The following is a 57,671-nucleotide window of genomic DNA, read 5'->3' as shown; positions in this document are numbered from 1 at the left end:
AGCATTTTTAACTGTTAAATAAATAGCTAAAGATAAAAAAATAAATGCTAAAAAGCCCCATTCGTTAATAATCTCTATAACAGAAGAGTGAGGGTGGCTCATAGGGGCTCGACCTTCTAATGAGGTTTGAAATACTCCAGGTCCATTGCCTATAAAAAGTTGTTGCCAGGTGAACTCAGAAATAGTTTCTTGCCATATGAATAACCTGCCTGAAGAGCTTGTATTTAAAGAAGTTTCACCGAAGCTGAAAAGTACATTACAGATGTAATAACTTAAAAAACCGATTAAAAGGCAAACAAATGCAATTTGGTAATCTTTTCTTTGATGTTTATCAAAAAGTTGAGATAGCAATAAAATAATAATAAAAGTTAATAAAGCACCTCTTGCATGCCCTATAAACATTAAGAGAAAGTTTAAAGTAAGAAAAAAGCATACTACGCGTTTAATATCCTTATGTTTCAATAAGAATATTAGTAAAGGTATTATGAAAACTTGAACTTGATTAAAAAATCGAATGTTGATGAAATTTTGATAGATTACAAATGGGTTAAGCTGTACTTGGTCAGCAATGGAGAAAATTACATTCAAAAAGCAAACTAATACCAGGGTGCTATGAAGGATTACAATAGAGACTATAAAATAGAGAGTTCTCTTCTTACTTTCGTCATTAAATACTGCTAAAGAAAGTATAAAGAGGAAAGAAAAGTGAATTGTATAAAATAAACTGAAATTTTCTTCTTTTGATAAAATAGATGAAATAACCCCCATTATGATAAATAGGTATATTAGTTTGCTTATTATGGGAGTTGAAAGCTGTTTTTTGCGTGCGCTGAGTTTTATTAAAAAAGTTATGGAACTTAAAGACAGTAAAATTACTTGTAGTATTCTTTGGTGATTATGATAATCAAAAGAAAATACTGGAATAAATGGTAGAAGTGTTAAAAAGAAATAAAATACACAAAGAGTTGTTATAAAAGGAAATGTTTTCATCTTGAAAAGTTAAAGTGCCTCTGAGAAGGCACTTTAACAAAATTAAGTATTAAGACTGTGGGCAGCTTTTTGGTGCTAGAGTTTTATCTCCAGTAATACCAGCTGTTGCACATGTCCACTCTCCCGTTGAATTATCACGAGTCCAAGTGATTGTTGCACCGTTTACTTGAGTTGGTGCGTTAACAACTTTACAAACAATTGTTGAGTTAGTTGCTGAAATTGTACAATTTTTTGTTGAAGTGTTTTTAATGCTTTTCAGATCTGAAACACCAGAAATTGTTTCACCGTTATTTTTCTTGATTTCAAACTCTGTCTTTGCACCAGTAATTTCAGCTAGACCAGCCGTTAATTTTGATGATGCTTGGTAGTCAGAGTATGCAGGAAGAGCTACTGCAGCAAGAATACCGATGATTGCAACTACAATCATTAATTCAATTAGGGTGAAACCCTGTTGGTTTTGTTGTGTCATTTGTTCCTCTCCTAAAGGATATGATGATTTAGTAAGTTTAGCTGTAACTTAAGCGTTGTAAAACCATTGCTTAATTTACAGGATAAATCTTACAGTTTTACTTAAAACAACTTTTATTAACGCTTAAATGTTAACAAAGTAGTAAAAACCTTACTGGTTAAGCGTGTATAAATTTACTTTAGCATCAATAAATGTTTTTGGAAGCTATTTTCCTGTTCAGTAAGCAGTTTTTCAGAACTTTCCTACCTTTGTTTGATGTAAAATAAGCTTAGTTACACATATTTGTACTATTTATAGACACCGCATCCTTGCAGGAACTTATTGAATTGATTGCAATCTTGTGTAGGTTCAGGACGTGCGTATACAAAATAGTCAAAAGCGCTAAAAAGATATTGATTTTTTGTTATCTGTTCAGGCTTTTTACGTATTTAATGCTTTTTTTATTTTCTTGTCAACGAATTAGGTAAAACATTAAATACGTATAAAAGAATTTTTAGCCGTTAAATCGCATTGAAAGATCGATTGATTGTAAATTTTTTGTAAGTGCGCCACTTGAAATAAAGTCAACACCGGCCTGTGAATAGGCTTTTAAAGTTTCAAGTGTCATGTTGCCTGATACTTCAAGCTTTGCTCGCTTATCTGTAAGCACAACTGCTTGTTGAATTTGCTCTACAGTAAAGTTATCGAGCATGATGATATCAGCTCCCGCAGTGATCGCTTGTTCAAGTTCATCAAGTGATTCTACTTCTACTTCAACTGGCTTGGCTGGGTGGTTTACTTTAGCTTGAGCGACAGCTTTATCAATACCCCCGCAGGCAGCAATGTGGTTTTCTTTAATTAGGAACGCATCAAAAAGGCCGATGCGATGATTCGCGCCGCCGCCACATTTTACAGCGTATTTTTGTAGCGCACGTAAACCTGGAATTGTTTTACGCGTGTCGAGTAGCTGCGTAGTCGTGCCCTCAAGTTCTTTTACATAATGAGCAGTTGTTGTTGCTGTACCAGAGAGGGTTTGTACAAAGTTAAGGGCAGTGCGCTCTGCGGTTAAAATTGCGCGAGCTGAGCCTGATGCTGTAAATAGTGTGCTATTTGCAGCTACTTTGTCACCGTCATTTACGACTACGTCAACTTCAACTGAAGGATCAACTTGCTTAAATACTTCTAAAATAATGTCTTTACCACAAAATACACAGTCTTCACGAGTAATTACCTTAGCATTAGCTAGCTCATTTTCTGGAATTAGTTGCGCGGTAATATCACCGTCATTTGCGCTTTGGTAATCTAAATCTTCATCAAGGGCGAGTTTTACCAGTTGGCTAATTAAAGTGTGAGGGACTGACATGTCGAAAGCTCATTGTTTATTAATAAATTGGCGAAATTTTACTATGTTTAACCCCTTAATAGAAGACAAAGATCGGTCATAGTAAAGTATCCTTACCCTTACTTTAAGTGATTGAATCAAAGCAACTAGACCCTAAGATTTTAACCCTTTACACTATTTAACTTTATTGTCATCGTTAGTTTTTAATATGCATATAAATGAATTGGGCCAATTAAACAATGTGTTACTAAGGCACTGTACACATTATGATGAGCGCCCTGAGGGCGAGGTGTCATTACTTGTTATTCATAATATTTCATTGCCAGCAGGGCAGTTTGCAACGCCTTATGTGGATGATTTATTTATGGGGACGATTGATTGTGCAGCGCACGAAAGCTTTACTGATTTAAAAGGCTTAAGAGTCTCTGCGCATTGCTTTATTCGTCGCACCGGTGAAGTTATTCAGTACGTGCCTTTTGAGAAACGGGCTTGGCACGCCGGTATCTCAACGTTTGAAGGCAGAGAGCGCTGTAATGATTTTAGCGTGGGCATTGAGCTAGAAGGTACCGACACCTTGGCGTATACCCAAGCCCAGTATAATGCATTACACTTAGTGACTAAGGCGTTGATGGCAAAGTACCCTGAGATAAACCGTTCGCGCATTGTTGGCCATTGTGATATCGCACCGGGCAGAAAAACTGATCCTGGAGCGAGTTTTGATTGGCAATACTATTTTGATTTAGTGTTTTAGTTAAAGGATATAGGTAAAAGCATGATCTTAATTTCAATAATTATTGCTTTGGTAATTGAGCGTTTAGGGGCTCGAGCTAACTACTGGCAAATCGGTTTTTATGCCAATACCTATCTTAAGCACTCGCAAAAACAACTCTCAGAAAAAGGCTTATTTAATTCGCCAATTGGTTTTTTGATTTGGTTAATGTTGCCTGTCGTGGCTGTTGCATTAATTTATCAACTATCCGAATTTATTATCTGGCAACTGGCTGTGAATGTTGCTGTACTGCTGGTTTGTTTTGGCTGTGCTAAGCAACGTGCTTTATATAAGTCTTACTTAAATGCGTTAACCCGCAACGACCAAGAGGCTGCAACCCTATTTGCGTTACAAATGGGCCAAAAGAAGACTGAAGATGATCCTCATGGTGAAACTTTTGGCCAAACTTTAGCTTGGTTAAATTTTCGCTTTTATTGTGCAGTTATTTTTTGGTTTGTGGTCTTAGGTGTCCCTGGCGCGGTGCTTTATGCGCTAGTTCGAACTTTTGCTGACAAAGTAAGGGATGATCACAGTGTTGCCTATGCTAAGCGTTTTAAACTAGTACATAGCTTATTGTTCTGGCTCGATTGGTTACCAGCTCGGGTTGCAAGCTTTGGTTATTTAGTGATTGGTAACTTTAATAAAGGTACCAGTTGTTGGCTGAAGTATGTGCTCGACTTTTCGGTGAGTAACCGAAAAGTAGTTACGCAAACTGCACTTGCCGCTGAGCAAATTGAGCAGCAACATTTTGGCTGTACTTATGAAGCCACCTGTATGATGAAACTTGTAAAAAGAAATGTATTGTTCTTTTTAGTGATCATCGCAGCACTTACTTTATTTGGTGGCTTGGCGTAGCTTGTAAAGTTAGCAAGTTACGAGATGTAGGACTGGCTTTAGCCGGGAATGTGTTTGAGTTAGCAAGTTACAAGAGTAAAGCTTGTTGTATAACTTTATTCATTAATCGCTCTACTAATGCACTTTCGATTGAGTTTTAATTTTTCAGCACTGAAGTGCATCCTACTTCGAATATTTTTCAGCATTCAATTCAACGATGCGGGGTAAACCCGCTGCTACAAAGCAACTCAATTCAACTAACATCTAATACCTGACCACTAAAAGCTCTGTCGTTTAATCTGGTCTGACCATTTCTTTTTTATTGTTTTTTCCTTCAGAAAAAGCCACTTTAATCCATACTGTTTAATCTTTAGTCGAATTACGTTAGGGTGTAACTAGGCGCTGAACGTAGTGAAATTGACAGAAATACGGGTTTTTGATAACGTATGCGACAAATTTGGTATGACCAATTTACCTTTTTGGTCAAAGCACAAGGCTAAATACCCGATATTTATGGGGTTAGCGCATAACAATGCGGACGTTAATAAATGTCTTTAAAGATTAAAGCAGCAAAATTATCTGATGTAATTTTACAACAACTTGAGAATATGATTCTTGAGGGGTCGTTAGCGCCAGGCGAAAAGCTGCCTCCGGAACGTGAATTAGCGAAACAATTTGAAGTATCGCGACCTTCACTGCGTGAGGCGATTCAAAAGCTAGAAGCCAAGGGGTTAGTAACGCGTCGTCAAGGAGGCGGAACGTTCGTAAAAAATCAGCTTGAAGAGGGGCTCACTGATCCGCTTTTTGATTTGATTAGTAAGCATCCAGAGTCACAATTTGATTTACTCGAATTTCGTCATGCCCTTGAAGGAATTGCAGCATATTATGCTGCTATGCGTGGCACGACGAATGACTTCAAAAAAGTAAAACAAAGCTTTGACAACATTGCGCTCGTTAATGACGACATTGTGCAAAAAGCAAAAGCAATAAATGCATTTCATTTTAGTGTGGCAGAAGCGTCTCATAACGTTGTACTGCTCCATTTAGTACGTGGTATGCAGGCCTTGCTAGAGCAAAATGTATTACAGAATTTAACTGTACTGTTAAAAAAACCACAGATCAGCCAGCAGCTCGCAGAACATAGACGACTGTTGATGGATGCGGTTATTGAAGGAAACCCAGAGCAAGCACGTCTTGCTAGTAATGCTCACTTAGCCTTTATCGAAGAAGCCTTACTTGAGGCTGGCAAAGAGCATTCGCGAATTGAACGTAGTTTAAGACGCACCAAACAACATTAAGCAAGTGATTAGCTAAGTTTAGTTAACTACTTAATTTTAAGATTTATTAAAATAATTAGTATTTTAAACATAAGGAAACCTCCATATGTCTGAAGTCAATAAAATTGACGTAGACGCGCTAGAAACACAAGAGTGGTTACAAGCCCTTGAGTCTGTTGTGCGTGAAGAAGGTGTTGAACGTGCTCAATTCTTACTTGAGCAAGTGTTAGAGCAAGCCCGTTTAGACGGTGTTGATATGCCTACTGGCACAACCACTAACTACGTTAATACCATTCCGGTAGATCAAGAACCTGCTTACCCAGGTGACGTAAACATTGAACGTCGAATTCGTTCAATCATCCGTTGGAATGCGATCATGATCGTATTACGTGCGTCGAAAAAAGATCTAGACTTAGGCGGCCATATGGCGTCTTACCAGTCTTCAGCGGCATTCTATGAAGTATGTTTTAACCACTTCTTCAAAGCACCAAACGATGTTGATGGCGGTGATTTAGTTTATTACCAAGGCCACATTTCACCAGGTATCTATGCACGTGCATTTGTTGAAGGTCGTTTAACTGCTGAGCAACTTGATAACTTCCGTCAAGAAGTTGATGGTAAAGGTCTTCCTTCATACCCACACCCTAAATTAATGCCTGAATTCTGGCAGTTCCCTACGGTATCTATGGGTCTTGGTCCAATTGCATCAATCTACCAAGCTCGTTTCTTAAAGTACCTAGACGGTCGTGGCTTAAAAGACACTAAAAACCAACGCGTATACGCTTTCTTAGGCGACGGTGAGATGGATGAGCCAGAATCACGTGGTGCAATCTCTTTCGCTGCGCGTGAGAAGCTAGATAACCTATGTTACCTAATCAACTGTAACCTACAGCGTTTAGATGGCCCAGTAATGGGTAACGGTAAGATCATTCAAGAGCTTGAAGGCCTATTCAAAGGCGCAGGCTGGAACGTGATTAAAGTTGTATGGGGTAGTGGTTGGGATATCCTACTTGCTAAAGATACAACAGGTAAATTACTGCAGTTAATGAACGAAACGATTGACGGTGATTACCAAACTTATAAAGCAAAAGATGGTGCATACGTTCGTGAACACTTCTTTGGTCGTTACCCAGAAACAGCTGCGCTTGTTGCTGATATGACTGATGAAGAGATCTTCGCACTTAAGCGTGGTGGTCATGAGCCTTCAAAACTTTACGCTGCATTCAAAAAAGCGGAAGAAACCAAAGACCGTCCAACTGTAATCCTTGCTAAAACTGTAAAAGGTTACGGCATGGGTGAAGCGGCTGAAGGTAAAAACATTGCACACCAAGTTAAGAAAATGGACATGACTCACGTAGCACACCTACGTTCTCGTCTAGGTTTACAAGATCTTGTCTCTGATGACCAATTAGCTGATCTCCCATACTTAACGCTTGAAGAAGGTTCAGAAGAGCACAAGTACCTTCACGCTCGCCGTGAAGCACTACAAGGTTACACGCCTAAGCGTATTCCTAACTTCTCTGAAAAATTAGTATTACCAGAAGTTGACGCGTTCAAGCCGTTACTTGAAGAGCAAAAACGTGACATCTCTACAACAATGGGCTTTGTTCGTGCACTTAACGTGTTACTAAAAGACAAAGGCATTGGTAAAAACATCGTGCCTATCATCGCCGATGAAGCGCGTACATTTGGTATGGAAGGTTTATTCCGTCAAATCGGTATTTATAACCCTCATGGCCAAAACTATACGCCGCAAGACCGCGACATCGTTTCTTACTATAAAGAAGCAACTTCAGGTCAGGTATTACAAGAAGGTATCAATGAGTTAGGTGCAATGTCATCATGGGTTGCTGCTGCAACATCATACAGCACTAACGATTTACCAATGATCCCATTCTACATCTACTACTCAATGTTTGGTTTCCAACGTGTAGGTGATATGGCGTGGATGGCTGGTGACCAGCAAGCACGTGGTTTCTTACTAGGCGCTACAGCAGGTCGTACTACACTAAACGGTGAAGGTTTACAGCACGAAGACGGTCACAGCCACATTCTTGCTAACACGGTACCTAACTGTATTTCTTATGACCCAACATTCGCATACGAAGTAGCGGTAATCATGCAAGACGGTATTCGTCGCATGTACGGTGAAGACCAAGAAAACGTGTTCTACTACCTAACGCTAATGAACGAAAACTACCATCAACCAGCAATGCCAGAAGGCGCTGAAGAAGGTATTCGTAAAGGTATCTACAAACTTGAAACTGTGGCTGGCGAGAAAGCGAAAGTACAGTTACTTGGTTCAGGTACTATCATGATGGAAGTGCGTAAAGCGGCACAAATCCTAAGCGAAGAGTATGGCATTGGTTCAGATGTATTCTCTGTAACGTCATTCAACGAGTTAACACGTGACGGTCAAGATGTTGAACGTTTCAACATGCTTAACCCTGAAGCAGAGCAAAAGACTGCTTACATCACAAATGCATTAACAGATGCAGTGACTGTTGCTGCAACAGACTACATGAAGAACTACGCAGAACAAGTTCGTTCATTTGTACCAAGCAGCAACTATAAAGTGTTGGGTACTGATGGTTACGGTCGTTCTGATAGCCGTGAAAACTTACGTCGTCACTTCGAAGTTAATGCGGGCTATGTTGTGGTTGCAACATTATCTGAGCTTGCTAAACGTGGTGAAGTTGAGAAGTCAGTGGTTGTTGAAGCAATCAAGAAATTCGACATCGACACAAACAAAGTTAACCCGCTATACGCATAAGAGGTTCCAATGAGTATTGAAATTAAAGTACCAGATATCGGTGGCGATGACGTTGAAGTAACCGAAATCCTTGTTAGCGTTGGTGATAAGGTTGAGGTTGACCAATCGTTATTAACGGTTGAAGGCGACAAAGCATCAATGGAAGTACCTGCTGCACAAGCAGGTACGGTTAAAGAAATTAAAGTAGCTGAAGGTGATACGGTAACGACGGGTTCACTTATCATGATCTTCGAAGGTGAAGAACAAGCTGCTGCGCCAGCACAAGCGAAAGAAGAAGCACCTGCTCCAGCAGCTGCATCTTCAGCTTCTGCTACACAGGAAGTGACTGTGCCAGATATCGGCGATGATGAAGTTGAAGTAACTGAAATCATGGTTGCGGTAGGTGACACGGTTGAAGAAGAGCAATCTTTATTAAGCGTTGAAGGCGATAAAGCATCAATGGAAGTACCTGCACCATTTGCTGGTACTGTTAAAGAGATCAAAATCGCGACTGGCGATAAAGTGAAAACTGGCTCTTTAATCTTCGTTTTTGAAACAGCATCAAGCGGCTCTGAAGCACCTGCAACAGAAGCAGCGCCAGCTGAAGCGGCTCCGGCAGCAACGGCATCTGGTACTAAAGAAGTAAACGTGCCTGATATCGGTGGTGATGAAGTTGAAGTAACCGAAGTGATGGTTGCTGTTGGCGATAAGGTTGAAGAAGATCAATCAATCTTAAACGTTGAAGGCGATAAAGCATCAATGGAAGTGCCTGCACCATTTGCCGGTACAGTTAAAGAAATCAAAGTAGCAGCTGGCGATAAAGTATCAACTGGCTCACTTATCTTTGTATTTGAAGTTGCGGGTAGTGCACCAGCTGCAGCGGCGCCTGCTCCTGCAAAAGCTGAAGCCGCGCCTGCAAAAGCTGAAGCCGCGCCTGCAACAGCAGCAAAAGCGCCTGCGGCTGAAAAGCCTGCGTCAGCACCTGCAAGCAACGAAGGTTTTGCAGATAACAAAGCCTATGCACATGCATCGCCAGTTGTACGTCGTTTAGCGCGTGAGTTTGGTATTAACCTAGCGAACGTAAAAGGCACGGGTCGTAAGAATCGTGTTGTGAAAGAAGACGTACAAAACTACGTGAAAGACCTTGTGAAGAAAGTTGAGTCAGGTCAACTATCTGCAGGTAAAGGTAATGCTGGTGGCGGCGAGCTAGGTCTTATTCCTTGGCCTAAGGTTGATTTTGCTAAGTTTGGTGAAATCGAAGAGAAAAAACTTTCTCGTATTCAAAAGCTATCAGGCGCTAACTTACACCGTAACTGGGTGCAAATCCCGCATGTTACACAGTTTGACGAAGCTGATATCACAAGCCTTGAAGTATTCCGTAAAGAGCAAAATGCGCTTGCTGAGAAGAAAAAGTTGGGTGTTAAAATCACGCCACTTGTGTTTGTGATGAAAGCAGCGGCGAAAGCACTTGCTGAATTCCCAACGTTTAACTCTTCACTGTCTGAAGATGGCGAAAGCTTAATCTTGAAGAAGTACATCAATATCGGTGTTGCTGTTGATACGCCAAACGGTTTGGTTGTTCCAGTATTCAAAGATGTAGATAAGAAAGGCATCATTGAGCTTTCTCGTGAGTTAATGGAAATTTCTGCGAAAGCACGTGACGGCAAGCTAACGTCATCAGATATGCAAGGCGGTTGTTTCACAATCTCAAGCCTTGGTGGTATCGGTGGTACAGCGTTCACGCCAATTGTGAATGCGCCTGAAGTTGCTATCTTAGGTGTATCTAAGTCAGAAATGAAACCTAAGTGGAATGGCAAAGAGTTTGAACCTAAATTAATGGTTCCATTATCAATGTCATACGACCATAGGGTTATTGACGGTGCCCTAGCAGCACGCTTTACTGTGACGCTAGCAAGCTACATGAGCGATATTCGTCAACTAGTGATGTAATCGTCTCGTAAATTATAAGAATCAAATCCCAGCAAGGTGTTTTTTGCTGGGATTTTTACCATTGGCAATGATACAATCTTTGCCATAGAACAATCTTGGTATAGATATCTGCTCTCCCTTTCTGACTTGCAGAAACATGGCAGTTAAACATAGGGGCAGTGTCCCGTTCAAACATTTAAGGTAATAGCATGAGCAACGAATTAAAAACTCAAGTTGTTGTACTAGGCGGTGGTCCTGGTGGTTATTCTGCGGCTTTCCGTGCTGCTGACTTGGGCTTAGAAGTAACATTGGTAGAATCTCGCAACACATTAGGCGGTGTATGTCTAAATGTGGGTTGTATTCCTTCAAAAGCACTTTTACACGTAGCTAAAGTGATCGATGACGCTGCAGAAATGTCATCTCACGGCGTTACTTTTGGCAAGCCTGAAATCGACCTAGACAAAATCCGTTCTTGGAAAGAGTCTGTAATCGGTCAATTAACTGGCGGCCTAGACGGCATGGCTAAAATGCGTAAAGTGAAAGTTGTTAACGGTTACGGTAAATTCACAGGCAGCAACACAATTGCTGTTGAAGGTACTGACGGTACAACAACAATCACTTTTGACAATGCTATTATTGCAGCAGGTTCTCAACCTGTTAACTTACCTTTCATCCCTGAAGATGACCGTGTAATTGACTCAACAGGTGCACTAGAGCTTAAAGACGTTCCTGAGAAACTACTTGTTTTAGGTGGTGGTATCATCGGTCTTGAGATGGGTACTGTATACCGTGCGCTAGGTTCTGAAATTGACGTAGTTGAGTTTGCTGATCAATTAGTTCCAGCAGCTGATAAAGACGTTATTAAAATCTACCAACGTTACGTTAAAGACAAGTTCAACGTAATGCTTTCTACTAAAGTTGTTGGTGTTGAAGCGAAAGAAGACGGTCTATACGTTTCATTCGAAGGTAAAAATGCACCAGCTGACGCAGTACGTTACGACAAAGTACTTGTTGCAGTAGGTCGTACACCTAACGGTAAGCTTGTTGATGCTGATAAAGCAGGCGTTAATGTTGATGAGCGTGGTTTCATCAATGTTGATAAGCAGCTTAAAACAAACGTTGGTCACATCTTCGCTATCGGTGATATCGTTGGTCAACCAATGCTTGCACATAAAGCGGTTCACGAAGGTCATGTTGCTGCAGAAGTTATCTCTGGTCTGAAACACTTCTTCGATCCTAAGTGCATCCCTTCAATCGCATACACAGATCCAGAAATCGCATGGGTTGGTGTAACTGAGAAAGAAGCTAAAGAGCAAGGCTTAAGCATCGAAACTGCTGTATTCCCTTGGGCTGCTTCTGGTCGTGCAATCGCTTCAGCACGTACTGAAGGCCAAACTAAGCTAATCTTCGATAAAGACTCAGGTCGTGTTATCGGTGGTGCTATGGTTGGTATCAACGCAGGTGAAATGCTAGGTGAAATCGGCTTAGCAGTTGAAATGGGCGCAGACGGTGAAGACCTAGCGTTAACTATTCACGCTCACCCAACATTAAACGAATCAATCGGTCTAGCTGCTGAAATCTTCGAAGGTTCAATCACTGACCTTCCAAACAAAAAAGCAGTTAAAAAGAAGTAAGTTCTTTTGACTAATTTTTTTAAAAACCCAGCTCCGGCTGGGTTTTTTGTTTTTAACAACAAACCATCAGATTTCACTCGTTCCTTGTAGCTTGTAGCTTGTAGCTTAAAACTTAGATTAATATCTATTCCCCATATTTTTAGCTACAATACGCGCCGTTTAATTTTCTGGTAAATACAGTGGCTACTATCTCAAATAATTCCGTGTTAGTGCTTCGCACTCAACAAATGGCTGAGTCTCGTCGTGAATTTAAAGCGCGAGGAGCAAAACTAACACGTTGTGAGCGATGTTTATTAGCCGAGCACTATTGTATTTGTGAAGGCGTTGAGCAGGCAAAGTGCGATGCCGCAGTCTGTTTACTTATGTATCACAATGAGAGTTTTAAGCCGTCAAATACTGGCCGTTTAATTGCTGAAATCGTGCCAGAAAACTATGCCTTTAAATGGGATCGAACGAATCCTGATGATGCCTTACTAAGCTTGTTGGCAGATCCTCAGTATCAACCTATGGTTATTTTCCCTGCCAGCGATGTTGACGACGAAGAGCGGGTGATCACCGAGGTAACTCCTGTTGAAGGTAAGCGTCCGTTGTTTATCTTCTTAGATGGTACTTGGCGCGAAGCAAAGAAAATGATCCGTAAAAGTCCTTATCTGGATAATTTACCTGTGCTTTCAATCACACCTGAAAAACTTTCGGATTATCGATTACGTGTAGCTCCACACGAACATCAACTTGGCACCGCTGAGGTGGCTATTATGGTACTTGCGCTTGCGGGTGAGAAAGACGCTACTCAAAAGCTAGAACAGCATTTTATTAAGTTCAGAGATGCCTACCTACTAGGTAAGCGAAATAAGGGGCGACCGGAGTAATAGTACCAATCCGCAATAATACTTAATCATTTTGAGGGATTAAACCTGTCGCTACCTGCGTTAAAAATTACTGATTTAGAACAACTAAATAACGAAATTTTTGCCTTGTTATCGACGAGGTTTTATTGCCTCAAAATAGACCACTTAATTAAGCGAATTGGTATAACTCTTTACTAAATTGTAGGCAAAAGAAAAGCGCGTACTATCACTAGTCGCGCTTGCGGAATCTTCTTAATTTTTTGCATCCTGCAATTGAATCTAATCAACTCCCTAAACTTTGCCAATCCATGCGATTACACTTTACTTATTGGTTCTGTGCAATATAAGGCAATCCAGCCTTGTTTCCTTTTTAGTCCTTTACATCCTTGCTGGTAATTACTTTACCATTCCCTTACGTGCCATCCTAACACTATCCCTTTACTTGCAAATCCATTGCGATGCCCTAACGGCCTGTCCTTTATTCCACTTTTTGAACTTCCTGTATAACAACGTCCTGCTGTTATGCCATTCCACATCATCCTGATGTTGTCCGTAGGTTGTCACTCCATTGCGTTACTCTTCCTGAGCCTGTCCTTGATTCCTTATTCTCCTAATGAACCTTATTCCGCGGTTTTATGAGTAATGCTTCCTTATCCATCTACTCATTAAGCTTCTTGCTTAGTTGATGTAAGTAATTATAGAGAAATAGGAAGCGCTGAGTAGGTCAAAATCTTGTTTAAACTGCTGGTTATTTTATTGTCATTTAAACTAAGTTGTTTTATTTCAGCTGGTTATGGGTTTTTGTGCAGTGTTTGCTGGTGCTTTTTACTCAATAACTGCCATGCGGGTGAGATATGTCTTACATGTAAATTCCCAAATGGCAGCTTGGTTAGTTTATTTATGAGTTTAAACGGGTGCACTTTGCCCTAACTCTAGGTAAAATATTTTGATAATTGTTATTATTTAGGTGTAATAAAATGAAAAAAACAGCCTTTGTATTACTTAGCGCATTTTTAACTGCGCCAGCATTTGCTGCTGATGTAGTAAATATTTACTCGTTTCGCCAACCGTTCTTAATTCAACCTATTTTGGACGATTTCACCAAGCAAACAGGCATTAAAACTAATGTGGTATTTGCAAAAAAAGGGCTGATTGAGCGTGTTAAGCGCGAAGGTAAACACAGTAAGGCTGATTTAGTATTAACTTCAAATTTTAGTGCACTTATTCAACTAGAAGATTTAGGTTTAACGCAGTCAATCAATAGTGATGTGGTAAACGCGAATGTGCCAAGCACCTTTCGCGATGCAGATGGTCAGTGGATAGCACTTACTAAACGCGTACGTAATGTTTACTCTTCAAAAGAGCGCGTTGGTGCACTTGCAGAGCTAACTTACGAAGATTTAGCGGACCCAAAATACAAAGGTAAAATCTGTACTCGCTCTGGCAAACATCCATACAATTTAGGTTTAGTTGCTTCTATGGTCGCTCACCATGGCGAAGCAAAAACTAAGCAATGGCTTGAGGGGGTTAAAGCCAATTTAGCACGTAAGCCGCAAGGGAATGACAGAGCGCAAGTCAAAGCAGTAAAAGAAGGTTTATGTGATCTGGCGTTAGGTAACAGCTACTATTTTGGTAAAATGATGCAAGATGAGCAGCAAAAATCATGGGCTGAAGCGGTTTATATTAACTTTCCTAACCAAACAAACCGAGGTTCTCATATCAATGTATCGGGCGTTGTTATGACCCGTTATGCTAAAAACCCTGAAAATGCCTTGAAACTGATTGAGTATATGACCGACAATAAGGCGCAAAATATGTATGCTTCAGTGAATATGGAATACCCTGTAAAGCAAGGGGTTGCATTATCTGAGATGGTTGCATCATGGGGTGAGTTTAAAGAAGACAGTCTTCCTCTTGATGAGATAAGCAAATATCGCCCTGTGGCACTGAAGCTGATTGATGAAGTAAAGTTTGATTTATAACGAGAACATTCCTCGTTACACAATTTTATAAAAGCTGTTTTTTAACAGCTTTTATTTTATCTGGTATTAATCCACTTATGCATGTGAAGTTTTCGCTGTCGCGTTGGCAGCTTACAGCCTGGCTTATTGGCCTGTTGCTTGTTACGCCATTAGGCTTTTTGTTATTTGAATCTCTGCAAGGGGATTCAGATGTATTTCAGCACCTTTTCGATACGGTGCTGTGGGATTATACCCGTAATACGCTAATTCTCATTGCAGGGGTAGGGCTGTTAAGCTGTATAATTGCATTGCCGCTAGCTTGGTTAACTGCATACTGTGACTTTCCCGGGCGTAAGCAATTTGAATGGGCGTTAATGCTGCCTTTAGCAATGCCAACTTATCTTATCGCCTACGTGTATACCGACTTACTTGATTACGCAGGGCCTGTACAGATCGCACTCAGAGACTGGTTTGGTTGGCAATCACCAGACGATTACTGGTTTTTTGATATTCGTACATTGACTGGGGCTATTTTTATGATTGCCTTGGTACTCTATCCTTACTTATACCTAATTTTTAAAACTGCACTCAGAGAGCAGTCTTTTAAACTAGTACAAGCTAGTCAGCTGATGGGTTTATCGCCATTACAGAGTTTTTTGCGCGTTAGTCTGCCTCTTGGTCGTGGGGCGATTGTGGCAGGGGTTACATTGATCAGTATGGAAGCTATGGCTGATTTTGCTACTGTTAACTACTTTGCTGTGAGCACACTGACGACCGCTGTTTACGATACATGGCTTGGCTATTACTCATTAACTGCTGCGGCGAAAATCTCAGGTATCATGTTACTGATTTTGTTTTTAACCATCATGGTTGAACGCTTTAGTCGTCGCAATCAAGCCGTGTATGAACGTCAGTCAAGCGTAAACAGCGCAACCTTGTATCGCTTAAAAGGCGGTGCGGCGTGGGCTGCAAGCTTTGCTTGTACAGTTGTGCTGGTATTGGCTTTTATCCTACCGGTTGGGGTGTTAGTTAAATACGCCATTGTCTATGCAGATGAAGCATGGAATGGGGCATTTTTTAATTACGCTTGGCAAAGTTTTAAAGTGGCTGTTGTGGTGAGCATTGCAACTATCCTATTGAGCTTATTGGTATTGTTTTATCAGCGCATTGCTAAACAAGCTTACCCTTTGCTCCCAGGGCGTTTAGCAAGTACTGGCTACGCCTTACCTGGTACTGTGTTAGCGATTGCCGTATTACTGCCATTAACACAGCTGGATGATGCATTAAATAATTGGCTTGAGCCTTTTGGTTTATCACCGGGGTTACTTTTAAGTGGCACTTTATTTGCGATGATCTTTGCTTACGTTGTGCGTTTTTATGCGATTGCACATGGCGCACTTGAAAGCAGTTTTTTACGTATTAGCCCATCACTTGATATGGCCAGCCAATCAATGGGCAAAGGGCCCTTACAAACACTTTGGCGAGTACATTTACCGCTATTAAAACGCGGCATTCTAACAGCTGGCTTATTAGTGTTTATTGAGTGTATGAAAGAATTACCGGCCGCTTTATTACTTAGGCCTTTTAATTTTGAAACGCTGGCCACCCATGTTTTTCAATATGTTAGTGATGAGCAATTGGAGCTTGCGTCAATTTCGGCCTTGTTTATCGTGTTAGTTGGGTTAATCCCTTTGTATTTCGTTAATCGTTCGATGGAGCAAAATCACTCATGAGTCATTTGATAATTAAAGACTTAGCTTATCAGTACAATGCGACTCAGGTGTTGAGTGAACTAAACCTCAATGTTGAACAAGATGAAATCGTCTGTTTGCTTGGCGCAAGTGGCTGCGGCAAAACCACAACCTTAAAGGCAATTGCCGGGATTTTACAGCCTGAGCAAGGCTATATGAGTATTGATTCAAAAGTGGTTAACGATAGTGGGCTATTTGTTGCACCGGAAAAACGTAATATTGGCATGATGTTCCAAGACTATGCGCTATTTCCTCATTTAACGGTGAGCGACAACATTGCGTTTGGCCTTAGCAACATGAGCAAAGCACAAAAGCGAGAGCGTGTAGATGAAATGCTTAGCCTTGTTAAACTCGATGGTTGTGCACAGCGATACCCGCATCAGCTTTCAGGTGGCCAGCAGCAACGAGTGGCAATAGCCCGTGCACTTGCTTACAAACCAAGTTTATTATTACTTGATGAGCCATTTTCGAATATTGATACACAAGTACGTTTTGAGCTTATCGCCGATATACGCCGCATTATTAAAGCTCAGCAGGTTTCTGCGGTATTTGTTACCCACTCAAAGGAAGAAGCTTTCGCATTTGCTGACACGCTTGCTGTTATGCATGGTGGAAAAATCGCCCAACAGGGCTCTCCGGAGCAGTTATTTAGTCAACCTAACTCAAAGGTGGTTGCAGAGTTTCTTGGTACGGGCATATACTTAACGGCAAAAGTATTAACGCCAACTGAATACGAAACGGCGTTTGGTGTGGTTCAGTCATTGACGGCAAGCAATACTAATTGCCAGCAAGGTCAAGTGTATATAAGACCGCACCATATTCAGTTGTGTGAAGCTGCGCACAGTGACGCAAACAGTTTAACTATCTTGCAAAGACGTTTTATCGGCACGCGTTATGTGTACCGTATCAATATTGCAGGTCAAGAGTGTGAAGTTGCCGCAGAGCAAGATCGCGTGTTAGCTGTTGAGCAGCCTGTAAAAATAAAAATAATGCCGCACACAGTCAATTTTTTTCATGATTAGTGATAAATAACAATCTTGAATCCTTGGCTTTGTGCAAATAACGAGAAGCTAAGGATTCACTATGGCGCAAGCGCAATCTGGGATTTGTGCTGAAGCAAACTTACATGGTTTGCACCTGTTTTTTAATGTTTACGATGGCCATGATGAGTCATTACGTAAAAAACTAAAACGCGTCAGCGTCATTCAAGATGAGTTTGCTGATCAGTTCTCAGAAGCCATGCTGTCGTGCGTGGTTGCCCTTGGTGCTCAGTATTGGCCGCATATCTTACCCGAGTTTATTCCTAGTCAATTGCAAAGCTTTCCGAATGTAACTCACAGTGATCATGTGATTAGTGCCCAGCCATTTGATTTGTTTGTACAAATTCGCTCAGACCGCGAAGATGTCAATCATCTATTTGCTCTGCAAATCCTAAAATTATTAACACCGGATGTTGAGCTGGTGGAGCAGGTTCGTAATTTTCGATTTTTAGACGGGCGTGATTTTAACGGCTTTATCTATGCGGGTGATACGCCGCATGGTCGCCAAAAGCGTAGTACAGCACTTATCGATAAACCGGGTCACTTTGAAGACCAAGGCAGTTATATCCATGTTCAGCGCTTTGTGCATGATTTGAGTGTCTGGCAGCATTTATCGTTATCTGAGCAAGAGCAAATCATGGGGCGCACGCGTTTAGATAACACCTTGATTGTGCCTGCTGTAGAAACCAGTCATGCGGTTCGTAGTGAATTAAAAGATGATCATGGCCAGCCACTATTGCTAAACCAAAGCATGCCATTTGGTGATGTGCATAAGCAGGGAATTTTAATGGTTTCGTGTGCTGCGCAAGGGGATGCGTTTGAACAGGTATTAAAGAGTCGCTTAGGGCAGGGCGATTGCTATGATCATTGGCTCGATTTTACTCAAGCCGATATGGGTTCTGCGTTTTTCGCCCCGTCAGTAAACTTCTTAAAGCAGCTTTAAACGGTATCGAATAAAGTGCGCACGCGCTCAAGCGTCACATCGATTTCAGAAATCTTCGCAGGGGCGATAAAAATAGTGTCGTCACCTGCAATCGTACCTAGTACACCATCTGCTTTACCGAGTGAATCAAGTAAACGAGCAATTAATTGTGCTGCGCCTGGACTGGTGCGAATAATGATCATCATTTCGTTATGCATAATATCAATAACAAGTTGGCGAAGCGGGCTTTTCGCTGTTGGCACACCCATTTCAGCTGGTAAACAATACACCATTTCTTGTTTTGCATTGCGAGTACGTACCGCACCGAACTTGCTTAACATGCGAGAGACTTTACTTTGGCTAATATTATCAAAGCCTTGCTCTTTTAATGCTTCGACAATCTCACCTTGTGAGCCGAAGTTTTCTTCTTTTAATAGCGCTTTAAACGCTTTGATCAGTGCTTCTTGTTTGTCTTGTGGTTGCATGTTGCCGTTTCTTTATTCATAAAATGTAGGGTAATTCTACACAACTCTGCATATTTATGCAGTATTAGTTTACAAAGTCGTCCAAAATGCTGTGTCTTTACAGCCAAGTTTACAACTATGGTCGAAATTATACGCGAAATAAGCAGGATAAATTTGTTTTTAGTCGCTAATTTCATTATCTTTAGGGCCACAAATATTTCCTACCTCAAATTACGGAGAATTCCAATGAAAGTTGCTGTTTTAGGCGCAGCTGGCGGTATCGGCCAAGCATTGTCTTTATTATTAAAAACAAGTTTACCTGCAGGTTCTGAATTATCGTTATACGATGTTGCCCCTGTTGTTCCTGGTGTAGCGGTTGATCTTTCTCACATTCCAACAGACGTTAAAGTTGAAGGCTTTGGTGCTGACAGCCTAGACGCAGCATTAGCTGGTTGTGATATCGTTCTTATCCCAGCGGGTATGCCACGTAAGCCAGGCATGGACCGTGCGGACCTTTTCAACGTAAACGCAGGTATCATCAAAACATTAGCTGAAGGCATCGTTAGAAACTGTCCTAAAGCGTTAGTGGGTATCATCACTAACCCAGTTAACGGCACTGTGCCAATCGTTGCTGAAGTATTCAAAAAAGCAGGTACTTACGATGCAGGCCGTGTATTCGGTATCACAACACTTGACGTGATCCGTTCAGAAGCATTTGTTGCTGAACTTAAAGGTTTAAGCGCAACTGACGTTAAAGTTCCAGTGATCGGTGGTCACTCAGGTACTACAATCCTTCCTCTTCTTTCTCAAGTTGAAGGTGTTACTTTCACTGACGAAGAAGTTGCAGCATTAACTCCACGTATCCAAAACGCAGGTACTGAAGTTGTTAACGCTAAAGCGGGTGGCGGTTCAGCGACTCTTTCAATGGGTGCTGCAGCAGCACGCTTCTGTATGTCTTTAGTTAAAGGCTTACAAGGTGAAGAAGTTGTTGATTACGCATACGTTGCAGTTGAAAACGGTGATGCAGCCTACTTCGCACACCCAGTTCGTTTAGGTAAAAACGGCGTTGAAGAAATCCTTTCTTACGGTGAGTTAAGTGCATTCGAAGAGCAAGCTAAAAACGACATGCTAGCTACTCTTAACAAAGACATCCAAGAAGGTGTTGATTTCATCAACGGTTAATTCCGACAGATGATAGGCGGTTTTTTAAATCGCCGAAAACAAAAAAGCCTGCATATGCAGGCTTTTTTAATGGCTCGAATAAATAGCGTTTAATGATCGCGGGCAACGGCGATGCGTGCCAAACTCTCTAATGCTTGTTTGTACGGTGTGTCTGGTAAGAAAGCAATGCAAGCAATCGCTTTGTCAGCTTCTTGCTCAGCTTTTTGCATTGCAAACTCAAGCGCTTTAGTATCAGCTAATGCTGCTAGAATGCTCTCTAAGTGATCCATACCATTGCCAAGCTCAATAGCGTCTCTAATTAGCTTCACTTGCTCTGGGGTGCCTTTTTGCATTGCGTAGATAAGCGGTAGGGTAGGTTTACCTTCAGCTAAATCATCGCCAATGTTTTTACCAAGTTGCTCAGCATCGGCGTTGTAATCAAGTACATCATCCACTAATTGAAATGCCGTGCCAAGATGCATACCGTATAAGTTTAATGCTTCAAGGGTTTGCTCATCTTGCTCGGTAATAATTGCAGCAAGGCCAGTTGCAGCTTCGAACAATTTTGCCGTTTTGCTGTAAATAACCTGCATGTAGCTTTGTTCTGTCGTGTCTGGGTCATTACAGTTCATTAGCTGTAATACTTCGCCTTCAGCGATGACATTCGTTGCATCAGCTAGAATTTGCATAATTGGCATTTTACCTAGGCCAACCATCAACTGAAATGAACGTGTATAGATAAAGTCACCCACCAAAACGCTCGCTGCATTACCAAATTCAGCATTGGCTGTTGGTGTACCACGGCGTAAATGTGACTCGTCGACAACGTCGTCATGCAATAAGGTCGCGGTATGAATAAACTCGATGATAGTAGCAAGCGTAATATGGTCTTTGCCCTCATAACCGAGTGCTTTTGCCGCTAAAATGGCCAACATAGGTCGAACGCGCTTACCACCGCTGTTTACTATGTATAAACCGAGTTGGTTAACCAATGCGACATCTGAGCGCATTTGGGCGTGTATAAGTTGATTGACGTCATCCATTTCATTTTCGATTAACGTCTGGATAGCTTTTATATCCATTGATCTCCGAGCCAATATTTATGGGTATACGGGGCTGATTGTACAACAAAAAAAGCGCTTGCTCGATATTTTGTGATGATTCATTAAAAAAACACTGTAAAGTTTTTTATTTCAGATCAATTTTGCTGACATAAATTTATAACCTTGATTAATAAGTGATCAGCTTTTTGAATTCACAAAGTCTGTATTATTGGCGTAATTTAATTGTCATGAGATCGTAAAAACCGCTTGGCATGTGGTGTTTTTAGGATAGAATAGGGGAAAATATTGAATTGCTCTCAATGCAGCTATTTTTTATTCATTTTATCGAAAAAGAGGCTTGCTAGTTTTTGCACATTAGCGTAAACTTCGCGCCCTATTGAAGAATATTTTAGTTGCGTCGATTTGAGGGCGCACAGACGGAGTTAATTATGTACGCGGTTTTCCAAAGTGGTGGTAAACAGCACCGTGTGACTGAAGGTCAAACAATTCGTCTTGAGAAATTAGACGTTGAAACTGGTGCAGCAGTTGAATTTGATTCAGTACTTTTAGTTGCTGATGGTGAGAAAATCGAGATCGGTGTACCGTTCGTAAACGGTGGTAAAGTAACAGCTGAGGTTGTTTCACACGGTCGCGGTGAGAAAGTTAAGATCGTTAAATTTAGACGTCGTAAGCATTCTCGTAAGCAAATGGGCCATCGTCAATGGTTCACTGAAGTTAAAATCACTGGCATTAGCGCTTAATTTAGAGGTACTGAGAAATGGCACATAAAAAAGCAGCTGGTAGTACTCGTAACGGTCGCGATTCAGAAAGCAAACGCCTAGGTGTTAAGCGTTTTGGTGGCGAATCAGTTCTAGCGGGTAGCATCATTGTTCGTCAACGTGGTACTAAGTTCCACGCTGGTGCAAACGTAGGTATCGGTAAAGACCACACTATCTTCGCAAAAGCAGATGGTAAAGTTCAATTCGAACAGAAAGGTCCTTTAAACCGTAAATACGTAAATATCGTAGCTGAGTAATCATCTCGATATTTGAAAAACCCCGCCTTTGCGGGGTTTTTTGTTTTGAGGCGCATACTAATGCGCATAAATATATACCTAAGCTAAGCCTGCAATCAGAAGGGCTTAGGTATATAATAGAGTTATTAACAAGCCAATCTTAAAGTGAGTAATCATGAAGTTTGTAGATGAAGTAGAAATTCGTTGTGACGCGGGTGATGGCGGCAGCGGTGTCGTATCTTTCCGACGTGAAAAATATGTACCAGACGGCGGTCCTGATGGCGGCGATGGCGGCGATGGCGGCAGCGTTTATCTACAAGCCGATGAAAACTTAAATACCTTAATTGACTATCAATTTGAGCGTTTTCATAAAGCAGAGCGCGGTACAAATGGCCAAAGCCGTAACATGACAGGTAAAAAGGGCGCTGATTTGACGCTTAAAGTACCTGTAGGTACGCGTATCACTGACGTTGATACAGAAGAGTCACTAGGTGATTTAACTAAACATGGTCAAAAAATTGTAGTTGCGAAAGGTGGTTTCCATGGCTTGGGAAATGCACGTTTTAAATCAAGTACTAACCGTGCACCACGTCAAAAGACACTAGGTACACCTGGTGAAGTTCGCAGCTTACGCCTTGAGTTAATGCTACTTGCTGATGTTGGCTTGCTGGGTTTACCTAATGCTGGTAAATCAACATTTATCCGTAGTGTTTCGGCGGCAAAACCAAAAGTGGCTGATTACCCATTTACAACGCTTATTCCTAACCTTGGTGTAGTACGCCCTGATGCGAATAAATCATTTGTTATTGCAGATATTCCTGGTCTGATTGAAGGCGCTTCAGAAGGTGCGGGTCTGGGTATTCGCTTCTTAAAGCACTTAGAACGTTGTCGTGTATTACTGCATATTATTGATATTATGCCAGTTGATGGTACTAACCCAGTTGATAATGCCTTTGCGATTATTAACGAGCTACACCAGTACAGCCCCAAACTTGCTGAAAAGCCGCGTTGGTTAGTATTTAACAAAATCGACTTATTGCCAGAAGATGAAGCCGAAGCCCTGTGTAATGAAATTGCCGAAGAGCTAGGTGAAGAGGTTAATGTTTACCGTATTTCTGCTGCAAACAAGCAAAATACCCAAGCATTGTGTCATGACATTATGGCGCTGCTTGATAGTATGCCGAAAGAGAAATTCGCTGAAGAAGAGAAAGAAGAAGTTGAATTTAAGTGGGATACTTACCATCAGAAAGCAACATCTCAAGATGATGATGATTGGGATGACGACTGGGATGATGATGACTACGATGTAGAAGTTATCTACCAACGATAAAATTTTAAACTGAAAAGGAGCCATGCGCTCCTTTTTTATTAATAAGAAAAAAGTATTAAGGTTTAGTGTGAAAATTTCAATGATTGCTGCTATGGCAAATAACCGAGTAATAGGCCAAGACAACCAGATGCCATGGCATTTACCCGCCGATCTACAGCACTTTAAAAAAGTAACTATGGCAAAGCCTGTGATCATGGGCCGTAAGACGTTTGAATCCATTGGTCGCCCTTTACCTGGACGTCAAAATATTATTATCACGCGCAACGCTGATTACACAGCAGAAGGGATTGAGGTGGTTACTTCACCAGAGGCTGCGCTGGCATTGGTTGCTGAAGTTGAAGAAGTTATGATTATAGGTGGCGGAAATATCTACGAACAATTTCTATCTCTGGCAGATCGACTATACTTAACATTCATCGATCTTGAAGTAAGCGGTGATACGCAGTTCCCAGATTACGAAAGTGTTGCTAATTGGACAGTTGTCGAGCAAGAACAGCATCAGCCTGATAACAAAAACCCTTACTCGTATACGTTTGTAACCCTGTACAAAAATTCGTAACATTATTGCGGTAAAATTAATTAGTTGGTACAATATTACACAATCTTGGTAAGAAGAAAGTATTACATAAGGGCAAAATATGATGAAGTTACCAAATATGTTACTTGCAGCGGCTGTTGTTTCAGCGTCAGTTGCGTATACAGCACCAGCAAAAGCTGATGATCAATTAGCGGTTTCAATCTGTGAGTATATTGCAGCAGATGATAAAAACCGTTTACGTGATAAGCTTAAGAGCTCACGTGTTAAAATCCGTAACATCTTTGATGCTGTACAGTGTAATGGTAATAACATGCTTCGTCATGCAATCGAAAGCGGCGCAGCAGATACAGGTGAATACATCGTTAAGAACCTATCTAAAAGTTCTTTAGAAGACGGTGCAGACATCGCATGGGCTGAAGCAAACGGCCACGGTGGTTCACCACTAATCGCTGTTATTAAAGACCGCGCAGGTCTTTAATTTAAAAGCCAATAGAATTTAAGAAACCGCACTCGTTGCGGTTTTTTTATGCCTGAAAAACGCTTCGCTAAATTAATTCCTACTCGCTGTAATACGTAATTATTTGCTATTAAAAAATGCGCCTATTTGGGAGGGGAGGCAGGCTAATATTAAGTGTAGTCAGCTCACAAGATAGGCGAATTGATATGAATACATACAAAAAAGCCGTGTTTTTTTTCACAAACACGGCTTCTATCTTTGTTAACTCGTAACTCGTAACTCGTAACTCGTAACTCGTAACTCGTAACTCGTAACTCGTTTACAGCTTCTTAAACTTTAAACGCATCGACCGATAAACGTAGTTCTTCTGCTAACTTAGCAACTTCTGAACTTGAAATATTGGTTTGGTTTGCGCCCTCAGCTGTTTGCTCTGCAATTGCCACAATCGACTCTAAGCGTTCGCTAATTTCTTGTGATACTTGTTGCTGTTCGTGAGCGGCTGTTGAGATCTCTTCACTTACATTATGAGCTTGTGCAACGGCTGCAGTGATTGAATCAAGGGCTGTGTTGGCAAGGTCTGACTGCTCAACACACGACTCAGCTTGTTGCTTACCTTTCGACATCGCCGATACAGCAGCCTCAGCGCCAACCTGAAGTGATTCAATCATAGCTTGGATCTCTTGGGTCGACTCTTGAGTCTTGCTTGCTAAAGAGCGAACCTCGTCAGCTACAACAGCGAAGCCTCGGCCTTGTTCGCCAGCACGTGCAGCTTCAATTGCAGCATTAAGCGCAAGTAGGTTAGTTTGCTCTGCAATGCCACGAATAACATCTAAGATACCGCCAATTGATGCGCTGTCTTTGTGTAGTTGATTGATAACTTGTGATGCATCATCAACTTCACGGGCAAGTTGTTCAATGGTTGCTTTATTTTGTGAAGAAATACCTTTAACACGGTCTGCTTCTTTATCCGCGTTTTTAATTTCACTCAGCGCTTGTTGAGCACTGCTGCTTACCGCTTGTGATGTACTGCTCATTTCAGTGGTTGCAGTTGCAGCTTGTTCAACTTGTGCTTGTTGATTACGAATCGCCTGGCTTGACTCTTCAGTGATTGCTGAAGTTTCCTCAGAAGCCGCAGCAAGCTGTGTAGAGCGAGAAATAATACCTTGAATAAGCGTACGCAAACTTTCGATGAGTGTATTACAGCTTCGTGATAACTCACCAAACTCATCTTTAGCTGAATCATCTAGGCGTTGAGTCATGTCACCACTAGCAACAATATCAAGAATTCGATTAACTTCAGATAGAGGTTTAGTAATACGGTTAACTGTAATCGCTGCTACTGCAATAGCAATTAAAGTCGCGATAACCATGGCAATCCAAGTCCAAATAGTCGCCGTTGATACATTACCGCTTACATCTTGCTGTAAGTCAAAGGCAAGGACAGTTGCTTGATCAACCAGCTCTTTAAGTTGTTTCAGGGCTTCGGTCGTTGATTTTTCTGCATTGGCTAGTTCAGATTCAGTTTGTGCAATTGCATCAATTAGGCGTTTTTTATTTGCAGATAAACTGTTGTTGCCGCGCACGTTATTGGCAAGGCTTTCAAAATAACCATTTAGGTCATTATATAAGTCAGCATTATTATCAATGATAGCTGGGCGAATAAGGCCAAGGCTTCGTTCAACTTCTTCCAAATAGTAAACTTGCTCGTTTTTAACAATATCTAACGTGTTAAGGGTTTTAACCGTTAACATATCAGTACTATTAGTGACGACTGACTGGAAGTTGTTTTCCATGTTGTTGGCAGCTTGATAAGCACGTGAGTGGTTTTCTTCAAGGCCATCAATATCAATGATATCTAGCACAACTGAGTTAGCATCTTCGGCGCTGATCTCGATACTTTCAAGCTGCGTGCGTAGCGTTTTATTCAGTTCTAGCTGAGTTTGTTTATCTGCGAAAAGGTTATCAACAGATTTAGCAAAACGTTTATAAGTTTGTTCAACTTCTTGGCTGCTTTGTTTCAGTTTAGGATCGTTACTCACTATCTGCTGTAGCTCTTGGTAAGAGCTATCGTAACGCTTTTTCTGTTCAGTAAAATTCTTGCGAAGAGCCGCTAACTCATCTTGTGATGTGGTGTAAAAGCTGGCTTGTGCCGATTTACTCATCAAAATGAATTCAACCTGCAACTCATAACTTTTATCGAGAGCCGGTAATGACAGCTGATTAACTCGCTGCGTTGATTGATCAATGTTGGTAATTCTGATCAACGAGTTACCACCAATAAATAGCAGGAGTAACGTAATAACAATAAAGCCACCCCAAATACGCTGTCTAACGGTCAAGTTCATATGTAATTCCAGAAAATAGTACTAATCAACACTTATCGGCAAGGTTGCCAATTAGTTAAGTATTTAAATTTAATTAGCTTTAAATTAAATTAACTTTAATTGTTATAAATCTAACAGATGTTCAGCTATTTTTCAGTTTATTTAGATAAAAGAGTGGGATTTTTCGACAAAACAGCCTTTTTGGCTGAGTTCCATGAGTGTCATAGCACCTCCCCATACACAGCCGGTGTCGAGAGCGTGAATATTTTTAGCTTTAACTTTACCTTCTAAAGCAGCCCAATGACCAAATGTGATCTGTTGCTTGAGCTTACTAATATTCGGATGCTCGAACCAAGGGATTATTGAGCTATCTTCACTAATGCTGGTTTTGTTACTGAAATCGAGTTCACCAAGCAAATTAACAAAGCGCATGCGCGTGAAGTAATTAACGATATAACGAAATTTAGCCTCGTTAGGTAATGTTGATTGCCATGCTAATGGATGAGGGTCATACATATTGGCAAAGTAATGGCTTGCATCAGCACCTTGATAGCAACGCTCTGCAAAGCGAGCACGCTTTAGTGCTTTTTTTATCGACCAATTAGGGTTTAAGCCAGCATGGCTTATGAGCATGTCATAGCGTTCAAGCCATAAGGCTAATGGTTGCTGTTGCAAAAAGTGAATATATTCAGCGCGTTTTGGGCTATCAAAAACATCAGCAAGTTTATCTTTTGGGTTTGCTGGTTTATTTAGATAATGACAAGCAATAAGGTGTAAATCATGATTACCAAGGGTAATACTGACACTGCCTTGCATTGTATAAAGGTGCTCGAGGCAGGCGAGTGAATCAGGGCCTCGAGCGACAATATCGCCGACTAAGTAGAGATGATCTTGGCTTGGGTTAAAATCGACACGTTTTAAAAGCGTATCAAATTCACTATAACAGCCCTGTAAGTCACCAATTGCGTAGTCAGCCATTGTTACCTAGTGCAAAATGTTTGGACGGGCTAAACGAAACACCTCGATTGGTGCTTCAAATTCAGTACCAAACTCGTTGCGCATGGTGTAGTGGCCTTGCATTGTCCCTACAGGGGTATCAAGTACCGCACCGCTGGTGTATTTGTAACTTTCACCAGGGGCAATGGTCGGTGTTTCACCAACAACGCCTTCACCTTGTACTTCCACTTCTTTGCCATTGGCATCGGTAATTAACCAGTAACGACTCAAAAGCTTAGCACTACATAAACTGTGGTTTTTTATGGTGATTGAGTAAGCAAAAACGTATTTATCTTGTTCAGGCTCTGATTGACCTTCTACATAGAAGGTCTCAACCGACACCTTAATTGGAGAACCTAAATTACTGCTTGTTGTCATAAATCCAATTAGCTATATCAATAAATTGTTGTAAAGACAGGCTTTCTGCACGAAGAGTGATATCTATACCGATACCTGTTAGCTCTTCAGCTGTAAGCAAGTTAGCTAAGCTGTTACGCAGTGTCTTACGGCGTTGATTAAACGCTTCTAAACATACTGTATTTAAAAGTTTAGTGCTTTTAGCTGTGCGTTGCTCTGGCTTTTTCGGGATCAAGCGAATAACCGCTGAATCAACTTTAGGAGCTGGCTTAAAACACTCTGGTGGCACATCAATTACTGGCATTGCGTGGCAGTAATATTGTGTCATTACATTAAACGGCCAAACGCTTTACTGCCTGGGCCTGCTACCATACGCTTGACCACTTCTTTTTGTAGCATAAAGTGCATATGCTCAACGTTATCTGCGAACTCAAATAAATGGAATAGCAGTGGGGTCGATACGTTATAAGGTAAGTTACCAAAAATCTTTAATTTTTCGTCAGACTTGATCAGAGTGCTAAAATCAAACTTCATTGCATCGCCTTGATGCACCGTTAATTTTGGCCCTAAGAATGGGTGGCTTGTTAAACGTTCTGCTAAGTCTTTATCTAGCTCAACAACAGTTAGGTGGCCACTTAAATCAGCGACTGGCTCAGTGATTGCACCAAGACCCGGGCCGATTTCTACTAAATTGTCTTCAGGTTTAGGATCGATAGCCGTGACGATTTTGTCGATGATCATGTCATCGTTTAAAAAGTTTTGACCAAAACGCTTACGTGCGCGGTGTCCTAAATGTACTTTATCTGTCATTGATTCTGTGCTTTTTCATGGGCGAGCTTAATTGCTTCGCGGATCGCTAATTCAAAACTACCTACATCAGCAGTACCCGTGCCGGCTAAATCGAGCGCCGTACCATGGTCTACTGAGGTGCGAATAAATGGCAGGCCAAGGGTGATGTTGACCGAATTGCCGAAACCTTTGTATTTTAGCACAGGTAATCCCTGATCGTGATACATTGCTAGCACTGCATCTGCTTGCGAAAGGTATTTATCTTGAAAAAGGGTATCAGCAGGCAATGGTCCAATTAAGTTCATGCCTTGGTTATTTAACAGCTCTAACGTTGGCGCTATGGTATCAATTTCTTCAGTGCCTAAATGACCATCTTCGCCAGCATGTGGATTGAGGCCACAGACGAGGATACGTGGTTTTTCAATACCAAACTTAGTTTGCAAGTCATGGTTTAAAATAGTGGCAACTTTACTTAAACGCTCAACGGTGATTGCGCGCGATACGTAAGCAAGCGGTATGTGCGTCGTGACAAGTGCTACGCGCAAGCCTTCGGTTGCTAACAACATCACGACATCAGCAGTATTCGATTGCTGTGCAAAATACTCAGTGTGACCGCTGAATGAGATACCTGCTTTGTTGATAATTCCTTTATGTACTGGGCCTGTAACAACTGCGGCAAAGGTACCGTCCATATTTTTTTCACTGGCGATACGCAATGTATCGAGTACATATTGACCATTGGCGTCATTTAGTACACCTACTTCAACGTCTGTGCCTAAATCTACTTGGTGTAAGTAAACACTGCCAGCAGGCGCAATACTAGGCGTTTGGCTATCATCAAAGTCAATTAAGTTAATGTCTAAGCCAAGCAACTTGGCGCGCTGTTTTAACAGCGCACCATCAGCAATCACCACCAGTTGGGCATCCCACTGGTGCTGCGCTAACTTGATAAGTAAATCAGGGCCAATACCGGCTGGCTCACCTGGGGTAATTGCAATTCTAATGGTCATAATTTTTATTCTGTTGGGAAAATGTCAACGTGTGCTTGCTCACGCATTTCTTGCTGCCAGTTGAAACTTTCTTCTTTAAATTTACGATTAAACAGTAGTTGGTGAGCGCGGTTACGCTTAGCTTGCTCTGTTTTATCTGCTACACGCTTGTCAAGTAGCTGTACAATGTGCCAACCAAACTGTGTTCTGAACGGCTCGCTGATTTCATTTTTTTCTAGCGAAAGCAGAGTATTTTTGAACTCTGGTACATAAGTACTTGGGTCTGTCCAATCGTACTCACCGCCTTTTAATGCAGAACCTGGGTCTTCAGAGTACTCTTTAGCAAGCTCAGCAAAGTCAGCTTTACCTTCTCGAAGGTCTTTTGCAAAGCCTTTAAGCATGTCACGAGCTTTTTCTTCGCTTAAAATAATTGATGGTTTAACTAAGATATGACGCGAACGAACTTCAGTAGTTTCAACTACTTGACGGCCACGAACATCTTGTACTTTAATAATGTGGAAACCAGCGCCAGAGCGAAGCGGGCCAACGATATCATCTTTTTTATGACCTTTTACCGCTTCAGCGAATAGTGATGGCATTTCGTTAATGCTCATCCAACCAAGCTGACCACCTTCAAGTGCTTTTGAACCACTAGAAGATGAAATAGCGATACGTTTAAATTCTTTGCCTTCTTTTAAAAATTCGATAACTTTGTCCGCACGCGTTTTAGCACTGGTGATTTCATCCGGTGTTGCATCACTTGGAATATCAATCAGGATGTGACCAATATCGTACTCTTCGGCACTTTTACCTTGAGTTTCCATAATTTTTAAAAGGTTATCGATTTCTTGCGGGCTGATATAGATGCGACGGTCAACGTTCGCACGCATAACTTGTTGCGTGGTGATCTCTTTACGAATTTCTTCACGGTATGCTGGGTAGCTCTCGCCTGCAGCTTCAATTGTACGGCGTAAATCAGCGATTGAACCACCTTGCTCGCGCGCCATGTTTTCTAGCGTTTGGTCTAACTGAGAATCAGAGATTTCTAAGCCCATGCGTTCAGCAAGTTGCATCATCAGAGTTTGGTTAACTAAACGTTCAATTGCTTGAATGCGAAGCGTGTCATCAGAAGGTAATTCTTGACCTTGCTCTGCAGCTTGAGTTTTTACTCGGTTGATTATGGTATCTACTTCACTTTGTAAAATAACACCTTGGTTAACTACACCAACGACTTTGTCGATTTCGACAGGTTTTGCGAAAACGCTTTGGCAAAGGCCAACTGTTAATAATGCAGATGCAAATAATTTTTTTAAATTCATACTTTTTCTAATACTCTTGCTAATAGTACTGCGGTACTAGTTATTAAGAAAATACGGTCTACGATAGCCAAAAATACCTTGTTGTAATAATTTTTGTGCATCATAACGGCTTTTACTTCCAAGCCCTTTTAATACGATATTGAAGCCAATACTGGTATCAAAGGTTGCTTGCTCTTGACCAATCGCCTGGTTTAAATCAGTTTCGATTTGACGACGGCCTGTGATTTGAAACGCCCAACAGCACGATTCATACTGAAGACCGCTGAAAACCTCAATACTACGACCACTTTCTAAATCGCGGTGATAGCTGCCAACAAACTGCCAATCTTGCGATAGCGGAATGCTGGTAAATAGACCAACTTGCTCGATTGTATTGCCTGAGACATCATTTGCATAGCGATGGTTCAATTGCACGAGCTGTTTATCGTCACCTTTATAATCTAAGGTGATATTTGATTGAATAATTTCTTTACCATCAGTGTCGTATTGAATACCACCTGATAAATACCAGCGACGGTGCCAATGTAACATGGTTTGCGCTGCGAACAAGGCATTGTAGTTAGTATCAACATTAATACCTTGTGATGTAGGTTTAGCATCATCACTTAAATAGAATATTTGGCCAGCGCTGAAATTAAATACTTCTTCGTTTTCACTGCTAAACAGGCGAGTTGTCGCACCTAACGTAAATTGGTTCGCAGTGGCAATGCGGTCGATGCTTGAGAATCGACGGTCTCTAAATAAACCAAAAAAGTCGTCTTGTAATTTTGTTGTATCGTAAAGGCCAATGTTTGATTGGTCTTTATTAGGGGTGTACAAGTACTGAATTTGTGGTTCAAGTGTTTGAATACCATCTTTAAAGAAAAACGCAGTATCACGCTCAAAATTTAATTGGCTGTATAATCGCACTTTTGGCAGGGTACGGGTGACTTTTTCGTCGTAGTCGGTACCTGTTAAATCACCATGCTGATTATATTCTGTATGCAGTAAACTGAATTCAGATAAAAACGACCAGGCATATTCTTGATAACCAAAACTTGCTTTCGGTTCTATGTGAACACGGCTTGCTTCATCAATGACGGCATCATCATTCGTGAAGTAGCTAAGCTCACCATCTAAGGTTAAATCAACGCCATAAAAGTTATAGGCATCAGTTTGCGAAAAGCTAATTTGTGGCAGCGCCGCGTATGATTCGCGGTGATCACCAAGCACTTCAAAACTTTGCAACTTGATATTAGTACGCCAAGTGTCACCTAAGTGGGTGAGTGAACCTGTGCGGTATAACTGAGTGTCTGTACGGGTCGCATAACCAGAATTTAAATCGGTTAAGTAGTTATCATCACTAACGTTAGTAATATCGATATTACCGCGCCAGTTCTCACCAAAGTAGCTTTGCTGCTGCCAATGGAATAGATAACGCGAGTCAACATTTGGCTCTTCATCATCTTTATCTAAGTATTCAACGGCAATGAGACCGTTGTTTTGCTCAGTTAAATAACGAAACTCACCAATCATTTGTAAGCCGCGCTTCGACATATAGCGAGGCGTAATGGTGGCGTCGTAATTAGGTGCAATATTCCAATAATACGGAGTGATAGTTTCAATACCGTAGCGACCAGAACTTGAGAAATTAGGTGTTAATAAACCTGATTTACGGCGGTCATCTAACGGAAACGTAAAATAGGGAATATAAAGCACGGGCGTATCAAATACTCGTAATACGGTATTGTGGGTTTCGCCCCAGCCATCTTCACTTGATAAGTCAATTTCGTCAGCTTCGATTGCCCACACCGGTGTTTCGCCGGGGCAGGTAGTAAAGCTTGCGTTCATCAGGTTTAGGCCAGACTCGTTGACTGTTAGTTTTTCTGCGCCACCATGACCTAGTTGGTCGGTGAGCTTATAATCAGCACCAAGCAAGCTTAATTCAGAATTATTTAAATCCGCATTGAGCCCAGAGCTATTAATTTGGCTTACTTTATCGCGATAAACGATAGGGCCGGTTGCATTAAGTAACCCACGTTGTTTGTCAATCAGTGCACTTTGTGCGGACAAATTCATCGTTAGGGTGTTAATATCTACATTACCGGTAAATTCTGCGCTTTGGGTACCCAATAGTTCAATATCATCGGATTTGATATCGATCATATTAAGTTCAAGGCCAGGGAGCGGTTGCCAAGCTCTGGTTTGCATTGAAGTGCCACAAAAATTGTGTGTCAGTTCAGTTTCGGCGAACGATGGTGCGCTAAGTACGCTTAGCATCATTATGCCCCAGGTTTTGCTCATTTAATGACCTTAATGCTCTTTGGTTGGATATAAGCTAGACATAATAAAGGAAAACAATGGCAAATACAGTAATTGACTTAGTGAAAAATAGATATCTTACTAAATGAATCGTTATAAAAGTTTACAGCAGTTTTTAAATCCTCACTTTAAAGAGGATGAATATCAATTAGCCGCCATCACTGGGGATGCGAGTTTTCGCCGTTATTTCCGTGTAAATACAGGTGATCAAAGCTATATTGTCATGGACTCAGATCCAGACAAACTAGATAACACACCTTATATAGAACTTAACAAAGTATTTTCTCAGCATGGCTTTAAATTACCAAGAATTCTTCAGGCTGATGAAAAACAAGGCTTCTTCTTGCTGAGTGATTTAGGCAATACTCATTTGGCTGATTTACTGGGCGACGAAGACCGCACTTTACACTACAAACATCTAATAAAGTTAAGTGCACAGTGGGCGCAAATCCCGCCTGCCCAATATATGAAAGTATTTGATGGCGAGTTTTTACAGTTTGAGCTAAGCATTTTTAGAGATTGGTTAGTCGATAACTTTATTGGTGAGCAACTCTCTGCTGATGAACAGCAAATGTGGCAACAGGCTTGTGAGTTATTAGTTAACAATGCGCTTGAGCAACCAATTGTTACGGTGCACCGAGACTTCCATAGCCGTAATATTATGCGCACAGGGCAGCAATGGGCAATCATCGATTATCAAGATGCGGTGCAAGGGCCAGTGTGTTATGACCTTGTGTCGTTATTAAGGGATTGCTATTTCAAGTTACCAGAGCAAGAGCTCGATTACCTTTTGCATTACGCTTATGACGAATTTAGCGAGCAACAGCTATTGCAAGACACCTCATTTGCGATGTTTAAGCGCTGGTTTGACTTAACCGGCGTGCAGCGTCATTTAAAAGCTGCAGGTATATTTTGCCGCTTAAAATTACGTGACGGTAAGTCTGGTTATTTGAATAATGTGCTGCCAACCCTTACATACATTAGTAATGTCAGTAAAGAATACCCAGAGTTAACAGCCCTTGGCCAGTGGATAGAGCAGACTATTATTCCACAGACTAAGCAGCGATTAACTAAAGAGTCCAAATGAAAGCAATGATCCTAGCGGCAGGGCGTGGTAAACGCATGATGCCGCTAACAGAAACGATGCCAAAGCCGATGCTAAAGATTAACGGCAAGCCATTATTAGAGCATCATATTAATAACTTACGTCAAACAGGCATTACCGATATTGTCATTAACCTTGCTTGGCAGGGCGATAAAATAACAGAGTATTTCGGTAATGGATCGCAGTTTGGTGTATCGATCACTTACAGCCAAGAGCAGGCTGGGGGGCTTGAAACCGCCGGGGGCATCATTCAAGCATTGCCGTTATTGGGTGAGCAATTTATTGTCATCAATGGTGATGTGTTTACTGATTACGATGTGACTTCGTTAATGCAGTTGCACCTGCAAGTCGGTGAGGCGCATATTGTCCTTGTTGAAAATCCTGCGCATAATCCTGATGGTGATTTTGCGCTGAGTCATCTAAGCCCTGATAGTCAAAAGTATACTTTTTCCGGTATAAGTCGTTATCATGCTGATTTCTTTAAAGGTCTCAGCACTGGTGTTCGTCCACTTGGGCCTATTTTGCGAGAAAAGCTCAGTGAGCATCAGGTTTCGACTGAACTTTATTTAGGTCAGTGGGATGACATTGGCACACCAGCCAGACTCGACGAAATCAATCAGCGTTTCGCTGTGTAATAACAACAGAGGTTTGCCAAATTATGTGGGGAAAAGTACTCGGTTTTTGTTTTGGCTTTATGTTTGGCAAGTTTATTGGTGCCTTACTCGGCCTATACCTAGGCCATATGTTCGATCGCAGTTTAAAACAAGATTTTGATAAAGCCGGCGGTTTCTCTGGTTTGTTTAAAGGCGATGATATTAACGAACGCCAAGCACTTTTCTTTTCGAGCTGTTTTGCAGTGATGGGGCATATTGCCAAATCAAATGGCCGTGTTAGTGAAACGCATATTCGTGCTGCAAGTGTCTTTATGGACGAAATGGGCTTATCGGGTGATGAGCGTCGCGAAGCACAAGATGCCTTTCGAAGCGGTAAAGAAGCTGACTTTTCACTAAAAGAAACCGTTCATGACTTTAAAGAGCGCTTTGCTCGACGTCATGACCTATTGCAACTATTCCTTGAAATACAAATTCAAATGGCCTTTTCTGATGGTCACCTTGCAGAGCAAGAAAAGCAGCTTTTGCAAGAGGTGAGCAAGCAGTTAGGTATATCGCGTACTCAGTTTGCAATTTTATTAAAACGCTACCAAGCCGAATTTGCATTTCGCCAGCAACAGCAACGTTTTTATGAACAGCAGCGTCAACAAAGCCAGCAAAATCGCAGTAGTCATAGTGAACAAAGAGGGCACAGTGTGCCACCGAATAATGGTATGAATCGCGCCCAAGCATTAGCGCTTTTAGGCTTAAACAGTGATGCATCGGCACGAGATATAAAAGTAGCTTATCGAAAACTCATGGCTCAACATCACCCCGATAAGCTGGTATCACAAGGTCTACCAAAACATATGATGGAAGTTGCAGTAAAGAAAAGCCAAGATATTCAGGCGGCTTACGAGTATTTAAAAAAGGCGGCGTAAAAAGCCGTCTACTTCTTTGAGCAGCCGCTGATGCTGCTCAGGCTCTGAAGGAACACCAAATAACTCTCTTTGTCGGTAGTCATATTTAGCGTGTTTTCTTACCCAGCGTTTTCTGTCTTTTACACTTTGCAGTGTGTCAGGGTTACCCTCACTATAAAAAATATCCAGTAACGGTGGGCTGATAGTCGAAAGCGTGGCATTGAGATGCTGGTTTCGAACACTGTTAGGTAAATAACTTCCTAGGCTAATAAATGCGTTTAATTCGTTATTTGGAAAGCTAGCATAATGCTCAATCAATAGCCCCGCACTGGCACCTTGAGCTACTACAATAATGTTGCCGCCTTCGTCCATTGCACTGTTATACAAGGCATTGAATCTGGCAATTAGCTTTAATTTATAATCATCAAGCACGGCTTCACTAATATTAGGTTCACCTGTAACAAAGTGAGGCGCTTGTTGTGTTTCGGCTAGTGGAGCAGGAACTGCTTGCTCATCACTTTGTGTCGTAGATTCAGTTTTAGAGCTTTCTGATGGCTTAGGCGTTGCCATATCAGCAGGGTGCCAATCAATGTCAGGCATGGTCATGGCAAGGGTTGCATAGCCAATTTCGTTTAACTGCTTACGCAAAAAGTTAATACCGGCATTATTAGTGGGTAGGTGCTGCCAATCAGGAATAATGAGCACAATCCCGCGTTGGCTTGCTGCCATCGATTGACGATATAAGCTAATGAACTCATCTTCACCGGCAAGCAGAGTACGTACTTCATCACTTGGTAAAAAGCGTTGAATATCGTTAGTAACCAAACTTGACCAAGGGGTCGGTTTAATAAAATCGGCAGCATTCACATTGCCCATCAACGCAAAACAGGCTGCGTAAGCTAAGCGATGTGCGGGTTTTAAATTCATGCCGATATTACCTGAGTCTTTAATTAAATCAGTGATTAATTAACTATCGGCAGTCTTTATTAAATATTTAGCGAATTGTCTTAAAACTCAGGAGCAGCTTCAAAAATCAGTGTTTCGCCGCTGACTGGGTGAGCTAAAGTTAGCATTTCGGCATGCAGTTGTAAGCGAGGAGCCATGGCAAATGCCTCGGGATGCGCATACAACTTATCGCCTAAAATAGGGTGACCTAATGACAGCATGTGCACACGTAGTTGGTGAGAACGCCCAGTGATAGGGGTCAGCTCGACACGAGTTGAACTCTGTTCACGCTCAAGTACTTTAAAGTGGGTCAATGACGGTTTGCCATTGTCGTGATCAACCATTTGCTTTGGGCGGTTCGGCCAATCACAAATAAGTGGCAAATCTACCGATCCTGTTTGTTGATCAAGCTTACCAAATACACGAGCAATGTAGCGTTTCGCGGTTTTTCTATCTTGAAATTGAATACTTAAATTACGATGCGCTTCTTTGTGCATGGCTAAGCAAATAATGCCAGAGGTTGCCATATCTAAGCGATGAACAATTTTCGCAGTTGGAAATACACGATTAACGCGTGAAATAAGACAATCGGCGTGTTTCGGATCTTTTCCCGGCACAGTAAGTAAACCACTTGGTTTATTCACAATAAGTAAATCATCGTCTTGATAAACAATACTTAAATAAGGTGTCATTGGGGGATTATAATTGAGTAACACAGCCAGCCTCGATGATATGCAAGGGCGCTATTTTAAAGGAGTATGAGCGCATACACAATGCTAGTGCAGGTTTTCGAGTATATGCTAACGAGTCGGACTCTCTTTATTTCGGCTTGTTGTAGTTAGCATAAAAAACGCGATGTGAAAGCACATCGCGTTTTTTGCAGACGTATAAAAATCTTAATCTTTACTACTTATGATAGCTTAAGCACGTTTCCACTTCGTTCTTCGAGCCTAAGATCACCGCAACACGTTGGTGAATTGCATCGGGTTGAATGTCCATGATGCGCTCAGTGCCTGTTGAGGCAATACCGCCAGCCTGTTCAATTAACATTGCCATTGGGTTTGCTTCGTATAGTAAACGTAATTTGTTCGGTTTATTTGGATCTTTCGTGTCGGTTGGGTAAGTAAAAATACCACCACGACATAATACACGGTGCACATCACCGACCATTGCAGCAATCCAGCGCATGTTAAAGTTACGACCACGTGGGCCTGTGTCACCAGCAATTAGGTCATTGATGTAATTTTGCATCGCTGGTTGCCAATGACGTTGGTTTGAAGCATTGATTGCAAATTCGCTCGTTTCTTCAGGTACGCTTGCAAAATCTTGCGTTAATAAGAAGGTACCGTGCGTTTTATCTAAGGTGAAAAAGCGTGTGCCTTTGCCGGTTGTTAACGCCAGCACGGTAGATGGGCCATATAATACATAACCCGCTGCAACTTGGTTTTTACCCGGTTGCATAAAAATACTAGGATCAGCCGGATCAGCCCCTTCAGGCGCCGCCATAATTGAGAAAATCGTACCAACGAGTGAGTTGATATCAGTATTTGATGAGCCATCAAGTGGGTCGAATGCAACAATGTAGTTGGCATCTGGATTACCCGCAACGGTGAAGTCTTCTTCTTCAGAGGCAATGGCTTTTACGTAGCCCGATTCTAATAAAATATCTTTTAAAAGTTGGTTAGTTAGAACATCGAGTTTTTTTTGTGTTTCACCCTGAATGTTTTCGTCTAGGGTTGAGCCTAATACGCCAGATAGGGCGCCTTGACCAACACGAAATGAAATTTCTTTACATGCCGCAAGTACCGTTCTGATCAATGAGATCAGTTCACGAGGGCAACCATCTTCTAACAATACCGGTGGGAGTCTACGCATTCTATTTTCCTGATAACGTTGTAGCCAGACATTTTTAGTGTGAGAGAGAATGTCTTAGCAAGCGCTGAATTTCGTCTTAAATAGCTGATTTTTATAAACGGTACTTTATACTGCTTAATACCTATACAGTATTTAAAACGCGAATAACAAAGATAAGATTATGCAAAAAATACCATTACTACGATATCTGCTCTTAGCTGTGCTACTTACTATGATAACTCAAGCACACGCAGCAATTAAGTCTATAAATGATTTTACTGAAAAAATGACTCATTTTTCAGGCTATTTTTCATTTTACTACGACACAGAAAACGGCAAATTGTATCTTGAGGTGGATAAACTCGAGCAACAATTTTTACTACAACAAAGCCTACCTTACGGTGTTGGTTCAAATGATATTGGCTTAGATCGCGGTCAGTTAGGTGACACACATTTAGTACAGTTTGAGCGTTTTGGCGATAAGGTGATGCTAAGAGCTATCAATACTTATTACCGCGCTAATACTAATAACCTTGCGGAACAACAAAGTATTAAAGAGGCATTCGCATCGAGTATTTTAGCGGGTTTTAGCGTTGTAGCTCAGTCAGACACTGCGGTACTCGTGGATTACACCCCTTATTTATTAAGCGATGTTCATGGTGTAAGCCGTCGTTTATTGGCAACCGGGCAGGGAGGCTTTAACTTAGATAGCAACCGCAGTGCGGTATATTTAGCGCGCTCAAAAGCGTTTGAAAAAAATACTGAATTAGAAGCCGTGCTTACTTTTCAAGGTAATAACCCAGGAGAGTATGTACGCCAAGTGAGTGCAGACCCTTACGCACTGACAGTACATATGCATCACTCATTAATTGAATTACCTGATGATAATTACACCCCGCGCAAGTTCCACCCGCAAGCAGGTTTTTGGAGCATTGAGCACAAAGATTATGCGGCAGCGCTGGGCGAGTCTATGTATGTGCGTTACATCCCGCGTCATCGTTTAGCGAAAAAAGATCCGAGCTTGCCAATCAGCGAGCCCGTTGAGCCGATTGTTTATTACTTAGATCCGGGCGTACCCGAGCCAGTTAAAACAGCGTTACTTGATGGGGCTAAATGGTGGAATGATGCCTTTAATGAAGCAGGTTATAAGAACGCATTTATCGTTAAAGTGCTCCCTGATGATGCCGACCCTATGGATATTCGCTACAACGTAATTCAATGGGTGCACCGTGCAACACGTGGTTGGTCATATGGAAGCTCAGTGATTGACCCTCGAACTGGCGAAATTATCAAAGGCCATGTGACACTGGGTTCACTTCGCGTACGTCAAGATATCCTAATTGCAGAAGCATTAGCAGCTCCCTATTTTGAAGGCAATGAAGTGGCTAAGCGTTTACAAGCCATGGCACTTGATCGTATTCGTCAATTAAGCGCTCATGAAGTAGGGCATACTTTAGGTATTTCGCATAACTTTGCAGCGTCAGTGGCAGACAGAGCCTCTGTAATGGATTATCCACACCCACTACTGAGCTTTGATGAGCAAGGTAAATTAGATGTAAGCCGAGGCTATGCTGCTGGTATGGGTGTGTGGGACACCCAAGTTATTAAATATGGTTATAGTGATTTCACTAATCAAGATGAAGCACAGCAATTGGCCGCAATTTTAGCTGAAAACAAAAGCAAAGGGCTGGAATTTATTTCAGACAGTGATGCCCGCGCTCAAGGTGGTGCTCACCCAACAGGGCATTTATGGGATAACGGCAGTTCACCAAGTGATGAGCTAATGCGTGTACTTGATGTTCGTAAACAAGCACTGACGAGCTTTGGTATCGAAAACATCAAAACAGGCACTGCTTTATCGCAATTAGAAGAAATGCTGGTGCCGCTTTATTTGTTCCATCGCTATCAAGTTGAAGCGGCGGTTAAATTAATTGCCGGTGTAAATTACGAATACGAAGTACGCGATGGCTCACAACCAAAAGGGGCGCAGGTTGTTACAAAGCAAACACAACAAGCAGCAGCCGATGCAGTGCTTGCGACACTAAAAGCTGAGAACCTTGTTTTACCTGAGTTGGTATTAGCACTTATTCCACCAAAAGCATATGGTGAATCAAAATCACGGGAGAGCATTGTTGGCCGCACAGGCCTCACGCTTGATGCGATGGCACTGCCAGAGGTTGCTGCAGCACATACCTTGAGCCTACTTTTTAATAGCCAACGCATTAACCGTTTAGCGCAGCAGCAAGCACGAAGCGATGCATTTTATGGTTTAGATGCGCTATTAGCACAAACTTATCAGCAAGTTTTCGAGCAAAAAATTGCTTCAGGTATGGCTGGTAAAATTAGTCAACGTGTGCAGCTTTTAACGGCGAAACAGTTTGCTGATTTAGTGGCAAGCAATGAGGTGGCACCCGAAGTACAAGCTCAGTTACGTTACTACTTAGCTAAACTTGCAAAGAGTTACCAGCAAGAATCAATGCTAGGCAGTGCATCCGTTGGTAACAGTGCATTTAAGCAATATTTAAGCGAGCAAATCAGTCACTTTTTAGAAAGCGGTGAATGGCCTGCAAACTTTAAAGTGTTGCCAATGCCACCGGGCTCACCAATTTAATCCACCTTTCTTTTAAGACGCCTAGCATAGCTAGGCGTTTTACTTGCATAAAATTGGATATTTGCTAATCTAGCGGCCTTCCTTTTTTGTCTTTTTGAGGTGTATATGGCGTTCTTTTCTCGCTCGTTGTTAGCAGCGGCCATTACATTCTCTAGCTTTTCCAGCTACGCAACCCTAGAAAAAAAACAATGCGATGTAGAGCTAAGCCATGGCTTGATCATCACTGATGATGTCATTCGTATTGTTGATAAAGGTCAAACTCGCGTACAGATCAACAACGATAACCAATTGTTTATACGAGGTTATTGGGTTGATTTAAGCCCTGAAGAAAGCAAAGTTGTGGAGCAGTTCAGTCGAGGCATTAGGCAAACCGTCCCTGAACTTGTTGACCTGGCGACCGATGGTGTAAACCTTGGTTTAAGTGCCATCGAGCAAGTTGTTGAGGGTATGTCAGACAAAGAGCCTGAAGTGCTAAAAACTCAGCTGCAATATGTTGAGCGTGCACTGATGGATAAATTTAAGCGTGGTGATGACTTTTTCTTTATTGCCCCGCAGTCGCTGTCGAAAATCGATGACTTTTTTACCAAAGAAATCAGCCAAAAAATTCACTCTGCAGTCCACGGTTCACTTGGCGCTATTTTAGTTTCGCTAGGCGATGCTTTTAAATCGCGCGAAGGTAACATCGAAGACCGTATCAATGATATGGGGCAGCGTATGGATATCATCTCAAAAGAAATTGATAAATCACTGCAAAAGAAAGCAGAGCAATTAGAGATGAAGGCCTCAGAGTACTGTGAGTGCTTGAACTCGTTAGATGTCACCGAATCACGATTACAACAAATGGTGCCGGGGATGGCCGATTTTGATTTGGTACAAATAAAGTCTTAATACGAATTTAAAACGAGAAAGCCCAGCAGTTGCTGGGCTTTTTCGTTTTTACTTGTTTGAATTAGCTAAACTTAGCGGTTTCAGTTTCTAAATCGCTAGTAAGGCCTTTGATCAAATCGGTTGCAGTATGAGCCTGATTAGATACATTAGCCGTTTGTGAAGCCGTGTCGGAGATAGTTACGATGCGCTTGGCGGTGTCTTCACCAGCATCAAGCTGTTCTTTTGCAGCAATGGCTATTTGATGGCTCATTTGTGCAATTGCGCTGAGTGAGCTGGCAACCCGTTTTAGTTCTTCATTGGCTTTAGTCGACTTTTCAACGGTTTGTTCGCTGGTACTAATACTAAGCGAAACAGATGATTTGGCATCTTGGGTTGCAGCCTGCAGTTTGCCAATCATATTGCGGATTTCTTCAGTGCTGGTTTGTGTGCGCTGGGCAAGCCCGCGAACTTCATCAGCAACTACAGCAAAGCCTCGTCCTTGCTCACCTGCACGGGCAGCTTCTATCGCCGCGTTAAGCGCAAGTAAGTTCGTTTGTTCGGCAATACCTTGAATAACGGTAAGTACATTTGCGATGTTATTTACTTCATCATCAAGTACTTGAATGTTATTACCAGCGCTGTCAATTTGCTGCTCTAAAAGCGCGATGGTATCAGCAGCCTCGCTGGTTAAGTGGCTAGCACTTTGACCTTGCTGCTCAGCTTCTTGCACTGAGTAAGCCGCTTGCTCAGCATGTTCTACAACGGTTTGTGCTGAGGCTGTTAACTCGGTGATAGCAGAAGCAACCATTTGTGTTTCTTCGTTTAGGCTACGAGTCAGTTTATCGAGCTCAACAGAGCGATATTCGTTATCGACACTTTGGTTTTTTAAGCTATCTGTAACACCTTTAATGCCGCCAACAACGCCACGTAAACCTTGCTGCATGTAATGCATGGCAGCAATAATGCTCTCAGGTGGAGCATCTTGGCGAATATGTGAGTTTAAGTTGCCGCGAGAGACGTTTTTAACAATACCAATTACTTCGTCAATTTCGCCGCCCAAGGCATTGGTGAGCGATGAGCCAAAGCGAGCAATGGCAAAAGTTAGCGCAATGGCTATAAGCATAGATAAGCCCAGCAACCACTTTGCAGTATTCCAATAACGTTCATCAACTTCTTTGGCGCTAATGCCTGTACCAACATACCAGCCAAACAGCGGTGTTTTTTGCACGACAGAAGTTAGATCAACGGTTTCCCCATTACGCACCGAATCCCAGTGATAGGTGATGATTTTATTGGTTGTGTTGCCTACTAGCTTTTCGACCATACGGCCGATGCTGTTGCCGCTGGCATCTTTAAAGTCGTTAAAGCTGGTGCCGTGCAGTTCAGGGTCGTGCGGCGTGGCGACAAAATCTAAGTTGTTGTCGACGACATACACATATTCTGAGTCGTGGTATTTATTTTCTCGAAGTACCTGAATAGCGAGTTTTTTTGCCTGTGCTTCTTCGAGTTGATTGTTTTTAACCATCAACTCAAATTGCTCAACAATATTAGTGGTGCTCTTCATGAGCTGGTTGATACGCGCGATGTTGTCGCTTTCGCTGGCATGGCGTAAAGATTGTAAGCCGAGTAACGCTATCGCAGATAACGCAATAAACATAGCAATAGCAAATAAGGTGATTTTTGTTTTTAAAGCTAATCCTGATAACACAGTCAGCCTCCTTTATTATTTCCCCTGTTAACTTCTACCACGTTTATCTGGTTTTATTAAGGAAAAATGACAGCGTTATCATGATTTTTACTCAAGTACCTATTTAGAGCTTCAGTTCGGCTTCTGTTAGGGCACGATATTCACCGCTTGCAAGGTTTTCATCAAGGGTGATATCAGCTATTTTTTCACGATGTAATTCAACAACTTTATTACCTACAGCCGCAAGCATTCGCTTAACTTGATGGTATTTACCTTCGCAAATTGAAAGACGTAAGCTGTAGCTTGCAAGTTTTTCAACAATCGCAGGGCGAGTGAGCTCTTTTTCGTTGTGCAATTGCACCCCTTGCTCTAACGCTGCAATCGCTTCATCATCAATAGTGTCTTGAATTTCAACTAAATATGTTTTGAATTTGTTGTGCTTTGGTGCTGTAATTTTATGTGACCAGTCGCCATCATTGGTGATGATCACTAACCCTGTGGTATCGATATCTAAGCGACCAGCAACATGAAAGTCGCTCATATTTGGTTCATCAAGTAAATCAAATACCGTTGGGTGAAGGTCATCTTTGTTGGCACATACATAGCCCGCAGGCTTATTAAGCATGTAGTAGCGCTTACCTAAAAATACCAGAGGCTCGCCTTGCCAGCGCACGTCGTCATCTTGGTTGACAGAATAGTCAAATGAGGTGATCACCTCGCCATTAACGGTGGCGTATTTACGTTTGATACCTGCTTTGGTTTTACTGCGAGGTAACTCGGCAATATGGCTGATAAATTTATCTAAACGGCATGGAAATTTCATTGGGATCACATTTTTAGTCGGCTACAATGGCGGCGAGTATAGCGGATACTAGTTACCTATGACAGTACAGCAAGGACAAATATTACAGTATTACCAAGCGCAAATAGCCAAAGGTGATTTGCAAGAAGACCATGCCCAGCGCACAGCGATTAATGCTCTTGATAAACTAGCCACCGAACTGGCTTCACCAAGCCATTGGTGGCAAAGCGCAAAGCCAGTAAAAGGGGTTTATTTATATGGCCCAGTAGGGCGTGGTAAATCCATGTTAATGGACGTGTTTTTTAAGCTTGTTAATATTGAGGCTAAGCAGCGTTTGCACTTTCACCATTTTATGAAGCAAGTGCATGAGCGTTTGACTCAGCTGCAAGGGCAGAAAAACCCGCTGACGGTGATTGCTAAGGAGTGGGCAGAGCACATTCGCTTGATTTGTTTTGATGAGTTTTTTGTGTCTGATATTGGCGATGCCATGATCTTAGGTGGCTTATTCAACGCCTTGTTTGAGCAGCAAGTGGTGTTAGTGGCGACCTCAAACTGCCAACCGGAGCAGTTGTATCGTAACGGTTTACAGCGAGCACGATTTTTACCCACTATCGATTTATTAAATGAGCATTGCCATATTTTGAGTGTCGAAGGCGACAAAGATCATCGTTTTCGCTTTGGCAAACAAACCGAACACTATTTTATTGATAACAAAGAGGCGCTAACAGAGCGCTTTTTAAAGCAAGAGCAAGCGGTACAAAAGCAAACAACGATAGAAGTTTGCCATCGCAAGCTTAGCTGTATCTTGCTCGCTCAAGACGCCATTATGTTTGATTTTATGGCGCTTTGCTCAGGACCCAGAAGCACCGCGGATTATATTTATTTGGCAGAGCGTTTTCAGCGCGTTTATTTAGTCAATGTGCCGGTCATGGGGTGCGGAGCCACGGGCAAACAAATTGTGCATGGCATTGAAGATAGCTATCAGCGAGAAAAGCAGGATTTACAAGAACACTTTTTAGATGATGAAGCGCGGCGCTTTATTGCTTTGGTTGATGAGTTTTATGATCGCAGCCGATTACTGGTGATTTCGGCCAAGATGGGAATTAGCGATTTATATCAAGGTCAAAAGCTGGCATTTGAGTATGCGCGTACCGAGTCTCGATTAGTTGAGATGCAAAACTGGTAGAATTCGAAAAGATAAAAGGCGCATTAAAAATGCGCCTTTGTTGTCAGCCTAGCTGGGGATCTTCATATGTGCTTAAAAGCTATATTGAGCACCTACATACACGTAGCGACCTGCACCACCGCCGTATGCGCTATAGTAATTACCGCGTCCTGAAGGGTAGAAATCCCCTTTATTATCGAACACGTTATTTACACCACCGAATACGCGCAGTTGGCTCTGCTCACTCAGTGACATGGTGTAAGACGCTGAAATGCTGTGTTTTAAGAACGAGCCATAATCTTGGTAGGCAAGTTTCTCTGGGTTACTGATACATGTATCTTCACCAGCCTCACAGCGAGCATCGTTTTCGGCAACATACTCTTGGTAATCTTCTTCAAGACTTTGGCTTGCAATGAATGAACCTAAGTAATTAGTGCGCCAGCGAATACGTAAGTTGTCGTTTCGCCATGTTACTGACATCGAAGCTTTATCTTTGCTGCTACCGTAACCTGCGTAGTGGCTAGTCACTAAGCTGCCATCAAGCCCTTCATAGGTTTGCGAGTTTTCGATTACATGGTTGTAATCTAGTTTAAACGATAACTGACCTAGGTTATCTAAATCGAGTTTGTACTGTGCAACTACATCGTAACCGCGAGCAGTGAGCTCATCGAGGTTATATTGACGTTGTAAGATTTTAATAATATTACCTTCGCTGTTACGGGTAATGTCATTACAAAATACGTTGTCTTCGCCCCATGCAGCTTCAGAGTTGTAGCACTCACGCATGATGTTTTCATTACTGATCTGCGAAATCGCATCAACAATGGCAATATCGTAGTAATCAACGGCAAGATTAAAGTTTTCTAAAAATGCTGGAGCGACGGTGATACCAAAGGTGTAAGTATCTGCGGTTTCCTCTTTTAGATTTTCGTTACCAGTCCCCGGTGAGTAGCTGTTGTTCTCATCGCTAAATTCAAAGTCTGGATCAGCAGCAAGCTGCGAAGCTAACGTAGGCTCTTTGCGGCAGTTATCGTGACCAGGTTTGGTTGATGTTGCCGTTAAACCGTCACAAATATCATCATAGCTGTCGTAATCGCCACGCGGTGGTGACATTAGCTCTGTGATTGTTGGCGCACGTTGAGCACGGGCGTAGTTTGCTCTAAATGCATAGCCTTCGACTGGCTCCCAAAATACGCCTAGCTTGTAGCTGGCAACGGTATCCACATTATCCATGCTGTAATTTGCTAAACGTAATGAGGTTTCTGCGCTTAGGCTTTTTGCTAAAGGGGCATCTTTTAACAGCGGGATTGCAAGTTCTGCAAAGGCTTCATAGACTTCAACTTCACCATAAAAATTTGGTACATAGTTAAAGGTAATGCCGCCGCCTTTCATATCGTCGCTGGTTGAAAGGTCCTGACTATCTTTACGGTATTCACCACCAAATACAGCAGATACGGAGCCAGCTGGTAATTCAAATAAGTCACCTGTGATGTAGCCAACCACGCCATATTGTTTTATTTCAGTATCAATAATTGGGTTGGTGCGGATCCAAGCAGCCATTTCCTCGGTGACAGAGCCTTCACCAAATAGGTTAATTGGTACACAGCCCTCTGCGCGAGCTGCTTCATCAATACATTGAATGGTGCCATCTGCTAACTGTTCAGCTTGCAAAGCTTGATTAAGTTTTACGGTATTTAACTCATTGCTACGAACTTGGTGCTGGGTGAAACGACCATAACTTGCTGATAGATCCCAGTCCCACTCGCCGTTAAATAGGGTGCCTTGAAGACCTGCCCAGCTACGAATCGTTTTACGGGTATTATCTGTACTGATATTACCCACTTCACTGAAGCGGCGATCCCAATAAATGCGATTTTTATATGGGTTAGCATCAAGGATTTCTTGTGGCACATATGGGTTGTCGATTGGGATATAACCCGGTGCCACATCTGCAAGGGGCTCGCCAGTGGTAGGGTCGTAACGTGGTACATAGGCACCTTCGTATTCATCTTCAGGTGACTTATCGTTAAACGAACCGCTTTCACTGTATTGTACTTGTGCGTAGAACATTACATCGTCAGTTAAGTCGTAATCGATTTTCACTGCCGCTGAAACGTTATCGCTTGGAACATCAAGCATCACGTATTGATTTGAATTCACACCGTAAATTTCTTCGTTGTCTTTCCAATCATCACGTAGAGTTTGACCGTCATACCAAAACTGAGTGTCGTTGTTACTATTTTCTAAGAACACACCGCCCGGAATACCGTCGCTCTTACTCACCCAATCAGCTTGTGTGATATCGCGCATACACTGATAACCATCTTTAGTCAGCATTTGGTTACACATCTGCTCATCATCATAGCGATAAGCGTCTTCTACTTGCGCGCGTTTACGGTCGTAATAGCTCATACCGAAATCACGGTCCCAGTTGGCACTGAAGTAAGCATAACCACGTTCGTCAGCAAACGAGCTGCCGTAGTTTAAATCAAGGGTAAACTCTTTACCGCCGCCATCGGTGGTTTCACCTGTGTTCGCTTTAAAATCAAAGCCTTCTTTTTTTGATTGGGTGATGATATTCACTACACCTGCTACAGCATCGGCACCATAGGTTGCAGATGCGCCACCACTGATTATTTCAACGCGCTCAACCATGCCGCTCGGAATGGTATTTAAACTTACATAGTTGCCGCTATAGCTATTAGAAACAACACGACGACCATCAATCAGTGTGAGGGTACGGTTTGCGCCTAAATCTCGAAGTTGAACCGTCGATAAACCGGTCGCTGAAACACTTGATTGGCTGGTGGTATTACCTATGCTCTCGCTAAGAGCAGGCATGTTATCAACCAAAATATCAGATAAGTTGGTTAAACCTGTATCGGCAATGGCTTCACGGTCCATTGTGACCAGCGGTGTCGGAATTGAAAAGCTATCGCGTTTAATACGTGAACCCGTTACAACGATTTTTTCCGGCTCTTCAGTTTGTTCATTGGCTGTTGGGGTGGTGTTGGCAGTGCGGGCAATCTCAGCCTCATTGGCAAATGCATGTTGGCTAAAACCACTGGCAACAGCAAGTGCAATAGCACAAGGTTTGGTTAGTAGATTTCTCACAGGCGTTCCTAGTTGTTTTATTTTTAGTTTTTGGAACCAGAGTGATGCTCTTTTAAGGGCAGTTAAAATATACAGTGAGCAGCACTCTGGTTGGTCGGTATTGACGTGAAAATATTTATAGAAATGTGAACTTAACTACAATATTAGGTGGCTCGTTTATGTCTCTATTTTACATCTATTGAATATCTATTCTTTATAAATCAGTTGTTTGCATGGTTGGTGTTGTTAACTGTTTTGCAACGTTAAAGCTGGTGAAAGGGCCATTTTTAAGATAAATTGTTAGGGCTTTATACTGCTGTACTTCTAAAATGGGGTTTTATTTAGAGTTAATGGAAACATTTAATCGCGCTTATCAGCTGGGCTCATGCATTGTTAACCCGCTCGAAAATAAACTGATCTGTAATGGCAGTGAACAGCTTTTGCAGCCTAAGTTTATTGAGCTGTTAGCTTGCTTAGTGGCGCGATACCCCGAACCAATCACCCGTGAAGAGCTCATCAATCATGTATGGGAAGGCAATTTTTACGTGGGTGAAAAAGCCCTAACAAATGCAATTTGGCATTTACGAAAAGCATTCAAAGAACTCGATCCAGAACAAACTTACATAGAGACATTACGTAAAACGGGTTATCGCGTTTTGTTAAAGCCCGAGCCAATAGACGCAGCGGATAAAGAAAACCCTATAGGCTTTAGTGTAACAGGGGCGCAAATTCGCCAGCTGTTTGTGGCTTTGTGTGTCATTAGCTTGGTGGTGATGTATTGGTTGTTCTCTTCGCCTGCTAAGCAAACAAATACAAGCTTTGTGCTACCGCTTAATAGCATCGAAAGCGTGACGGCAAGCCCCGGTCGTGAGATTTATCCTTCAATTTCTAATGACCAACACTATTTGGTGTATTCATGGCGACAGCTTGGTAAACAAAATAATCTATATTTACGGGATTTACATTTTCCTGAGCACCCAGCAAAGCAATTAACAGACTCACCGTTTACCGAAGGACGCTCAGTGTTTAGCCCCGATGCCAATACTTTGTACTATTACCGCACGGCCTCTGATGTTTGTGAAATTGTAAAACTGTCTTTGATAAACGCCACTAGTGTCGTGCTAGGGCAGTGCAGTAATAACTATGCGCCTGATCTTGATATCAGTAGTGATGGTAAAACCTTAGCCTACATTGCTGATCACACTAGCGAGTCTGGTGACTATGTCACTCGTATCAAACTGCTTGATTTACAGGCAAAACAAACAAAAGAAACCGTTATTCCTTGTAATGATGATTGCGGCACTGTATATGAGTCTGTGTCGTTTTCGCCTGATGCACAGCGAGTTGTGGTTACACGTAATGTTAAAAACAATCAAAAAGCGCTGTTTTTAATTGATGTAAAAACAGGACAAAGCCAACGCTTAACTCATGACTTTGTTGATATTCATGGTGTGGATTGGCATCCATCTAAGGAGCAACTGGCGTTTAGTGCTGTTGAGGGTGGTAAACGTTATGGTTATTTCTACGATATTAATAATCAGACCCTAATCAACACGCAAATTGCTGGCATGAGCTCACCTAATTACAGTAGCGATGGCAGTGTTTATTATCATCAGTGGGATTTAGATAAGGTGATCACGCGGCTGAAAATCGACGAACAAGTGGCCAATTCGCCGTTTTCTATGTTGTCGACCAATTTTAGCTCGCTATTCCCTGAATATAATCAGCAGCAAAATAAACTGCTGTATGTGTCGAATGAATCGGGCAGTTCACAGCTTTGGATTGTTAACCCCGATAGCAGCTCGCGAAAGCAGCTTACTGACTTTGCTCATAACACCGGGGAAATTCGTGATCCAACTTGGTCAGCCGATGGACGCTATATTTTGTTTTCATTGTATGACAATGGCAGCACCCGCTTATATTTTTATGATTTCAAAGTAGAGCAAAGCCAACAAATCAAACTGCCATTTAGTCATGCAGTTAAACCCAAATTTAGCGCGGATAGCCAGCATATTTTGGTGTCTGATGGAGACTATCTTTACCGTTATGACTTAACAGGTAAAAGCCTCGGCAAAGCAATTGAGGTGCCAGCGCAGTATGGCGTTGAAACACAAACGGGCGATTTTTTATTTACTAATTCCCGCCATGCTATTTGGATTAAACATCATGATACGGGTGTTGAAGAAATGCTGGTGAATGATATTAAATTAGCGCGCAGTTATGCCTGGTTGCTGGTGGCAAAGAACGCGTACCATGAGGGGCGTATTTATTATTATAAAGAACGCTTAGGTGATTACCGAATTAGCTACTACGACTTAGCAAGTGAGCAGCATCATGATTTAATTGCCTTACCTGAGCGAGCTTATAGTCGCTCATCGGGTCTGACCTACATACCCAATGAGCGTTGGCTAGTTTACACTGCGTACTTATCGCCTGAGATAGAAATCAAGCGCTTACCGGCAGCCTATCTGCCAAAGTAATTAACACTTACGGTAAATATCAGCATCCATATCGTAAATATTAACGCTTAGGCTATACGAGCGGCGGCAATATGTTTTTAAGCAACTTAGCAATTGCTCACTGAGCATTTGCTTTTGCTCTATGGTTCTGCCTGCCATGATTGATGCGCCGATGTGGATAAAGCCATCTTTACCTTCTCCTAATTCGTAATGCTGATAAGCAATTGCACGAGTCTTTATGGTCGAAAGTTCAAATAAGCCAGAGTCAAACGCGGCTTTATGGACTTTTTCAACTAACACTTGTGGCAGAATTGGTAAGTCTTCTGAGTGTTCTATAACAATGTGCGGCATGGGGTCTTCCTTAAAAGCGGTAACTAAAACCGATGTTTGTTTGAAATTGGTTTAACACATCACCATCAAAGTGCCATAGACATTGATTGTCTTCTGAGGTTGGCAATGTGCACGATACGTTACTTGCATTATTTACAATAGTTGCCAGCCAGCGAGTTTCAACATAAACCCGGGCTTGTTCGGTAATTAAATAATCTGCGCCGGCATAAAGGCCTGAGGTAAAAAACGTATCGGAGTCGGCAAAGTCAGTACTGACATGATTTGCGCCAATTTGGGCACCCACAAAACCAACTACACGGTCAGCTAATGGCACTTCTACAGCACTTTGAAAGAGCAGGTATTGCATCTCGACTTGCTTGTTGGTTTGGTCTTTCATATCTAGTTCTGTTGCTGAATAAAAGAACCCATAGCGAGCATTATCAATGGTTCTATCTAGGCTGACTGTAAAATGGCTGTCATCCTCAAGCTCAATTTTTAGGTTTTCTTCGGTTTGCACCGAGTTAGTAAAGTTTTTGCCGAAACCAGCGCTAATAGAGTAGCCAGCGTGAGCGGTACTACTTAAGAACATTAAACACAGTAAACCAAGCGATTTTTTCATTGTTTAGGTGCTCGTTGTTGAAGATATTTTGAGATAGTATTGAAACATAGCAAGCAAATCGTTGTAAACGGACAACTATCGCTTTTTAATAAGGAACACTAGGATGAAGTTACTAAAATTAGCGGCACTTACTGCGCCATTGATTTTGTTGAGCGGTTGCTCGGATGACGCTGCTTCGGTGAGTTTAGGATTATTCACGACCAAAGATATTAAAGTGGTATCACAACAAGATCCGCTTATAAGCGGTGTTACTTGCCACATCAGCCATATTGAAGCGAATCTTGATTTTGCTGATCCATCTGATATGTCTATTGCCTGTCGTCAAACTGGCCCCATTACCGCTGACCAATTACAACAAATTGACCGCAGTAAATCGGGCGAAGTGGTTTTTAAGTCATCGAAAAGTATTTTGTTTAAATCGTTAAAAGTACGTCGTATTTATGATGCGCCAACACGTACTCTTTTATATTTGTCTTATTCAACGAAAGAGTCGAGCGGCAGCCATCATCATGCTTTATCAACTGTGCCTCTTTACAATACGGATGCATGGCAATGGGCACAATCACAAGAGTAATTTATGTTAGCGTTATTTAAGTCAGCTCCAGTTGTTGATGAGCAAGAGCAGCAGTGGTTAATCGATACCTTTTTATGGGCAGTTGAGCACTTTGATAGTGAATATTTTTTAAAACACACGCAAATCATTTTACCTAACGGGCAGTTCTTTCCTGATAGGGTGTCGAGCGTCAGTGAAATGGCTGAAAAGGTATTTAGTCGGGTTGTTGAGTATGCGGGGATGCAGGCGTGGCCAATTAACTTAGTTGCGCCATCTGGGCTTACACCTCAGGTGTTTCCGCATTTTGAGTTTCAAGACAGTTTACGCGGTAGCGAGGCAAGTTTAATTGTACCGGCAAATCATCCGGTGAATATCTCGTTTAACCCAAACCAAATCAATCAACCACAAGATTTAGTGGCAAGTTTTGCTGGTACCTTAGCGACTATTTTGATTCACCATGTGGGTGTCTTACCGCCCGGCGGTAAAGAGTACTTACCGCAAGCGAGCGATGCGTTGGCATGCTATTTAGGCTTTGGGGTAATGATGAGTAATACGGTGTATCAATTTAAAGGAGGCTGCGGCTGCGGTTATAACCCTTATGCCAATCGCCAAGCGGCGCTGACTGAGCCACAAACGCTATTTATGCATGCGCTAGTTACGCATTTTAAAGGGGATAATCAGTCGAAGAAGTTTTTAAAACCCCATTTACGCAGCCAATATAAAAAAGCGCAAAAGCAAATTAAAGCATTGGTGAGTGACAGTGCAAATCCGTTGTTATTGGCATTAGATGAACAAGCAGTAGGGTGATATTGAGTGCAGTATTTAGATGAGTTTTTATTGATAGCCATTGCTCACTTTTTTGCAGTAGCAAGCCCAGGCCCTGATTTTGCAATTGTACTCAAGCAAAGTATTCAACAGGGTCGTAAAAATGCGCTGTGGACCAGTGCCGGTGTTGGTGCGGCTATTCTTTTGCATATTGCTTATTGTGTATTAGGTGTGGCGTTAATTTTATCGCAGTCGCCTAGCTTATTTATGGCTTTAAAATACCTTGCAGGGGCTTATTTGGCATACTTGGGTGTGCAAGCTTTAACGAAGCGCAAAACCTAGCGATAGTAAACAGCAAACCCTTGCCCCTGCTGAGCCTGAATCTGTGTATAAAGCATTTCGACGCGGTTTTTTTACCAATGCCCTTAATCCCAAAGCAACACTGTTTTTTATGTCGTTGTTTACTCTTGTAATAAGCCCTGAAACACCTGTTGTAGTGCAGGCTGGTTATGGCGTGTATATGGCAATGGCGACTTGGCTGTGGTTTTCATTTTTATCATTGGTGTTATCAAAAGCATCAGTGCGAGCATTTTTCTTAAAAAGCGGATACTGGTTTGATAGAGGCATTGGCGTGATCTTAATTGCCTTAGCTATTCGCGTTGTTGTGTGAGGTAAGTATGGCGCTATATAACTTTTCATTTGGTTCTAATATGTCATCGAGCAGATTGCTGGCAAGGTTGCCTGAAGCAAAGCGGGTAGGCACAGCTATTTTAAAAGGCTATGAGCTGACGTTTGATATGGTAAGTACCGACGGCTCTGCAAAGTGTAGCGTGCGCAAAACAGATCAGGCAGATGCCTTAGTGTATGGCGTGGTGTATCAGTTAAACGAAGCTGAAAAGTCGATTCTAGATGACATTGAAGGGCCGCGTTATGACTGTGTGGATATTACAGTTGAACTCATTGATGGCGAGCAACTTGCTGCCCATTGTTATATTGCTAACACCTTAGATGAGTCTTTACTGCCATTCGACTGGTATCTTCAGCATGTTCATCGCGGAGCGCTTGAAGCAGGTGTACCAAATCATTACAGTGAAGCAATACTCGCAAGACCAAGTTGCGATGATCCAGATAAAACCCGAGCAGCGAGAGAGTTCGCTATTCACAACAATAAAAATCACCAAGGGACATTATGACATTTCGTAAATTAGCCGTTGCCGCGGCGCTGTTATCAAGCTGTTCGTTTTACAGTTATGCTGATATCGATAGTAAGAAAATTGAAAAAGTAATCGAAACTTCAATGGCACGTTTTGATGTGCCGGGTATGGCAGTGGCGATTGTTGAAAATGATAAAGTCGTATTAGCTAAAGGCTTTGGTATCGCAAACCTTGATACGGGTAAAAAAGTAAATAAAGACACCTTATTCGGTATCGCGTCAAACACCAAAGCATTCACCGCAGCAGCGTTAGCTAAATTAATTGATGAAGGTAAGCTGAGTTGGGATGACAAAGTGATTGATCATCTACCAGAGTTTCGTCTTTATGACCCTTATGTCACGCGTGAAATGACCATTCGCGATTTACTAAGCCACCGTAGCGGTTTGGGGTTAGGACAAGGCGACTTAATGATTTGGCCTGATACTGACAAATCAATTGAGGAAATCATCGCAGGTCTAAAATACTTAAAACCAGCGAGTAGCTTTCGCAGTAAATACGCGTATAACAACTTAATGTTTGTAACAGCCGGTGAGGTAGTAGCCCGTGTTTCAGGCATGAGCTGGAATGATTACATCGAGAAGAATATTCTTCAGCCACTTGATATGAAAAACTCACGTGCAGGTTTTTCACGTATTCCTAGTAGCAATAAAAACTGGGCGACAGGTCATATTCCAATGGATGGCCAACTTCATCCATTTTTTGTGAACTACCTTGAAGATTTTCGTGGCGCTGGTGCGATTGCATCAAGCGTGAGCGACATGAGCCAATGGCTACGCACGCAGCTTGCTCATGGCAAAATGCCAAATGGCCAGCAGTTATTCACTGAAAAGCAGCAGCAACAAATGTGGCATCCGCACATTACCTCAATGGCATCAAAAAGTGCTTATGAAGCTTACCACCAACAATTTAGAGGTTATGGTTTAGGTTGGAGCATTGAAGATTTCCACGGCATTAAAAAGCTAGGCCACGGTGGTGGTATCTTAGGTATGGTGTCTCAAGTGACTTTAGTACCTGAGAAAAACCTTGGTATTGTTATTCTGAGTAACCAGCAAGCATTCAGCGCGCTCTCTGCAGTGACCTATGAAGTGCTCGAAGATGCATTAGATCTTGAAGATAAAGACTGGGTTGAAGATCTTGCTAAAAAGCACTTTGAAGGTAAAAAAGAAGCTTACGCAAACGCAAAACCAGAAACACCTGCGGATTATCAACCAAAATTGCCGAACATCAACTACACAGGCACGCTGCACGATAACTGGTATGGTGATGTGGTTATTGAAGAGTTAAATGGCCAGCTACGTATTGATTTTACACATACAAAGCGTTTGAAAGGTCAGCTTGAGCATTACACAGGCAATACGTTCATTGTTAAGTGGGATGAAAAGTTACTTGAAGCCGATGCTTACATTGAGTTTCAAATGAGCCCTGATAACCGAGTGAGTAGTGCGAAAATGCGCGCTGTCTCAACGGCGGTCACAGACTTTAGTTTTGACTTTAGAAATTTAGATTTACGCGCTAAAAAGTAAACCAAAGTCGCAAAGCCACCGTTAGGTGGCTTTGTTATACTGGGGAAAAATAATTCAAGGAGCGTATTATGAGAACGGCAGTTATCTCACATCCATTTTGTCGTAAACATAAAATGATTGAGGATCACCCCGAATGCCCCGCGCGTTTAGATGTGATCACCGACCGCTTGCTAGCAAGTGGTGTTGATGTGGCAATTACTCACTTACAAGCTCCTAAAGCCAGCCGCGACGATTTTTTACGTGCTCATGATGAATCTTTGGTTAGTCATGTAGAGCAAACAATTCCCGCTGAAGGGCTTGCTGAATTAGACGGCGACACATGGCTGTGCCCAGATTCAATGAAAGCGATTGAACGAGCCGTTGGCGCTGGATTACTCGCCGTTGATGAAATCCTTGATGATAAGCTGGATGCCGCGTTTTGTTCTGTTAGACCACCAGGACATCATGCAAACCGCAGTACCTCTGCAGGATTTTGCGTTTTTAATAACCTAGCCATTGCCGTGAAGTACGCGCAAAGCAAAGGTGTAAAACGCATCGCTATTTTGGACTTTGATGTACACCATGGCAACGGCACACAAGATATCTTTTTAGATGATGACACTGTGTTGTTTTGCTCTTTGTTTCAACACCCGTTTTACCCAAATACCGCCGTTGAAAATAACGCGACGTTAGTGAACTCACCGCTGCCAATTGCCAGTGATGGTAATGACTTAAAAGCTGTTTATCTTGAGCAGTGGTTGCCAAAACTCAATGAATTTAAACCTGAACTATTGTTTATTAGCGCCGGGTTTGATGCTCATCTTGAAGATGACATGGCAAGCTTGAAGTTTGTTGAAGACGATTACGCATGGCTAACCACACAGCTAGCAGAGTTTTGTCAGCAACAAGATTGCAAGGGGATTATCTCTTATCTTGAAGGGGGCTATGCTTTATCAGCCCTTGGTCGCAGTGCCGTTGCGCACATTAAAGCGCTGGTGGATGCCCCTTAA

At 42.0% G+C, this 57,671-nt stretch carries 49 protein-coding genes and 2 pseudogenes (2 of these 51 cut by a window edge); 30 read left to right on the top strand and 21 right to left on the bottom strand.

The annotated features are described in order from the left end of the window. The 3 genes from C2M33_RS16245 to nadC all read right to left on the bottom strand — a co-directional run. Positions 1–990, bottom strand: partial view of an O-antigen ligase family protein gene (locus C2M33_RS16245; RefSeq protein ID WP_105174900.1) — the 5' portion only. 339 nt of this gene lie to the left of the window's left edge; only the first 990 of its 1,329 coding nucleotides appear in the window; it begins with the start codon at positions 988–990; its stop codon lies off the left edge, out of view. A 49-nt stretch (positions 991–1,039) separates the two neighbouring features. After that, the gene (locus C2M33_RS16240) at positions 1,040–1,459 is read right to left on the bottom strand and encodes a pilin (RefSeq protein WP_105174899.1); all 420 of its coding nucleotides are present in this window, start codon (positions 1,457–1,459) and stop codon (positions 1,040–1,042) included. Between the two features lie 493 nt (positions 1,460–1,952). Beyond that, positions 1,953–2,801 carry a carboxylating nicotinate-nucleotide diphosphorylase gene (gene nadC, locus C2M33_RS16235; protein WP_105174898.1) on the bottom strand — a complete coding sequence of 283 codons (849 nt, stop codon included), beginning with the start codon at positions 2,799–2,801 and terminating at the stop codon, positions 1,953–1,955. A gap of 187 nt (positions 2,802–2,988) precedes the next feature. On the opposite strand from nadC, the gene ampD reads away from it, so the two are divergent. The 11 genes from ampD to C2M33_RS16180 all read left to right on the top strand — a co-directional run bounded on the left by ampD (position 2,989) and on the right by C2M33_RS16180 (position 18,518). After that, a complete protein-coding gene (ampD, locus tag C2M33_RS16230) occupies positions 2,989–3,531 on the top strand; it encodes a 1,6-anhydro-N-acetylmuramyl-L-alanine amidase AmpD (protein WP_105174897.1) in 543 nt (180 codons plus the stop codon). Positions 3,532–3,552: 21 nt separating this feature from the next. After that, positions 3,553–4,404 carry a beta-lactamase regulator AmpE gene (ampE, locus tag C2M33_RS16225; RefSeq protein ID WP_063702940.1) on the top strand — a complete coding sequence of 284 codons (852 nt, stop codon included), beginning with the start codon at positions 3,553–3,555 and terminating at the stop codon, positions 4,402–4,404. A 527-nt stretch (positions 4,405–4,931) separates the two neighbouring features. Next, positions 4,932–5,681 (top strand): pyruvate dehydrogenase complex transcriptional repressor PdhR, encoded by a 750-nt coding sequence (pdhR, locus tag C2M33_RS16220; protein WP_036965924.1) that lies wholly within the window; start codon positions 4,932–4,934, stop codon positions 5,679–5,681. A gap of 85 nt (positions 5,682–5,766) precedes the next feature. Then, complete coding sequence (aceE, locus tag C2M33_RS16215; protein WP_105174896.1) at positions 5,767–8,433, top strand: pyruvate dehydrogenase (acetyl-transferring), homodimeric type; 2,667 nt, start codon at positions 5,767–5,769, stop codon at positions 8,431–8,433. A 9-nt stretch (positions 8,434–8,442) separates the two neighbouring features. Beyond that, positions 8,443–10,362 carry a pyruvate dehydrogenase complex dihydrolipoyllysine-residue acetyltransferase gene (gene aceF, locus C2M33_RS16210; protein ID WP_105174895.1) on the top strand — a complete coding sequence of 640 codons (1,920 nt, stop codon included), beginning with the start codon at positions 8,443–8,445 and terminating at the stop codon, positions 10,360–10,362. Between the two features lie 188 nt (positions 10,363–10,550). Next, positions 10,551–11,975 (top strand): dihydrolipoyl dehydrogenase, encoded by a 1,425-nt coding sequence (lpdA, locus tag C2M33_RS16205; protein WP_105174894.1) that lies wholly within the window; start codon positions 10,551–10,553, stop codon positions 11,973–11,975. A gap of 227 nt (positions 11,976–12,202) precedes the next feature. Then, a complete protein-coding gene (locus tag C2M33_RS16200; protein ID WP_063703519.1) occupies positions 12,203–12,844 on the top strand; it encodes a tRNA-uridine aminocarboxypropyltransferase in 642 nt (213 codons plus the stop codon). A 956-nt stretch (positions 12,845–13,800) separates the two neighbouring features. Further along, the gene (locus tag C2M33_RS16195; RefSeq protein ID WP_063702948.1) at positions 13,801–14,805 is read left to right on the top strand and encodes a Fe(3+) ABC transporter substrate-binding protein; all 1,005 of its coding nucleotides are present in this window, start codon (positions 13,801–13,803) and stop codon (positions 14,803–14,805) included. Between the two features lie 77 nt (positions 14,806–14,882). After that, on the top strand, positions 14,883–16,517 hold the full coding sequence (locus tag C2M33_RS16190; protein ID WP_063702950.1) for an ABC transporter permease: 1,635 nt from the start codon (positions 14,883–14,885) through the stop codon (positions 16,515–16,517). After that, on the top strand, positions 16,514–17,557 hold the full coding sequence (locus C2M33_RS16185; RefSeq protein ID WP_063702952.1) for an ABC transporter ATP-binding protein: 1,044 nt from the start codon (positions 16,514–16,516) through the stop codon (positions 17,555–17,557). The genes C2M33_RS16190 and C2M33_RS16185 overlap by 4 nt, the downstream gene beginning before the upstream one ends. A 61-nt stretch (positions 17,558–17,618) precedes the next feature. Continuing rightward, complete coding sequence (locus C2M33_RS16180; protein WP_063702955.1) at positions 17,619–18,518, top strand: Dyp-type peroxidase; 900 nt, start codon at positions 17,619–17,621, stop codon at positions 18,516–18,518. Here C2M33_RS16180 and argR read toward each other — a convergent pair. Continuing rightward, the gene (gene argR, locus C2M33_RS16175) at positions 18,515–18,982 is read right to left on the bottom strand and encodes a transcriptional regulator ArgR (protein WP_063702957.1); all 468 of its coding nucleotides are present in this window, start codon (positions 18,980–18,982) and stop codon (positions 18,515–18,517) included. The two genes, C2M33_RS16180 and argR, sit on opposite strands and share 4 nt — an antisense overlap. A gap of 225 nt (positions 18,983–19,207) precedes the next feature. Here argR and mdh point away from each other — a divergent pair, with 225 nt between their 5' ends. Further along, positions 19,208–20,143: a malate dehydrogenase gene (gene mdh / locus C2M33_RS16165; RefSeq protein ID WP_063702960.1), complete on the top strand. Its 936-nt coding sequence runs from the start codon at positions 19,208–19,210 to the stop codon at positions 20,141–20,143. Between the two features lie 89 nt (positions 20,144–20,232). Here mdh and ispB read toward each other — a convergent pair whose 3' ends face one another. Next, positions 20,233–21,204 (bottom strand): octaprenyl diphosphate synthase, encoded by a 972-nt coding sequence (ispB, locus tag C2M33_RS16160; RefSeq protein ID WP_063702963.1) that lies wholly within the window; start codon positions 21,202–21,204, stop codon positions 20,233–20,235. Positions 21,205–21,614: 410 nt separating this feature from the next. Between ispB and rplU the strand changes: the two genes are divergently transcribed. The 5 genes from rplU to C2M33_RS16135 all read left to right on the top strand — a co-directional run bounded on the left by rplU (position 21,615) and on the right by C2M33_RS16135 (position 24,526). Then, the gene (gene rplU / locus C2M33_RS16155) at positions 21,615–21,926 is read left to right on the top strand and encodes a 50S ribosomal protein L21 (RefSeq protein WP_036965957.1); all 312 of its coding nucleotides are present in this window, start codon (positions 21,615–21,617) and stop codon (positions 21,924–21,926) included. A gap of 17 nt (positions 21,927–21,943) precedes the next feature. Next, on the top strand, positions 21,944–22,201 hold the full coding sequence (rpmA, locus tag C2M33_RS16150; protein ID WP_036965960.1) for a 50S ribosomal protein L27: 258 nt from the start codon (positions 21,944–21,946) through the stop codon (positions 22,199–22,201). Positions 22,202–22,355: 154 nt separating this feature from the next. Then, positions 22,356–23,510 carry an Obg family GTPase CgtA gene (gene cgtA / locus C2M33_RS16145; RefSeq protein ID WP_063702966.1) on the top strand — a complete coding sequence of 385 codons (1,155 nt, stop codon included), beginning with the start codon at positions 22,356–22,358 and terminating at the stop codon, positions 23,508–23,510. Positions 23,511–23,589: 79 nt separating this feature from the next. Continuing rightward, complete coding sequence (folA, locus tag C2M33_RS16140; RefSeq protein WP_082874031.1) at positions 23,590–24,069, top strand: type 3 dihydrofolate reductase; 480 nt, start codon at positions 23,590–23,592, stop codon at positions 24,067–24,069. A gap of 79 nt (positions 24,070–24,148) precedes the next feature. After that, the gene (locus C2M33_RS16135) at positions 24,149–24,526 is read left to right on the top strand and encodes a DUF3718 domain-containing protein (protein WP_063702967.1); all 378 of its coding nucleotides are present in this window, start codon (positions 24,149–24,151) and stop codon (positions 24,524–24,526) included. Positions 24,527–24,834: 308 nt separating this feature from the next. Here the strand turns inward: C2M33_RS16135 and C2M33_RS16130 are convergent, their stop codons facing one another. The 7 genes and pseudogenes from C2M33_RS16130 to lptD all read right to left on the bottom strand — a co-directional run bounded on the left by C2M33_RS16130 (position 24,835) and on the right by lptD (position 33,562). Next, positions 24,835–26,850, bottom strand: coding sequence for a methyl-accepting chemotaxis protein (locus C2M33_RS16130; RefSeq protein WP_063702969.1), 2,016 nt, complete (start codon positions 26,848–26,850; stop codon positions 24,835–24,837). A gap of 141 nt (positions 26,851–26,991) precedes the next feature. Continuing rightward, positions 26,992–27,807: a symmetrical bis(5'-nucleosyl)-tetraphosphatase gene (locus tag C2M33_RS16125; RefSeq protein WP_063702971.1), complete on the bottom strand. Its 816-nt coding sequence runs from the start codon at positions 27,805–27,807 to the stop codon at positions 26,992–26,994. A 6-nt stretch (positions 27,808–27,813) separates the two neighbouring features. Continuing rightward, positions 27,814–28,203, bottom strand: a complete 390-nt coding sequence (apaG, locus tag C2M33_RS16120; RefSeq protein ID WP_054550996.1) for a Co2+/Mg2+ efflux protein ApaG — start codon at positions 28,201–28,203, stop codon at positions 27,814–27,816. Further along, positions 28,187–28,992: pseudogene (gene rsmA, locus C2M33_RS16115) on the bottom strand (16S rRNA (adenine(1518)-N(6)/adenine(1519)-N(6))-dimethyltransferase RsmA). Before rsmA ends, apaG begins: the two are co-directional and overlap by 17 nt. Then, positions 28,989–29,981, bottom strand: a complete 993-nt coding sequence (pdxA, locus tag C2M33_RS16110; protein WP_063702974.1) for a 4-hydroxythreonine-4-phosphate dehydrogenase PdxA — start codon at positions 29,979–29,981, stop codon at positions 28,989–28,991. The pseudogene rsmA and the gene pdxA overlap by 4 nt, the downstream one beginning before the upstream one ends. Positions 29,982–29,986: 5 nt before the next feature. Further along, positions 29,987–31,279 (bottom strand): peptidylprolyl isomerase SurA, encoded by a 1,293-nt coding sequence (gene surA, locus C2M33_RS16105; protein WP_063702976.1) that lies wholly within the window; start codon positions 31,277–31,279, stop codon positions 29,987–29,989. 36 nt (positions 31,280–31,315) lie between these two features. Beyond that, a complete protein-coding gene (lptD, locus tag C2M33_RS16100) occupies positions 31,316–33,562 on the bottom strand; it encodes an LPS assembly protein LptD (protein WP_063702978.1) in 2,247 nt (748 codons plus the stop codon). Between the two features lie 103 nt (positions 33,563–33,665). On the opposite strand from lptD, the gene C2M33_RS16095 reads away from it, so the two are divergent. From C2M33_RS16095 to djlA, 3 genes are read left to right on the top strand one after another with little or no spacing between them, the layout of a single operon-like run. Next, positions 33,666–34,667, top strand: a complete 1,002-nt coding sequence (locus C2M33_RS16095; protein WP_105174893.1) for an aminoglycoside phosphotransferase family protein — start codon at positions 33,666–33,668, stop codon at positions 34,665–34,667. Then, complete coding sequence (gene murU / locus C2M33_RS16090; protein ID WP_105174892.1) at positions 34,664–35,320, top strand: N-acetylmuramate alpha-1-phosphate uridylyltransferase MurU; 657 nt, start codon at positions 34,664–34,666, stop codon at positions 35,318–35,320. Before C2M33_RS16095 ends, murU begins: the two co-directional genes overlap by 4 nt. 23 nt (positions 35,321–35,343) lie before the next feature. Continuing rightward, the gene (djlA, locus tag C2M33_RS16085) at positions 35,344–36,216 is read left to right on the top strand and encodes a co-chaperone DjlA (protein ID WP_105174891.1); all 873 of its coding nucleotides are present in this window, start codon (positions 35,344–35,346) and stop codon (positions 36,214–36,216) included. Here djlA and C2M33_RS16080 read toward each other — a convergent pair. From C2M33_RS16080 to C2M33_RS16070, 3 genes are all read right to left on the bottom strand, one after another. Further along, positions 36,199–37,122, bottom strand: coding sequence for a DUF3530 family protein (locus C2M33_RS16080; RefSeq protein ID WP_063702986.1), 924 nt, complete (start codon positions 37,120–37,122; stop codon positions 36,199–36,201). The genes djlA and C2M33_RS16080 overlap by 18 nt on opposite strands. 80 nt (positions 37,123–37,202) lie before the next feature. Beyond that, complete coding sequence (gene rluA / locus C2M33_RS16075; RefSeq protein ID WP_082874028.1) at positions 37,203–37,856, bottom strand: bifunctional tRNA pseudouridine(32) synthase/23S rRNA pseudouridine(746) synthase RluA; 654 nt, start codon at positions 37,854–37,856, stop codon at positions 37,203–37,205. 190 nt (positions 37,857–38,046) lie between these two features. Then, positions 38,047–39,015 carry a class 1 fructose-bisphosphatase gene (locus C2M33_RS16070; protein WP_063702990.1) on the bottom strand — a complete coding sequence of 323 codons (969 nt, stop codon included), beginning with the start codon at positions 39,013–39,015 and terminating at the stop codon, positions 38,047–38,049. Positions 39,016–39,175: 160 nt separating this feature from the next. Between C2M33_RS16070 and C2M33_RS16065 the strand changes: the two genes are divergently transcribed. Together C2M33_RS16065 and C2M33_RS16060 are read left to right on the top strand one after the other, a co-directional pair. Next, positions 39,176–41,605 carry a zinc-dependent metalloprotease gene (locus C2M33_RS16065; RefSeq protein WP_063702992.1) on the top strand — a complete coding sequence of 810 codons (2,430 nt, stop codon included), beginning with the start codon at positions 39,176–39,178 and terminating at the stop codon, positions 41,603–41,605. A gap of 105 nt (positions 41,606–41,710) precedes the next feature. Further along, the gene (locus C2M33_RS16060; protein ID WP_063702994.1) at positions 41,711–42,493 is read left to right on the top strand and encodes a YggN family protein; all 783 of its coding nucleotides are present in this window, start codon (positions 41,711–41,713) and stop codon (positions 42,491–42,493) included. 61 nt (positions 42,494–42,554) lie between these two features. Here the strand turns inward: C2M33_RS16060 and C2M33_RS16055 are convergent, their stop codons facing one another. Together C2M33_RS16055 and rsuA are read right to left on the bottom strand one after the other, a co-directional pair. Further along, positions 42,555–44,129 carry a methyl-accepting chemotaxis protein gene (locus C2M33_RS16055; protein WP_063703524.1) on the bottom strand — a complete coding sequence of 525 codons (1,575 nt, stop codon included), beginning with the start codon at positions 44,127–44,129 and terminating at the stop codon, positions 42,555–42,557. Positions 44,130–44,283: 154 nt separating this feature from the next. Continuing rightward, positions 44,284–44,982: a 16S rRNA pseudouridine(516) synthase RsuA gene (gene rsuA, locus C2M33_RS16050; protein ID WP_063702996.1), complete on the bottom strand. Its 699-nt coding sequence runs from the start codon at positions 44,980–44,982 to the stop codon at positions 44,284–44,286. A gap of 58 nt (positions 44,983–45,040) precedes the next feature. On the opposite strand from rsuA, the gene zapE reads away from it, so the two are divergent. Continuing rightward, positions 45,041–46,147 (top strand): cell division protein ZapE, encoded by a 1,107-nt coding sequence (gene zapE, locus C2M33_RS16045; RefSeq protein WP_105174890.1) that lies wholly within the window; start codon positions 45,041–45,043, stop codon positions 46,145–46,147. A 72-nt stretch (positions 46,148–46,219) separates the two neighbouring features. Here the strand turns inward: zapE and C2M33_RS16040 are convergent, their stop codons facing one another. Continuing rightward, a complete protein-coding gene (locus C2M33_RS16040) occupies positions 46,220–49,240 on the bottom strand; it encodes a TonB-dependent receptor plug domain-containing protein (RefSeq protein WP_105174889.1) in 3,021 nt (1,006 codons plus the stop codon). Between the two features lie 329 nt (positions 49,241–49,569). Between C2M33_RS16040 and C2M33_RS16035 the strand changes: the two genes are divergently transcribed. After that, positions 49,570–51,699 (top strand): winged helix-turn-helix domain-containing protein, encoded by a 2,130-nt coding sequence (locus tag C2M33_RS16035; protein WP_158685598.1) that lies wholly within the window; start codon positions 49,570–49,572, stop codon positions 51,697–51,699. Here C2M33_RS16035 and C2M33_RS16030 read toward each other — a convergent pair whose 3' ends face one another. Together C2M33_RS16030 and C2M33_RS16025 are read right to left on the bottom strand one after the other, a co-directional pair. Then, the gene (locus tag C2M33_RS16030; protein WP_063703004.1) at positions 51,700–52,029 is read right to left on the bottom strand and encodes a 5-carboxymethyl-2-hydroxymuconate Delta-isomerase; all 330 of its coding nucleotides are present in this window, start codon (positions 52,027–52,029) and stop codon (positions 51,700–51,702) included. It lies immediately after the preceding gene. Between the two features lie 10 nt (positions 52,030–52,039). After that, on the bottom strand, positions 52,040–52,627 hold the full coding sequence (locus C2M33_RS16025; RefSeq protein ID WP_105174887.1) for an outer membrane beta-barrel protein: 588 nt from the start codon (positions 52,625–52,627) through the stop codon (positions 52,040–52,042). A gap of 103 nt (positions 52,628–52,730) precedes the next feature. Here C2M33_RS16025 and C2M33_RS16020 point away from each other — a divergent pair, with 103 nt between their 5' ends. The 6 genes and pseudogenes from C2M33_RS16020 (at position 52,731) to C2M33_RS15995 (ending at position 57,671) form a co-directional block, all read left to right on the top strand. After that, entirely contained in the window at positions 52,731–53,201 is a 471-nt protein-coding gene (locus C2M33_RS16020) for a CreA family protein (protein WP_055196731.1), read from the top strand. Between the two features lie 3 nt (positions 53,202–53,204). Next, complete coding sequence (locus C2M33_RS16015) at positions 53,205–53,987, top strand: hypothetical protein (protein ID WP_063703008.1); 783 nt, start codon at positions 53,205–53,207, stop codon at positions 53,985–53,987. A gap of 6 nt (positions 53,988–53,993) precedes the next feature. Beyond that, positions 53,994–54,615: pseudogene (locus tag C2M33_RS16010) on the top strand (LysE family translocator). A gap of 7 nt (positions 54,616–54,622) precedes the next feature. Then, the gene (locus C2M33_RS16005; protein ID WP_063703010.1) at positions 54,623–55,138 is read left to right on the top strand and encodes a gamma-glutamylcyclotransferase family protein; all 516 of its coding nucleotides are present in this window, start codon (positions 54,623–54,625) and stop codon (positions 55,136–55,138) included. After that, positions 55,135–56,682 carry a serine hydrolase gene (locus C2M33_RS16000; protein WP_063703012.1) on the top strand — a complete coding sequence of 516 codons (1,548 nt, stop codon included), beginning with the start codon at positions 55,135–55,137 and terminating at the stop codon, positions 56,680–56,682. Before C2M33_RS16005 ends, C2M33_RS16000 begins: the two co-directional genes overlap by 4 nt. A gap of 68 nt (positions 56,683–56,750) precedes the next feature. Then, entirely contained in the window at positions 56,751–57,671 is a 921-nt protein-coding gene (locus C2M33_RS15995) for a histone deacetylase family protein (protein WP_063703013.1), read from the top strand. Beyond that, positions 57,668–57,671: the final stretch of a hypothetical protein gene (locus C2M33_RS15990; protein WP_063703015.1), read on the bottom strand. The gene runs 290 nt beyond the window's last position; 4 of the gene's 294 nt are visible here — the last part of the coding sequence; the start codon falls outside the window, past its right edge — the gene reads right to left on this strand; its stop codon occupies positions 57,668–57,670. The two genes, C2M33_RS15995 and C2M33_RS15990, sit on opposite strands and share 4 nt — an antisense overlap.

It is taken from the genome of Pseudoalteromonas sp. T1lg122 (genome assembly GCF_002964825.1).
Classification (GTDB): Bacteria; Pseudomonadota; Gammaproteobacteria; order Enterobacterales; family Alteromonadaceae; genus Pseudoalteromonas; species Pseudoalteromonas gelatinilytica.
Note: the sequence above shows the minus strand (reverse complement) of the source record. Positions and strands in the feature narration are given on the sequence as shown.

Bases quoted from the DNA above. Each gene is read 5' to 3' on its own strand.
- C2M33_RS16240 (WP_105174899.1), bottom strand. From the start codon at position 1,459: ATGACACAACAAAACCAACAGGGTTTCACCCTAATTGAATTAATGATT.
- nadC (WP_105174898.1), bottom strand. From the start codon at position 2,801: ATGTCAGTCCCTCACACTTTAATTAGCCAACTGGTAAAACTCGCCCTT.
- ampD (WP_105174897.1), top strand. From the start codon at position 2,989: ATGCATATAAATGAATTGGGCCAATTAAACAATGTGTTACTAAGGCAC.
- ampE (WP_063702940.1), top strand. From the start codon at position 3,553: ATGATCTTAATTTCAATAATTATTGCTTTGGTAATTGAGCGTTTAGGG.
- pdhR (WP_036965924.1), top strand. From the start codon at position 4,932: ATGTCTTTAAAGATTAAAGCAGCAAAATTATCTGATGTAATTTTACAA.
- aceE (WP_105174896.1), top strand. From the start codon at position 5,767: ATGTCTGAAGTCAATAAAATTGACGTAGACGCGCTAGAAACACAAGAG.
- aceF (WP_105174895.1), top strand. From the start codon at position 8,443: ATGAGTATTGAAATTAAAGTACCAGATATCGGTGGCGATGACGTTGAA.
- lpdA (WP_105174894.1), top strand. From the start codon at position 10,551: ATGAGCAACGAATTAAAAACTCAAGTTGTTGTACTAGGCGGTGGTCCT.
- C2M33_RS16200 (WP_063703519.1), top strand. From the start codon at position 12,203: ATGGCTGAGTCTCGTCGTGAATTTAAAGCGCGAGGAGCAAAACTAACA.
- C2M33_RS16195 (WP_063702948.1), top strand. From the start codon at position 13,801: ATGAAAAAAACAGCCTTTGTATTACTTAGCGCATTTTTAACTGCGCCA.
- C2M33_RS16190 (WP_063702950.1), top strand. From the start codon at position 14,883: ATGCATGTGAAGTTTTCGCTGTCGCGTTGGCAGCTTACAGCCTGGCTT.
- C2M33_RS16185 (WP_063702952.1), top strand. From the start codon at position 16,514: ATGAGTCATTTGATAATTAAAGACTTAGCTTATCAGTACAATGCGACT.
- C2M33_RS16180 (WP_063702955.1), top strand. From the start codon at position 17,619: ATGGCGCAAGCGCAATCTGGGATTTGTGCTGAAGCAAACTTACATGGT.
- argR (WP_063702957.1), bottom strand. From the start codon at position 18,982: ATGCAACCACAAGACAAACAAGAAGCACTGATCAAAGCGTTTAAAGCG.
- mdh (WP_063702960.1), top strand. From the start codon at position 19,208: ATGAAAGTTGCTGTTTTAGGCGCAGCTGGCGGTATCGGCCAAGCATTG.
- ispB (WP_063702963.1), bottom strand. From the start codon at position 21,204: ATGGATATAAAAGCTATCCAGACGTTAATCGAAAATGAAATGGATGAC.
- rplU (WP_036965957.1), top strand. From the start codon at position 21,615: ATGTACGCGGTTTTCCAAAGTGGTGGTAAACAGCACCGTGTGACTGAA.
- rpmA (WP_036965960.1), top strand. From the start codon at position 21,944: ATGGCACATAAAAAAGCAGCTGGTAGTACTCGTAACGGTCGCGATTCA.
- cgtA (WP_063702966.1), top strand. From the start codon at position 22,356: ATGAAGTTTGTAGATGAAGTAGAAATTCGTTGTGACGCGGGTGATGGC.
- folA (WP_082874031.1), top strand. From the start codon at position 23,590: ATGATTGCTGCTATGGCAAATAACCGAGTAATAGGCCAAGACAACCAG.
- C2M33_RS16135 (WP_063702967.1), top strand. From the start codon at position 24,149: ATGATGAAGTTACCAAATATGTTACTTGCAGCGGCTGTTGTTTCAGCG.
- C2M33_RS16130 (WP_063702969.1), bottom strand. From the start codon at position 26,850: ATGAACTTGACCGTTAGACAGCGTATTTGGGGTGGCTTTATTGTTATT.
- C2M33_RS16125 (WP_063702971.1), bottom strand. From the start codon at position 27,807: ATGGCTGACTACGCAATTGGTGACTTACAGGGCTGTTATAGTGAATTT.
- apaG (WP_054550996.1), bottom strand. From the start codon at position 28,203: ATGACAACAAGCAGTAATTTAGGTTCTCCAATTAAGGTGTCGGTTGAG.
- pdxA (WP_063702974.1), bottom strand. From the start codon at position 29,981: ATGACCATTAGAATTGCAATTACCCCAGGTGAGCCAGCCGGTATTGGC.
- surA (WP_063702976.1), bottom strand. From the start codon at position 31,279: ATGAATTTAAAAAAATTATTTGCATCTGCATTATTAACAGTTGGCCTT.
- lptD (WP_063702978.1), bottom strand. From the start codon at position 33,562: ATGAGCAAAACCTGGGGCATAATGATGCTAAGCGTACTTAGCGCACCA.
- C2M33_RS16095 (WP_105174893.1), top strand. From the start codon at position 33,666: ATGAATCGTTATAAAAGTTTACAGCAGTTTTTAAATCCTCACTTTAAA.
- murU (WP_105174892.1), top strand. From the start codon at position 34,664: ATGAAAGCAATGATCCTAGCGGCAGGGCGTGGTAAACGCATGATGCCG.
- djlA (WP_105174891.1), top strand. From the start codon at position 35,344: ATGTGGGGAAAAGTACTCGGTTTTTGTTTTGGCTTTATGTTTGGCAAG.
- C2M33_RS16080 (WP_063702986.1), bottom strand. From the start codon at position 37,122: ATGAATTTAAAACCCGCACATCGCTTAGCTTACGCAGCCTGTTTTGCG.
- C2M33_RS16070 (WP_063702990.1), bottom strand. From the start codon at position 39,015: ATGCGTAGACTCCCACCGGTATTGTTAGAAGATGGTTGCCCTCGTGAA.
- C2M33_RS16065 (WP_063702992.1), top strand. From the start codon at position 39,176: ATGCAAAAAATACCATTACTACGATATCTGCTCTTAGCTGTGCTACTT.
- C2M33_RS16060 (WP_063702994.1), top strand. From the start codon at position 41,711: ATGGCGTTCTTTTCTCGCTCGTTGTTAGCAGCGGCCATTACATTCTCT.
- C2M33_RS16055 (WP_063703524.1), bottom strand. From the start codon at position 44,129: ATGTTTATTGCGTTATCTGCGATAGCGTTACTCGGCTTACAATCTTTA.
- rsuA (WP_063702996.1), bottom strand. From the start codon at position 44,982: ATGAAATTTCCATGCCGTTTAGATAAATTTATCAGCCATATTGCCGAG.
- zapE (WP_105174890.1), top strand. From the start codon at position 45,041: ATGACAGTACAGCAAGGACAAATATTACAGTATTACCAAGCGCAAATA.
- C2M33_RS16035 (WP_158685598.1), top strand. From the start codon at position 49,570: ATGGAAACATTTAATCGCGCTTATCAGCTGGGCTCATGCATTGTTAAC.
- C2M33_RS16030 (WP_063703004.1), bottom strand. From the start codon at position 52,029: ATGCCGCACATTGTTATAGAACACTCAGAAGACTTACCAATTCTGCCA.
- C2M33_RS16025 (WP_105174887.1), bottom strand. From the start codon at position 52,627: ATGAAAAAATCGCTTGGTTTACTGTGTTTAATGTTCTTAAGTAGTACC.
- C2M33_RS16020 (WP_055196731.1), top strand. From the start codon at position 52,731: ATGAAGTTACTAAAATTAGCGGCACTTACTGCGCCATTGATTTTGTTG.
- C2M33_RS16015 (WP_063703008.1), top strand. From the start codon at position 53,205: ATGTTAGCGTTATTTAAGTCAGCTCCAGTTGTTGATGAGCAAGAGCAG.
- C2M33_RS16005 (WP_063703010.1), top strand. From the start codon at position 54,623: ATGGCGCTATATAACTTTTCATTTGGTTCTAATATGTCATCGAGCAGA.
- C2M33_RS16000 (WP_063703012.1), top strand. From the start codon at position 55,135: ATGACATTTCGTAAATTAGCCGTTGCCGCGGCGCTGTTATCAAGCTGT.
- C2M33_RS15995 (WP_063703013.1), top strand. From the start codon at position 56,751: ATGAGAACGGCAGTTATCTCACATCCATTTTGTCGTAAACATAAAATG.